50 protein-coding genes, 1 tRNA gene and 11 pseudogenes (2 of these 62 running past the window's edge) are annotated in these 55851 nt (G+C 63.1%); 35 read left to right on the top strand and 27 right to left on the bottom strand.

The window, feature by feature from the left end:
* From EKK97_RS11945 to EKK97_RS11915, 7 genes and pseudogenes are all read left to right on the top strand, one after another.
* Positions 1 to 47, top strand: partial view of an inactive transglutaminase family protein gene (locus tag EKK97_RS11945; RefSeq protein ID WP_159552120.1) — the end only. It extends 1459 nt beyond the left edge of the window; the window shows 47 of its 1506 coding nt (coding positions 1460–1506); its start codon lies off the left edge, out of view; the stop codon is at positions 45 to 47.
* 4 nt (positions 48 to 51) lie between these two features.
* Complete coding sequence (locus EKK97_RS11940) at positions 52 to 1047, top strand: alpha-L-glutamate ligase-like protein (RefSeq protein ID WP_159552118.1); 996 nt, start codon at positions 52 to 54, stop codon at positions 1045 to 1047.
* A gap of 33 nt (positions 1048 to 1080) precedes the next feature.
* Positions 1081 to 1532: pseudogene (locus EKK97_RS11935) on the top strand (transcriptional repressor).
* A 20-nt stretch (positions 1533 to 1552) separates the two neighbouring features.
* Complete coding sequence (gene hisI / locus EKK97_RS11930) at positions 1553 to 2005, top strand: phosphoribosyl-AMP cyclohydrolase (protein ID WP_159552116.1); 453 nt, start codon at positions 1553 to 1555, stop codon at positions 2003 to 2005.
* A gap of 3 nt (positions 2006 to 2008) precedes the next feature.
* The gene (yidD, locus tag EKK97_RS11925; protein ID WP_159552114.1) at positions 2009 to 2377 is read left to right on the top strand and encodes a membrane protein insertion efficiency factor YidD; all 369 of its coding nucleotides are present in this window, start codon (positions 2009 to 2011) and stop codon (positions 2375 to 2377) included.
* Positions 2378 to 2463: 86 nt separating this feature from the next.
* On the top strand, positions 2464 to 3045 hold the full coding sequence (locus EKK97_RS11920) for a DJ-1/PfpI family protein (RefSeq protein ID WP_159552112.1): 582 nt from the start codon (positions 2464 to 2466) through the stop codon (positions 3043 to 3045).
* 82 nt (positions 3046 to 3127) lie between these two features.
* Complete coding sequence (locus tag EKK97_RS11915; RefSeq protein ID WP_159552110.1) at positions 3128 to 3535, top strand: ribbon-helix-helix domain-containing protein; 408 nt, start codon at positions 3128 to 3130, stop codon at positions 3533 to 3535.
* Here the strand turns inward: EKK97_RS11915 and EKK97_RS11910 are convergent.
* Both EKK97_RS11910 and EKK97_RS11905 read right to left on the bottom strand, forming a co-directional pair.
* Complete coding sequence (locus EKK97_RS11910; protein WP_159552108.1) at positions 3499 to 3930, bottom strand: SufE family protein; 432 nt, start codon at positions 3928 to 3930, stop codon at positions 3499 to 3501. The two genes, EKK97_RS11915 and EKK97_RS11910, sit on opposite strands and share 37 nt — an antisense overlap.
* 28 nt (positions 3931 to 3958) lie before the next feature.
* Positions 3959 to 5061, bottom strand: a pseudogene (locus tag EKK97_RS11905) (tyrosine-type recombinase/integrase).
* 398 nt (positions 5062 to 5459) lie between these two features.
* Here EKK97_RS11905 and EKK97_RS11900 point away from each other — a divergent pair.
* Positions 5460 to 6503, top strand: a complete 1044-nt coding sequence (locus EKK97_RS11900; RefSeq protein WP_159552106.1) for a DNA-binding protein — start codon at positions 5460 to 5462, stop codon at positions 6501 to 6503.
* A 79-nt stretch (positions 6504 to 6582) separates the two neighbouring features.
* Here EKK97_RS11900 and nfuA read toward each other — a convergent pair whose 3' ends face one another.
* Complete coding sequence (gene nfuA / locus EKK97_RS11895; RefSeq protein ID WP_159552104.1) at positions 6583 to 7173, bottom strand: Fe-S biogenesis protein NfuA; 591 nt, start codon at positions 7171 to 7173, stop codon at positions 6583 to 6585.
* 242 nt (positions 7174 to 7415) lie between these two features.
* Here nfuA and metH point away from each other — a divergent pair.
* From metH to EKK97_RS11875, 4 genes and pseudogenes are all read left to right on the top strand, one after another.
* Positions 7416 to 11115 (top strand): annotated as a pseudogene (metH, locus tag EKK97_RS11890) (methionine synthase).
* An 81-nt stretch (positions 11116 to 11196) separates the two neighbouring features.
* Positions 11197 to 12525, top strand: a complete 1329-nt coding sequence (locus tag EKK97_RS11885; protein ID WP_159552102.1) for an MATE family efflux transporter — start codon at positions 11197 to 11199, stop codon at positions 12523 to 12525.
* Between the two features lie 137 nt (positions 12526 to 12662).
* Positions 12663 to 14313, top strand: a pseudogene (locus tag EKK97_RS11880) (nitrite/sulfite reductase).
* Positions 14306 to 14839, top strand: a complete 534-nt coding sequence (locus EKK97_RS11875; protein ID WP_159552100.1) for a DUF934 domain-containing protein — start codon at positions 14306 to 14308, stop codon at positions 14837 to 14839. Before EKK97_RS11880 ends, EKK97_RS11875 begins: the two are co-directional and overlap by 8 nt.
* 119 nt (positions 14840 to 14958) lie before the next feature.
* On the opposite strand, the gene smrA is transcribed toward EKK97_RS11875, so the two are convergent.
* On the bottom strand, positions 14959 to 15552 hold the full coding sequence (gene smrA, locus EKK97_RS11870) for a DNA endonuclease SmrA (protein ID WP_159552098.1): 594 nt from the start codon (positions 15550 to 15552) through the stop codon (positions 14959 to 14961).
* Positions 15553 to 15702: 150 nt separating this feature from the next.
* On the opposite strand from smrA, the gene EKK97_RS11865 reads away from it, so the two are divergent.
* The 5 genes from EKK97_RS11865 (at position 15703) to pdxH (ending at position 18409) form a co-directional block, all read left to right on the top strand.
* Positions 15703 to 16152 carry a gamma-glutamylcyclotransferase family protein gene (locus EKK97_RS11865; RefSeq protein WP_159552096.1) on the top strand — a complete coding sequence of 150 codons (450 nt, stop codon included), beginning with the start codon at positions 15703 to 15705 and terminating at the stop codon, positions 16150 to 16152.
* A gap of 93 nt (positions 16153 to 16245) precedes the next feature.
* The gene (gene arsC / locus EKK97_RS11860; RefSeq protein WP_159552094.1) at positions 16246 to 16602 is read left to right on the top strand and encodes an arsenate reductase (glutaredoxin); all 357 of its coding nucleotides are present in this window, start codon (positions 16246 to 16248) and stop codon (positions 16600 to 16602) included.
* A gap of 30 nt (positions 16603 to 16632) precedes the next feature.
* A complete protein-coding gene (gene wrbA / locus EKK97_RS11855) occupies positions 16633 to 17253 on the top strand; it encodes an NAD(P)H:quinone oxidoreductase (protein WP_159552092.1) in 621 nt (206 codons plus the stop codon).
* Positions 17250 to 17651: a DUF2069 domain-containing protein gene (locus tag EKK97_RS11850; RefSeq protein WP_159552090.1), complete on the top strand. Its 402-nt coding sequence runs from the start codon at positions 17250 to 17252 to the stop codon at positions 17649 to 17651. Before wrbA ends, EKK97_RS11850 begins: the two co-directional genes overlap by 4 nt.
* A gap of 116 nt (positions 17652 to 17767) precedes the next feature.
* Positions 17768 to 18409: a pyridoxamine 5'-phosphate oxidase gene (gene pdxH, locus EKK97_RS11845; RefSeq protein ID WP_159552087.1), complete on the top strand. Its 642-nt coding sequence runs from the start codon at positions 17768 to 17770 to the stop codon at positions 18407 to 18409.
* A 177-nt stretch (positions 18410 to 18586) separates the two neighbouring features.
* Here the strand turns inward: pdxH and EKK97_RS11840 are convergent.
* Positions 18587 to 21333 (bottom strand): annotated as a pseudogene (locus EKK97_RS11840) (bifunctional acetate--CoA ligase family protein/GNAT family N-acetyltransferase).
* Between the two features lie 110 nt (positions 21334 to 21443).
* Here EKK97_RS11840 and EKK97_RS11835 point away from each other — a divergent pair.
* The 5 genes from EKK97_RS11835 to EKK97_RS11815 all read left to right on the top strand — a co-directional run bounded on the left by EKK97_RS11835 (position 21444) and on the right by EKK97_RS11815 (position 25226).
* Complete coding sequence (locus EKK97_RS11835; protein ID WP_159552085.1) at positions 21444 to 22379, top strand: histone deacetylase family protein; 936 nt, start codon at positions 21444 to 21446, stop codon at positions 22377 to 22379.
* Between the two features lie 114 nt (positions 22380 to 22493).
* On the top strand, positions 22494 to 23126 hold the full coding sequence (locus tag EKK97_RS11830) for a helix-turn-helix domain-containing protein (RefSeq protein ID WP_159552083.1): 633 nt from the start codon (positions 22494 to 22496) through the stop codon (positions 23124 to 23126).
* A 60-nt stretch (positions 23127 to 23186) separates the two neighbouring features.
* Entirely contained in the window at positions 23187 to 23507 is a 321-nt protein-coding gene (locus EKK97_RS11825) for a DUF1244 domain-containing protein (RefSeq protein WP_159552081.1), read from the top strand.
* Positions 23504 to 24025, top strand: coding sequence for a molybdenum cofactor biosynthesis protein B (gene moaB / locus EKK97_RS11820; RefSeq protein WP_159552079.1), 522 nt, complete (start codon positions 23504 to 23506; stop codon positions 24023 to 24025). Before EKK97_RS11825 ends, moaB begins: the two co-directional genes overlap by 4 nt.
* Positions 24018 to 25226: a molybdopterin molybdotransferase MoeA gene (locus tag EKK97_RS11815; protein WP_159552077.1), complete on the top strand. Its 1209-nt coding sequence runs from the start codon at positions 24018 to 24020 to the stop codon at positions 25224 to 25226. The genes moaB and EKK97_RS11815 overlap by 8 nt, the downstream gene beginning before the upstream one ends.
* Positions 25227 to 25250: 24 nt before the next feature.
* Here EKK97_RS11815 and EKK97_RS11810 read toward each other — a convergent pair.
* The 7 genes and pseudogenes from EKK97_RS11810 to EKK97_RS11780 form a co-directional block, all read right to left on the bottom strand.
* A pseudogene (locus EKK97_RS11810) lies at positions 25251 to 25802 on the bottom strand (acyl carrier protein phosphodiesterase); the annotation flags it as partial.
* 11 nt (positions 25803 to 25813) lie between these two features.
* Entirely contained in the window at positions 25814 to 26167 is a 354-nt protein-coding gene (locus EKK97_RS11805) for a TusE/DsrC/DsvC family sulfur relay protein (protein WP_159552075.1), read from the bottom strand.
* Entirely contained in the window at positions 26167 to 26457 is a 291-nt protein-coding gene (gene tusB, locus EKK97_RS11800) for a sulfurtransferase complex subunit TusB (protein WP_159552073.1), read from the bottom strand. The genes EKK97_RS11805 and tusB overlap by 1 nt, the downstream gene beginning before the upstream one ends.
* 29 nt (positions 26458 to 26486) lie before the next feature.
* Positions 26487 to 26867: a sulfurtransferase complex subunit TusC gene (tusC, locus tag EKK97_RS11795; protein ID WP_422672515.1), complete on the bottom strand. Its 381-nt coding sequence runs from the start codon at positions 26865 to 26867 to the stop codon at positions 26487 to 26489.
* Positions 26868 to 26873: 6 nt separating this feature from the next.
* On the bottom strand, positions 26874 to 27266 hold the full coding sequence (tusD, locus tag EKK97_RS11790; protein WP_159552071.1) for a sulfurtransferase complex subunit TusD: 393 nt from the start codon (positions 27264 to 27266) through the stop codon (positions 26874 to 26876).
* 71 nt (positions 27267 to 27337) lie between these two features.
* Positions 27338 to 28006, bottom strand: a complete 669-nt coding sequence (locus EKK97_RS11785) for a Bax inhibitor-1/YccA family protein (RefSeq protein WP_159552069.1) — start codon at positions 28004 to 28006, stop codon at positions 27338 to 27340.
* Positions 28007 to 28115: 109 nt separating this feature from the next.
* Complete coding sequence (locus EKK97_RS11780; protein ID WP_159552067.1) at positions 28116 to 28559, bottom strand: NUDIX hydrolase; 444 nt, start codon at positions 28557 to 28559, stop codon at positions 28116 to 28118.
* Positions 28560 to 28635: 76 nt separating this feature from the next.
* On the opposite strand from EKK97_RS11780, the gene EKK97_RS11775 reads away from it, so the two are divergent.
* Positions 28636 to 28725, top strand: a tRNA-Ser gene (locus tag EKK97_RS11775).
* A gap of 150 nt (positions 28726 to 28875) precedes the next feature.
* On the top strand, positions 28876 to 30363 hold the full coding sequence (nhaD, locus tag EKK97_RS11770; protein ID WP_159552065.1) for a sodium:proton antiporter NhaD: 1488 nt from the start codon (positions 28876 to 28878) through the stop codon (positions 30361 to 30363).
* A gap of 118 nt (positions 30364 to 30481) precedes the next feature.
* Here the strand turns inward: nhaD and EKK97_RS11765 are convergent, their stop codons facing one another.
* The 4 genes and pseudogenes from EKK97_RS11765 to EKK97_RS11755 all read right to left on the bottom strand — a co-directional run bounded on the left by EKK97_RS11765 (position 30482) and on the right by EKK97_RS11755 (position 32965).
* Complete coding sequence (locus EKK97_RS11765) at positions 30482 to 30742, bottom strand: hypothetical protein (protein WP_159552063.1); 261 nt, start codon at positions 30740 to 30742, stop codon at positions 30482 to 30484.
* Positions 30743 to 30853: 111 nt separating this feature from the next.
* Entirely contained in the window at positions 30854 to 30940 is an 87-nt protein-coding gene (locus tag EKK97_RS26240; protein ID WP_472857682.1) for a small membrane protein YohP, read from the bottom strand.
* A gap of 29 nt (positions 30941 to 30969) precedes the next feature.
* Complete coding sequence (locus EKK97_RS11760; protein ID WP_159552061.1) at positions 30970 to 31176, bottom strand: DUF2795 domain-containing protein; 207 nt, start codon at positions 31174 to 31176, stop codon at positions 30970 to 30972.
* A gap of 83 nt (positions 31177 to 31259) precedes the next feature.
* A pseudogene (locus EKK97_RS11755) lies at positions 31260 to 32965 on the bottom strand (potassium/proton antiporter).
* Positions 32966 to 33108: 143 nt separating this feature from the next.
* Here EKK97_RS11755 and EKK97_RS11750 point away from each other — a divergent pair.
* Complete coding sequence (locus EKK97_RS11750) at positions 33109 to 34380, top strand: ABC transporter substrate-binding protein (protein ID WP_159552059.1); 1272 nt, start codon at positions 33109 to 33111, stop codon at positions 34378 to 34380.
* Between the two features lie 6 nt (positions 34381 to 34386).
* Here EKK97_RS11750 and EKK97_RS11745 read toward each other — a convergent pair.
* The 3 genes and pseudogenes from EKK97_RS11745 to EKK97_RS11735 form a co-directional block, all read right to left on the bottom strand.
* Positions 34387 to 35165 (bottom strand): annotated as a pseudogene (locus EKK97_RS11745) (alpha/beta fold hydrolase).
* A 24-nt stretch (positions 35166 to 35189) separates the two neighbouring features.
* Entirely contained in the window at positions 35190 to 35861 is a 672-nt protein-coding gene (locus EKK97_RS11740) for a 7-cyano-7-deazaguanine/7-aminomethyl-7-deazaguanine transporter (RefSeq protein ID WP_159552057.1), read from the bottom strand.
* A 251-nt stretch (positions 35862 to 36112) separates the two neighbouring features.
* Positions 36113 to 38022 (bottom strand): annotated as a pseudogene (locus EKK97_RS11735) (propionyl-CoA synthetase).
* A gap of 369 nt (positions 38023 to 38391) precedes the next feature.
* On the opposite strand from EKK97_RS11735, the gene EKK97_RS11730 reads away from it, so the two are divergent.
* Entirely contained in the window at positions 38392 to 38712 is a 321-nt protein-coding gene (locus EKK97_RS11730; RefSeq protein ID WP_159552055.1) for an ArsR/SmtB family transcription factor, read from the top strand.
* Between the two features lie 24 nt (positions 38713 to 38736).
* Here the strand turns inward: EKK97_RS11730 and sohB are convergent, their stop codons facing one another.
* The gene (sohB, locus tag EKK97_RS11725; protein ID WP_159552053.1) at positions 38737 to 39777 is read right to left on the bottom strand and encodes a protease SohB; all 1041 of its coding nucleotides are present in this window, start codon (positions 39775 to 39777) and stop codon (positions 38737 to 38739) included.
* Positions 39778 to 39918: 141 nt separating this feature from the next.
* Here sohB and EKK97_RS11720 point away from each other — a divergent pair, with 141 nt between their 5' ends.
* Entirely contained in the window at positions 39919 to 40230 is a 312-nt protein-coding gene (locus EKK97_RS11720) for an SCP2 sterol-binding domain-containing protein (RefSeq protein ID WP_159552051.1), read from the top strand.
* A 46-nt stretch (positions 40231 to 40276) separates the two neighbouring features.
* On the opposite strand, the gene nudC is transcribed toward EKK97_RS11720, so the two are convergent.
* The 4 genes and pseudogenes from nudC to EKK97_RS11700 form a co-directional block, all read right to left on the bottom strand.
* Complete coding sequence (nudC, locus tag EKK97_RS11715; RefSeq protein WP_159552049.1) at positions 40277 to 41071, bottom strand: NAD(+) diphosphatase; 795 nt, start codon at positions 41069 to 41071, stop codon at positions 40277 to 40279.
* On the bottom strand, positions 41058 to 41822 hold the full coding sequence (gene dnaQ, locus EKK97_RS11710; RefSeq protein ID WP_159552047.1) for a DNA polymerase III subunit epsilon: 765 nt from the start codon (positions 41820 to 41822) through the stop codon (positions 41058 to 41060). The genes nudC and dnaQ overlap by 14 nt, the downstream gene beginning before the upstream one ends.
* A gap of 5 nt (positions 41823 to 41827) precedes the next feature.
* Positions 41828 to 42324, bottom strand: a pseudogene (gene rnhA, locus EKK97_RS11705) (ribonuclease HI).
* Positions 42317 to 43102 carry a class I SAM-dependent methyltransferase gene (locus EKK97_RS11700; RefSeq protein ID WP_159552045.1) on the bottom strand — a complete coding sequence of 262 codons (786 nt, stop codon included), beginning with the start codon at positions 43100 to 43102 and terminating at the stop codon, positions 42317 to 42319. Before EKK97_RS11700 ends, rnhA begins: the two are co-directional and overlap by 8 nt.
* Before the next feature lie 213 nt (positions 43103 to 43315).
* Here EKK97_RS11700 and gloB point away from each other — a divergent pair, with 213 nt between their 5' ends.
* The 7 genes from gloB to EKK97_RS11665 all read left to right on the top strand — a co-directional run bounded on the left by gloB (position 43316) and on the right by EKK97_RS11665 (position 52939).
* Complete coding sequence (gloB, locus tag EKK97_RS11695) at positions 43316 to 44083, top strand: hydroxyacylglutathione hydrolase (protein WP_159555778.1); 768 nt, start codon at positions 43316 to 43318, stop codon at positions 44081 to 44083.
* Between the two features lie 54 nt (positions 44084 to 44137).
* Positions 44138 to 45298, top strand: a complete 1161-nt coding sequence (locus tag EKK97_RS11690) for a transglycosylase SLT domain-containing protein (protein WP_159552043.1) — start codon at positions 44138 to 44140, stop codon at positions 45296 to 45298.
* Between the two features lie 111 nt (positions 45299 to 45409).
* The gene (locus EKK97_RS11685; RefSeq protein WP_159552041.1) at positions 45410 to 47242 is read left to right on the top strand and encodes an extracellular solute-binding protein; all 1833 of its coding nucleotides are present in this window, start codon (positions 45410 to 45412) and stop codon (positions 47240 to 47242) included.
* A gap of 48 nt (positions 47243 to 47290) precedes the next feature.
* Positions 47291 to 48364, top strand: a complete 1074-nt coding sequence (locus tag EKK97_RS11680) for a microcin C ABC transporter permease YejB (protein WP_159552039.1) — start codon at positions 47291 to 47293, stop codon at positions 48362 to 48364.
* Positions 48365 to 48368: 4 nt separating this feature from the next.
* Complete coding sequence (locus EKK97_RS11675; protein ID WP_159552037.1) at positions 48369 to 49448, top strand: ABC transporter permease; 1080 nt, start codon at positions 48369 to 48371, stop codon at positions 49446 to 49448.
* Positions 49441 to 51042 (top strand): ABC transporter ATP-binding protein, encoded by a 1602-nt coding sequence (locus tag EKK97_RS11670; protein WP_159552035.1) that lies wholly within the window; start codon positions 49441 to 49443, stop codon positions 51040 to 51042. Before EKK97_RS11675 ends, EKK97_RS11670 begins: the two co-directional genes overlap by 8 nt.
* A gap of 139 nt (positions 51043 to 51181) precedes the next feature.
* A complete protein-coding gene (locus EKK97_RS11665; RefSeq protein ID WP_159552033.1) occupies positions 51182 to 52939 on the top strand; it encodes a GGDEF domain-containing protein in 1758 nt (585 codons plus the stop codon).
* Between the two features lies 1 nt (position 52940).
* On the opposite strand, the gene EKK97_RS11660 is transcribed toward EKK97_RS11665, so the two are convergent.
* Both EKK97_RS11660 and EKK97_RS11655 read right to left on the bottom strand, forming a co-directional pair.
* Positions 52941 to 53642: a pseudouridine synthase gene (locus EKK97_RS11660; RefSeq protein ID WP_159552031.1), complete on the bottom strand. Its 702-nt coding sequence runs from the start codon at positions 53640 to 53642 to the stop codon at positions 52941 to 52943.
* A complete protein-coding gene (locus tag EKK97_RS11655) occupies positions 53642 to 54457 on the bottom strand; it encodes an amidohydrolase (protein ID WP_159552029.1) in 816 nt (271 codons plus the stop codon). Before EKK97_RS11655 ends, EKK97_RS11660 begins: the two co-directional genes overlap by 1 nt.
* Positions 54458 to 54615: 158 nt before the next feature.
* On the opposite strand from EKK97_RS11655, the pseudogene rarD reads away from it, so the two are divergent.
* Positions 54616 to 55559, top strand: a pseudogene (gene rarD, locus EKK97_RS11650) (EamA family transporter RarD).
* A gap of 14 nt (positions 55560 to 55573) precedes the next feature.
* Here the strand turns inward: rarD and EKK97_RS11645 are convergent.
* On the bottom strand, positions 55574 to 55851 hold the 3' end of the coding sequence (locus EKK97_RS11645) for a methyl-accepting chemotaxis protein (protein WP_159552027.1). It continues 1174 nt past the right edge of the window; the window shows 278 of its 1452 coding nt (coding positions 1175–1452); the start codon falls outside the window, past its right edge; the stop codon is at positions 55574 to 55576.

Genomic DNA, 55851 nt, shown 5'->3' with positions numbered 1-55851 from the left:
ACCGCCTGCTCGAGCTGAGGCGCTTCAAACCGGTCACCGAGGATTGACATCATGTGGGCACGGCCGAGCCAGCTTCTGAGTCGCGGTATCATCGGCATGAACCGGCGCAACATTCGTTACATCGGGCGTTATAACAATCGACGCCTCTACCCGCTGGTGGACGACAAGCTCAAGACCAAGCTGCTGGCTGAGCAGTACGGTATCACCACCCCTGCCCTGATCGGCACCGTGACCACCCAATTCGAGGTCAAGCGGGTGGGCAACATGATCGCCGGGCACAACGGCTTTGCCATCAAGCCGGCCAAGGGCAGCGGTGGCAAAGGCATCCTGGTCATCGAGCGGGTCGACAATGACGGCTTCGTCAAACCCAGCGGTGCCAAGCTGAGCCTGGAGGATCTGCATCGCCATATCTCCAACATCCTGTCGGGGCTATACTCCCTGGGTGGCGCGCCCGACGTGGCGATGATCGAGGCGCTGATCAACTTCGACGAGAAGCTCTCCGAGTACACCTATGAAGGTGTACCCGACATTCGCGTGATCGTCTTCCGCGGTTACCCGGTCATGGCCATGATGCGTCTGTCGACGGCAGCCTCCGATGGCAAGGCCAACCTGCACCAGGGGGCGGTGGGCGTCGGGCTCGATATTGCCACGGGAACAGCGGTGCGTGGCGTTCAGTTCGATCGTTCCCGGCGCGACCATCCGGATACCGGCCACGAGCTCGCCAGCCTGCGCATTCCCGACTGGACGAATCTGCTCGAGCTGGCGGCGAGCTGTTACGAAATGACCGGGCTTGGCTACCTGGGCACCGACATGGTGATCGACCGTGACCGGGGCCCTATGCTGCTTGAACTCAACGCCCGTCCGGGGCTTGCCATTCAAATGGCTAACGGCGAGGGGCTGCGCTCGCGCCTCGATCTGGTGGAGAAACAGTCCGATCGCCTGAACGTCAAGGAGAGGGTCGCCTTTGCTCAGCGCCATTTCTCCCGTCGTGGTGAACTCAAGGACCTGCCTGAACCCGAGCTGGCCCCGGCCTGTGTCAGCACGTAGAATGGACTCTGTTCCCGAGATACCGGTTCTCCCATGACCGACGCCACTGCCCTGCTTGCGCAGGCCGAGAGACAATGTCAGCAGCGCGGGTTCGCTTCACCCCGATCCGACGCCGTGTGCTCGAGATGATTGCCGGGGCCAGCGGGGGCCTGAAAGCCTATGAACTGCTCGATCGGCTCGCCGTCGAGCATGCGGCAGCCCGCCCGCCGACGATTTATCGAGCGCTCGATTTCCTCATCGAGCAAGGGCTGGTGCATCGCATCGAGTCGCTCAATGCCTATGTCGCCTGTCCCTGCCCCGAGCATGCACATGGCTTCCAGCTCTTGATCTGCCGCCACTGCGGGCGTGTCGAGGAGCTGCATCTGGATGACGTCAACGCTCAACTCAGCGCCCAGGCACGCACCTTGGGCTTTCGCGTCGAGCGTCAGACCATCGAGCTGCTGGGCAGTTGTGACGCCTGCCTGAATGCGGCGGTGCGTGCCTGAAACTACGCGACGGATATGCCATGACCGATACCTTCAAGCAACTCGAGCGTGCCGAGCTCGACTCCCGTGTGCCGCTAGCCGAGGTGCTCGAGGCCGCGCGTTTCAACGGCGATGGCCTGATTCCCGCCATCGCCCAGCAGCATGACAGCGGCGAAGTGCTGATGATGGCCTGGATGAACCGTGAGGCGCTGGAAGAGACCCTCGCCACCGGGCGTGTCTGCTACTGGTCGCGCTCTCGCGGCAAGCTGTGGCGCAAGGGAGAATCCTCGGGCCAGCAGCAGCATCTGCGCGGAGCCAGCCTCGATTGTGACGGCGACACGCTGCTGTTGCAGGTCGAACAGACCGGCCCCGCATGCCATACCGGGCGGCGCAGCTGTTTCTACGTAGCCCTTGAAAACGGCGAGGCGCGCATCACCAGCGAGCCGTTGATCGACCCGGAAATCCTCTACCGCAATCCGGCGGAGGGGCGCTGAGCCATGCCCTGCCTGGCGGCCTGGCTCGCCCGCCTTGGCCGATTGCTACGCGGCGCGCTTGGGCTCGCGATGATCGGCCTGGTCAGGCTCTACCAACTGGTGATAAGCCCCCTGCTGGGCCCACGCTGCCGCTTCTGGCCCAGCTGCTCGCACTACACGGTGGAAGCCATTCAGGTCCATGGCCCGCTGCGCGGCGGCTGGCTCGCCGCCAAGCGCATCGCTCGCTGCCATCCGGGTAGTGGCGGGGGCATCGATCCCGTACCCGGCGGACCCAGCGAGCGGCTCTGCCGCGAAGATCCCGAACTCGACGAGCATTTCCGCTGTCGCCATCACCATGGCGCAGGCCAGGGCGCCGAGACCAGGCGCCTGTAGTAGCCCGCTACCACCCTCCTCCGACTCATCGGTGACAGACTGATCCGTGGCATACCCACCACAACGAGTCGATGAGGAGACACGCCATGCCTGCCAAGCGACTGCTCTTGCTGTGCGGCGACTTTGCCGAAGACTACGAGACCATGGTGCCGTTCCAGGCCCTCCAGGCCGTGGGGCATCGCGTCGACGCCGTGTGTCCCGACAAGCGGGCCGGTGACAGCATTGCCACCGCCATTCATGATTTCGAAGGGGACCAGACCTATAGCGAGAAGCCGGGTCATCGCTTCACCCTCAACGCGGAGTTTGCCGCAGTGGATCCGGCCGATTATGACGGTCTGGTCATCGCCGGCGGACGCGCACCGGAATACCTGCGCCTGAACGATAAGGTCATTGGCCTGGTGCGTCATTTCTTCGAGGCCGACAAGCCGGTGGCGGCGATCTGTCATGGTGCCCAGCTGCTGGCGGCTGCCCGGGTGCTGGAGGGGCGTACCTGCTCGGCCTACCCTGCCTGCCGTCCCGAGGTGGAGCTGGCCGGCGGACGCTATGCCGACATCGCGGTGGACGATGCGGTCACCGACGGCAAGCTGGTCACCGCCCCGGCCTGGCCCGCCCATCCTGCATGGCTGGCCCAGTTCCTGGCCGTGCTGGGTACCCGAATCGAACATTAGGCTCCCCGCGACACCGCCTTGCCCTGGCTCGTGCCTGACACCATGATGAAGAGGTCGACCGGGCCAGCAAGGGAGGAAAGGTATGTGCAGGCTTTTCATCGGTGCCGAACCGCAGCTCTGGGAGCCCCAGACGCGCTCCATGCGCCTCGACGGAGTCTCCACCAGCGTGCGCCTGGAGCGCTTCTTCTGGGCGATACTGGAAGAGATCGGCCGGCGCGACGGGCTTACCTTGAGCCAACTGGTGGCGAAGCTTTCGCGGGAGTGCGCGGAGGCTGGGCACGATCCTGCCAACTTCGCCTCTTTCCTGCGCGTTTGCTGCGGTCGCTACCAGGCGCTGCAGCTGTCGGGTGAAATCCCTGTGGCGCGGGATGTCTCGATTGCCAGCCTGGATAGCGAGCGTATTCTCGAGCGTGAGCGTCGACGCCATGTCGTCGCGCTCACACCGGGCCGGCGTCAGGCCGAGGCGACCTCTTTCTCGGCAACCTCGTAGATCTTGCCGAGCATGGCATGCAGCCCGTTGCTGCGCGTCGGCGAAAGGTGCTTGTCCAGCCCCAGGTCCTCAAGGAAATGCGGGCTGGTATCGCGAATCTCGGTGGCAGGCCGATCGTTGTAGATGCGCATCAGTACCGCGATCAGGCCGGAGACGATGGCTGCATCCGATATCGCATCGAAGTGCAGTACGTCACCTTCGCGACAGTGGTGTATCCAGACGTTCGACTGGCAGCCTTGGATCTTGCGCTCCGGGGTCTTCCACTCTTCCGGAAACGCCGGCAGCTGCTTGCCCATGTCGATGATGTACTGGTAGCGATCCATCCAGTTATCGAACATCTCGAACTCTTCCAGCAGCGCCTGCTGGGCCTGTTCGGCCGTGGCTTCGGTAGTCATGTCGTCTCCCGTATTGGCTTGTCCACCATTATACCGGTTCGGCCGCCCTGCCGGGCAATCCATGGGCCGACTGTTGGCGATGCCACTCCTCATCTTCGGTATGGAGGTATTGTGCGGTGGTGTCCAGTCGGCATGGCGGGCGGTGCTGGCCAGGTAGCGCAGCTCCACGCCGGCTTGGGCCTGATGCGTGAGCGCGGTATGGCGTAGCCAGTGAGGCGTGGCGCTGCGCAGCCGCGCCACCTGTGCCGTCGCCGTATCGCCGGCCTCGGTTTCCAGGACCGAGGCGGCCTGGCGAAAGGTGTCGCGTATCAGGCGGTAAAGCTGGTTGTCGCCCAGGCCACGCTGGCCGTCCAGGCCGCGCAGCACGGGGCCTACCTCCCCGGGCGCAGGCTCGGCGGATAAGTCGAGTTCACGCCGCCACTCGCGCAGCAGGACCAGCATGTCGTCGGGCACCGGTATCCGGGCAGCCTTGTCGCCCTTCCCCACTACGCGCCACCACCAGCGCCCTTCGCGCTGAAAGAAGTCGCCCATCTCGGCGCCGGCCATCTCGCCGATACGCGGTGCCAGCAGGTAAGCGAAGCCGAATATCACGCGCCGACGCTGCCATAGATAACGCTCGCGAGCGTTGGCGCCATCTTCCAGGGGGCGGGTGAGCCACTGCCACAGCCACTCCCACAGCGGGCGCTCCAGGTAGCGATCGACACCCGCGCGCCGATTGTCGAGGCGGCGGCGCTTGTCGCGCATCAAGCGGAACGGGTTGTGTGCAACCCACCCTGCCTCGACCAGCCAGGCAAACATGCCTTGCAGGATCACCAGGCTCTGCCTGCGGCTGGCCGGTGACAGCGGTCCGCGAAACGGCCGCCAATCCGGTGCGTGTCGAGGTCGTGGCGGCCCCACCCAGAGGTGGCGCGGCGCGGGCGAAGCCAGGAAGGCTTCAAAGGTATCCAGGTCCTGGCGGCGCAATTGCCCCAGGTCCCGGCCCTGATGCTCCAGCCACAGCAACAGTCGCTCGGCTTCCCGGCGATAGGCCCGCAGAGTTTGTGGGCTGGCACGGAACTCGGCAAGCCACAGGGCCACGGCCTCGGCATCGCTGCTGGCCGCGATACGAGCAGCGCTATTCGCGTTGGCCATCACCGCAGCCGACGGAATGGGATCGCCTCCTGCTACATGGCGAGCCGGGTTCCGTTCCTCGCTCTGGTGCATAGTGGCGTCGCTGCCGCCCTCTTCGTGCAGATCTTGCTCGTGTAACTCTCGTTCGTGCATCGCTCGTGTCGTCTGCCCTGCGCCGCGCTTGTCGTCTCTGTGTGGAAGTGTCCCGTGTAGTGGCTAAAAATTCAAGATAAGACAGGTAATCTTGAATTTCTATCGTTTTTCATTATGTAAATTACGTAATTACGTTTAATGTAATTATCTTTCCGCCTTGGACGAAAGTCGCTATGCTTAGGTATCCGAGCGGGCGCATGGAACGGTAACAACAAGCGACGCCTGCCGCGTGACGCAAGGATCAGCCACCACACAAGGAGACCGTCATGGCACGCAGCGGTGTGCAGTACGTGGACGTCCAGCAGGCCATCGAGACCCTGCTGGCCAAGGGGGAAGCGCCCAGCGTTCAGAAAATTCGCGACGTGCTGGGAACCGGCAGCTTCACCACCATCAGCGATCACCTGAGGGAGTGGCGGTTTCAGCGCGAAGCCAGCCGCGACCTGCCCGCTTCCCAGGCAATGCCGGAACCGGTACTGAGATTGGCGGAAAGCTTGTGGCACAAGGCTCAGGAGGCCGCTGGAGAGGCGCTGTCGGGCTACCGCGAAGAGGCCGATCGCCGTGTGGCGGATGTGCAGGCTGCCATGCAGGAGGCGCAGCGCCAGGTGGAAAATGCCGAGCAGCGCGAAGCCGCTCTGTCGGCGCACCTGGCGGGCACGGAGCAACGGCTCGAGCAGCGCAGTGCCGCGCTGGCGAAGGTCGAGAGCGAGCGCGACCAGTGGCAGGAGCGCTCACGCCAACTGGAACAGCGCCTGAGTCGAACCCTGCAGCAGCTCGACAAGTTGCAGCGAGAGAATGAGCAGCAGATGCAGGCGCACCAGCAGGCGTTGGCCGACCGTGACGCCCAGCAACTGGCGCGCCTGAACCAGGAAGAGCAGCGCCACGAGGCTGCCGAGGCGCGCCTGATGAGCCTGCTCGACGAGGCGCGTCAGGAGCGAATGTCGGCAGAGAAGCGACACGACGCCACGGTGGCGCAACTCGAGAAGCGCCAGGAGAACATGCAGCGGCAGCTGCACGAGACCCAGGCGGCGCTGGCCAAGGAGGAAAAGCAGCATCGCGAGACCCAGTGGGCCAGGAGCCGTGCCGAAGAGCGCATCGATACCCTGCGCCACGAGCAGTCGCTGCTGCAGGCCCGCATCGAGGACCAGAAACGCCACATCGACGAGCAGGCGGCACGCCTGCGCACACTGGAAGCGGAGCTGATGCGGCGTACCTGGCAGCCTGACGAGGAAGGAAAGCCCTCACGCCGTGCGGAACGGGGAGCCGAAACGCAGGAAGGCTCCAAAGTGGAGCCTTCCGAGAGCGTCCGCTGAATGCCCGGCGCCCTTGCGGGCGGGTGCACCCTGTACGAACCACGGCGATGCCGCGAAATGCGGCTCGCCGTTTCGAATGTCAGCGATAGTAGGCGTTGGTGGTATCCGTGTGGTCGGTCACGTCGCGGATGCCGGCCAGCTCAGGGATACGCTCCATCAGGGTCTTCTCCACACCCTCCTTGAGGGTCAGGTCGACCGCGGCGCAGCCCTGGCAGCCGCCGCCGAAGGCAAGCACCGCCACCTGATCCTCGGTCAGCTCGACCAGCTTGATCTCGCCGCCGTGGGCAGCCAGGCCGGGATTGATTTCGCTGTAGAGGATGTAGTTGACGCGATCCTCGAGCGGACTGTCGGCGTTGACCTTGGGCATCTTGGCATTGGGCGCCTTGATGGTGAGCTGGCCGCCCATGCGATCGGCATTGAAGTCGACTACCGCCTCCTCGAGGAAGGGAATGCTGTTCTTGTCGACCAGTACGACGATCTTCTCGAGCTCCAGTCGCTGGTCGGTGGGCTCCTCCTCGCCAGGCCGACAGTAGGCCAGGCAGGTCTCGGCATAGGGCGTACCCGGCTGAGTGATGAAGATGCGCACGGCGATCCCTTCGACGTTCTGCTTCTCGAGCAGCTCGGCGAGGTAGTCCTGGGCGCTGTCGGTAATCTGGATGATCTCGCTCATGGTGTTCTCGCTGGTCGGGCACGGTCGCGCGGACCGGCCATAGGTGACATGCCATTATGGTAAGCAAAAGCCTGCTTCGAGACAATCCCGACTGTTTTGCTCGGTTTTTGACCAGCCCTGCCCTCAAGGCGCTGGTTTTGCTACCATGTCGGGCCGACATGACCGCCTACGCCCGTAGCCCACAAGAATCCGCGGGCGGCCCCAAACCCTGGACGTGACTTCGCTGGAGATAGACCCGACCCATGGCCGCCGTACCCTCTGCACTGACCGCCACCCTCACCGAGCGTCTCGGCGAGCGCATCCTCATGCTGGATGGCGGCATGGGCACCATGTTGCAGAATGCCCGGCTCGACGAAGCCGACTTCCGCGGCGAGCGCTTCAGCGATTGGCCCTCCGACCTCAAGGGCAACAACGACCTGCTGGCGCTGACCTGCCCCGAACTGGTCACGCGGATTCATCGCCAGTATCTCGAGGCCGGCGCCGACATCATCGAGACCAACACGTTCAACAGCACCCGCCTTTCCCAGGCCGACTACGGCATGGAAGCGCTGGTGCCAGAACTCAACCGCGAGTCGGCGCGCCTGGCCCGCGAGGTGTGCGACGCCGTGGCAGCCGAAACCGGGGTGCCGCGCTACGTGGCCGGCGTGCTGGGACCGACTTCGCGCACCGCCTCGCTGTCACCGGACGTCAACGACCCGGCCAAGCGCAACGTCACTTTCGATGAGCTGCGCGACAACTACTACGAGGCGGCCGAAGCGCTGATCGAGGGCGGTGCCGACCTGATCCTGATCGAGACGATCTTCGACACCCTCAACGCCAAGGCGGCCATCTTCGCCCTGGAGACCCTGTTCGAAGCGCGTGGCGAACGCCTGCCGGTCATGATTTCGGGCACCATCACCGACGCCTCGGGGCGCACCCTCTCCGGCCAGACCACGGAAGCCTTCTGGAATTCGGTGCGCCACGCCCAGCCGCTCTCCATCGGCCTCAACTGTGCGCTGGGTGCCGAAGAGCTGCGCCCCTATCTCGAGGAACTCTCGAACAAGGCCGATACCTTCGTCTCGGCGCACCCCAACGCCGGTTTGCCCAACGAATTCGGCGAGTACGACCAGACGCCGGAGGAGATGGCGGCCATCGTCGCCGAGTTTGCCCAAAGCGGCCTGGTCAACATCATCGGCGGCTGCTGCGGTTCGACCCCGAGCACATCGCCGCGATTCATGCTGCCATCCAGGGTCTGACGCCGCGCCAGGTGCCCGAGCGCCCGCGCGCCTGTCGCCTCTCCGGCCTCGAGCCGTTCAACATCGAGAAGGATTCGCTGTTCGTCAACGTCGGCGAGCGCACCAACGTCACCGGCTCGGCGCGCTTCAAGCGGCTGATCGTAGAAGAGGACTACACCACGGCGCTGGAGGTGGCCCTCGAGCAGGTCGAAAACGGCGCGCAGGTCATCGACATCAACATGGACGAGGGCATGCTCGAGTCCCAGGAGGCGATGGTGCGCTTCCTCAACCTGATCGCCGGTGAGCCCGACATCGCCCGCGTGCCGATCATGATCGACTCCTCCAAATGGGAGATCATCGAGGCCGGGCTCAAGTGCGTGCAGGGCAAGGCGGTGGTCAACTCCATCTCGCTCAAGGAGGGCGAGGCATCCTTCCTCGAACAGGCCAGCCTGTGCCGCCGCTACGGCGCCGCCGTGGTGGTGATGGCCTTCGACGAGGCCGGCCAGGCCGATACCTTCGCGCGCAAGACCGAGATCTGCCAGCGTGCCTACGAGCTGCTGGTCGAACGAGTCGGCTTACCGCCGGAAGACATCATCTTCGACCCCAACATCTTCGCCATCGCCACCGGCATCGAGGAGCACGACAACTACGCCGTCGACTTCATCGAGGCCACTCGCTGGATTCGCGAGCACCTGCCCCACGCCATGGTCTCTGGCGGCGTCTCCAACGTGTCGTTCTCCTTCCGTGGCAACAACCCGGTACGTGAGGCGATCCACTCGGTCTTCCTCTACCATGCGATCCGTGCCGGGCTGACCATGGGTATCGTCAACGCCGGCCAGTTGGCGGTCTACGACGACCTGCCGGAGGAGCTGCGCGAGGCGGTCGAGGACGTGGTGCTCAATCGCCGCAGCGACTCCACCGAGCGGCTGGTCGATCTGGCCGAGAAGTACAAGGGCGACGGCAGTGGCGCGGCCAGGAAGGAGGACCTTGAGTGGCGCTCCTGGCCGGTCAACAAGCGCATCGAGCATGCCCTGGTGAAGGGGGTGACGGCCTACATCGAGGACGACACCGAGGAAGCCCGCCAGCAGGCCAACCGCCCCATCGAGGTGATCGAAGGACCGCTGATGGACGGCATGAACGTGGTCGGCGATCTGTTCGGCGCCGGCAAGATGTTCCTGCCCCAGGTGGTCAAGTCGGCGCGGGTCATGAAGCAGGCGGTGGCCTACCTCATTCCCTTCATCGAGGCGGAAAAGAGTGCTGACACCCAGGCCAAGGGCAAGATCGTGATGGCCACGGTCAAGGGCGACGTGCACGACATCGGCAAGAACATCGTCGGCGTGGTCCTGCAGTGCAACAACTACGAAGTGGTCGACCTCGGCGTGATGGTGCCGGCGGAAAAGATCCTGCAGACGGCCCGCGAGGTAAACGCCGACATCATCGGCCTCTCGGGGCTCATCACTCCATCGCTGGACGAGATGGTCCACGTGGCCAAGGAGATGCAGCGCCAGGGCTTCAAGCTGCCGCTGCTGATCGGCGGCGCCACCACTTCCAAGGCGCACACCGCGGTAAAGGTCGAACCGCAGTACGACGAGCCAGTGATTTACGTGGCCGACGCCTCGCGTGCAGTCGGCGTGGCCGGCAAGCTGCTCTCGCCCACGCTCAAGCCCACCTACGTGGCCGAGATCAAGGCTGAATACGAGCAGGTGCGCGACCGCAATGCGAAGCGTCGACCCAAGGCGGCCGACCTGAGCTACGCCGAGGCACGTCAGCGCAAGCTGCCCATCGACTGGGACGGCTATACCCCGCCCAAGCCCGCCGTCACCGGCCTGCGTGTGTTCGATTGCTACGACATCGAAGAGCTGCTTGAGCGTATCGACTGGACGCCCTTCTTCATGAGCTGGGAGCTGGCGGGCAAATATCCGAAGATTCTCGACGACGCGGTGGTCGGCGAGGCAGCACGCAACCTGTTTGCCGATGCCCAGCAGATGCTGCGCAAGCTGATCGACGAGAAGCGCGTCGAGGCGCGCGGCGTGATCGGCCTGTGGCCGGCCAACAGCGTCGATGACGACGTCATCGAAGTGTATGCCGACGAGTCGCGCACCCAAGTCATCGAGCGGCTGCATCACATTCGCCAGCAGACCACGAAAAATCGCGATGGCGTCTGCTACAGCCTGGCGGATTTCGTCGCGCCCAAGGAGAGCGGCAAGCCTGACTGGATCGGCGGCTTTGCCGTGACCACCGGCCATGGCGTCGAAGCCTTGGCCGAGCGCTACAAGGCCGCCGGCGACGACTACAACGCGATCATGGTCCAGGCCCTCACCGACCGCCTGGCCGAGGCCTTCGCCGAGCGCATGCACGAGCGGGTGCGCAAGGAGTTCTGGGGCTACGTGCCCGACGAGACGCTGGACAACGATTCGCTGATCGCCGAGAAGTACCAGGGTATCCGGCCGGCGCCGGGCTACCCCGCCTGCCCCGACCACACGAGAAGCGCACCTTGTTCCGTCTGCTCGATGCCACGGCGAACGCCGGCATCGAGCTGACCGAGAACTTCGCCATGTGGCCGGCCGCGGCAGTCTCGGGGTGGTATTTCTCTCATCCGCAGTCGAAGTACTTCTCGACCGGCAAGATCACCCGCGACCAGGTCGAGGCGCTGGCCGAGCGCAAGGGCATGACGCTTGCGGAGATGGAGCGCTGGCTGTCGCCGGTGCTCTCCTACGATCCGGCTTGATATGTCGCCATTCGACGCCGCCCGTGCCACCGGCACGGGCGTTTTTCAGACGAACCGATAGTACGCGAACCGATAGTACGGATGTTACCCGACTCCATTCGCCGCCGGAGAATCCTGCGCCTCGCTCTGCCGATCATCGCCGCCATGGTCACCCAGAGCCTGATCAATCTGATCGATGCGGCCCTGGTCGGCTCGCTCGGCGAAGTGCCGCTGGCCGGCGTGGGTATCGGTGGCTACGCCATGTTCCTGATCACCGCGCTGGTGTTCGGGCTTTCGTCGGGGGTGCAGGCACAGACCGCCTGGCGGCACGGCGAACAGGCCTGGCACCAGCGTGCCCTGCCGCTCAATGCCGGGCTTGCGATTGCCCTGCTCGTGTCGCTGCCCGTTACCCTGCTCTGCCTGTGGCAGGCGCCATGGCTGCTGGGATGGCTCAACCCCAGCGCCGAGGTCACCGACGTCGCGGTGGAGTACTTCCGCTGGCGAGTGCTGTCGCTCGCCGCCGTGGCGATGATCTTCTGCTTTCGCGGCTATTGGAACGGTATCCAGCAGAGCGGCTTCTACCTGCGCATCATGCTGGTGATGCACGTCGTCAACGTGCTCGCCAGCATCTGTCTGATCTTCGGCTACCTCGGGCTGCCCGCCATGGGGGCGGCAGGCGCTGGCGCGGGAACCTCCCTTTCGCTGCTCGCCGGGCTCGGTCTGTGGGCCTGGATCAGCACCCGTCATGCCGTCGCCTGCGGTTTCATGACGCGTCTGCCGGAACGTCCCACGCTGCTGACGACCCTGCGCCTGGCCACGCCGCACTCCTTTCAGCAGCTATGGTTCGCTGCCGGTTACGCCGTACTGTTCTGGATCCTGGGCCAGATCGATACCGCCAGCGTGGCGGTGGGCCACGTGCTGGTGAACCTGTCGCTGCTGCTGATCCTGCCCGGTGTGGGGCTGGGCATGGCCGCGATGAGCCTGGTGGGCCAGTCGCTCGGTGAACAAGCCCATGGTGAGGCGCATCGCTGGGGCTGGGACGTTGTGCGTCTGGCCTGGCTGTGCCTGGCGTCACTGGCGCTGCCCATGATGCTATGGCCCGAGCATGTCCTGGGGTTGTTCCTGCATGACCCCGAGCTGATCGCCCTGGCCCGGCTGCCGCTGCAGTTGACTGCCGTGATGATCGTGCTGGATGCTGCTGCCCTGGTATTGGGACAGGCACTGCTGGGCGCCGGGGCCAACCGTACCGTGATGACGACCACCCTCAGCCTGCAGTGGCTGGTCTTCCTGCCTCTGGCCTGGTGGGTCGGCGTGGCCATGGAGCAAGGGCTGCTGGGTATCTGGTGGGTGCAGCTTGGCTACCGTTGCTTGAACTCGCTGTGGTTTGCCGCGATTTGGCAGCGCCGCCAGTGGCTCAGGGTGCAGTTCTGATCAGGTGGGAGACCCTCTTGACGCTTTATATGTCTTTACGTATAAAAAATATGAATATTTATTCTTTCATAGAATATCGCGGGGCGTTATGGTGCCCCCTGACGCTTCGCCAATCCCCTAGCAGCAGGACCGGCTGAATGTACCGCTACGACACCCATGATCAGACACTGGTCAATGAACGCGTCGCCCAGTTTCGCGAGCAGATGAACCGTTATCTGGCCGGCCGCATCAGCGACGAGGAATTTCTGCCGCTGCGCGTGCAGAACGGCCTCTACGTCCAGCGATACGCACCCATGCTGCGTATTGCCATCCCCTACGGCATGCTGGCCTCCTATCAGCTGCGCAAGCTGGGCGATCTGGCTCGCGACTACGATCGCGGCTACGGACACTTCACCACCCGCACCAACCTGCAGCTGAACTGGCCGAAGCTGGAGACGGTGCCGGACATGCTGGCCGAGCTGGCCAGCGTGCAGATGCATGCCATCCAGACCAGCGGCAACGACATTCGCAATACCTCCACCGATCAGTTCGCCGGCATTGCGAGGACGAAGAGGTCGATCCGCGTCCATGGTGCGAGCTGATTCGCCAGTGGTCGACCTTCCATCCCGAGTTCACCTACCTGCCGCGTAAATTCAAGATCGCGGTGACGGGTGCCGCCGAGGATCGTGCCGCCATCCAGGTCCATGACGTGGGCCTGCGCCTGTGGCGTGACGAACACGGCGAAGTGCGCGTCAAGGTGCTGGCCGGCGGTGGCCTCGGCCGCACGCCGATGATCGGCGAGGTGGTGCGCGACGACCTGCCTTGGCAGCATCTGCTGACCTATCTCGAGGCCCTGGTGCGCGTGTACAACCAGTTCGGCCGCCGCGACAACAAGTTCAAGGCGCGCATCAAGATCCTGGTCAAGGCGCTGGGCGTCGAGGAATTCCGCCGCCGGGTCGACGCCGAATGGGCGCATCTGAAGGATGGACCGCAGACCTTGACCCGTGAAGCCGTCGACGCGATGCAGTCGCACTTCGTCGATCCGGAGCGCCGCGCCGTCAGCGACGAGGCGATTGCCGAGTTCGAGCGCCTGCGCGGCGAGAACCGGGCCTTCGCCCGCTTCGTGACCAATAACGTGCATGGACACAAGGTACCGGGCTACAAGGCGGTGACGCTGTCGCTCAAGCGCAGCGGCCATTCGCCCGGTGACCTGACCTGGGAGCAGATGCATCAGGTGGCAGACCTGGCCGACGAGTTCAGCTACGGCGAGATTCGCGTCACCCACGAGCAGAACCTGGTGCTGGCCGACGTGGCGGTGGATCGCCTGGAAGAGCTCTGGCACCGGTTGGATGAGCTCGGGTTGGCCAACCCCACCGTGGGTACCCTCGCCGACCTGATCTGCTGCCCCGGCGGTGACTACTGCGCCCTGGCCAATGCCAAGTCCATTCCGGTGGCCCAGGCGATTCAGGAGCGCTTCGAGGATATCGATTACCTCTACGACCTCGGCCCCTGGACCTCAATATCTCAGGCTGCATGAATGCCTGCGGGCATCACCACGTCGGCCATATCGGCATCCTCGGCGTCGACAAGAAGGGTGAGGAGTGGTATCAGATCTCGCTCGGTGGCGCTCAGGGCAACGAAGCTTCGCTGGGCAAGATCCTCGGCCCTTCGTTCGACCGCGAAAGCGTGCCCGAGGTGATCGACAAAGTGCTGCAAGTCTATGTCGGTGAGCGTGTCGAGGGCGAAACCTTCATCGAAACCTATCGCCGTATCGGCCTCAAGCCTTTCAAGGAGCGGGTATATGCCTGATCAGAACGTCTCCGTGCGCCCCTTCATTCGTGGCGGCAAGCCGGCCGAAGACCGCTGGGTGCTGATTCGCGAAGAGGATGCGGCACTGCCCGCCTCCCCCGCCATCGTGCCGTTGGCACGCTGGCAGGTGCTGGAGGGAAGCCAGGAGCTGGCCCCGTGGCTGGCCAGCGATACCGAGCTGACACCGGAACTGGCCGAAGAGCTGGCTGCAGCACCGCTGATCGCCATCGACTTCCCCAAGTTCACCGACGGTCGCGGCTACAGCCTGGCGCGTCTGCTGCGTGAGCGTTACGGCTACGCGGGGGAGATCCGCGCTATCGGCGACGTGCTGGTCGATCAGGCCTTCTTCCTCACCCGCTGTGGCTTCGACGCCCTGTCACTGCGCGAGGACCAGTGGCTGGAGGACGCTCTGCAGGCACTGAACGCCTTCAGCCGTGCCTACCAGCCGGCCGTCGACGTCGACGAGCCGCTGTTCCGTCGGCGCATGCGCGAAGCGGTGAAGCGCGCCGAGCCGGCATTGGCATAAAGACCCTTTGGCGTAACCATGAAGCCGGCCGAGTGCCGGCTTCATGGTTTTTATGACTTCTGGTTTTTGGGACCCTGGTTTTTGAGACGCCTAGCTTCTGGCTTCGTGGATTCCAGGGCTCAGCCGCGCCGCTTCTGCTGACGCTCGCGGTTTGCCGCCCTCGCCCGCTCGCTCTTGCGCAGCATTACCCAAGTGGCGCCCAGTCCGCCATCGGCTTGCTGCGCAGAGACGAACGCCTGTACCTCCTCGAACTGTGCCAGCCACTTGGCCAGGTAGGAGCGCAGCACGTTGGCCGGACTGTCGACCTCCTGCCCCCGGCCGTGCACGATCAGCAGCGAGCGCAGGTCATGGGCATAGGCTTCGTGAATGAAGGGCGGTAGCGCTCGCCGGCAATCGGCCAGCGGGCGACGCAACAGATGCAAGCGTGACTGGGCGGGATAGCCGCCATGTCGCAGGCGGTCGACGACGCCTTGTTGGATGCCATCGCGGCGAAACTCGATGGGATCGAACGGTGGCAGCAGTTCGACGAAATCGTCCGACAGAAAGCTGTCCCGAGCGAGTTCCGCCTGAGCGCTCTCGCGCCGTGCCAGTTGGGCCTCCGTGGGCCGGCGTCGGCGCTGGCCCGGGTCGGCTCGATTGGCGTGTCTGCGTAGCGGCTTCACATCTCCCATCAACGCCCTGAAGTCCTGATCCTCGTGTGTCGACTGGGCCATGGGCATCCTCCGCTGTGGTCGAGCCATACTTCGCATCCTAACAGAGCCTTGTGCTGGGGTAGAACCGGACAGTCGCTGTCCGGCCGTGGCAGGATAGAGCCCATCTCGATCACTCTTCTCGAACACCCTTCTCGAAGACAAGGAGCGTGTATGCGCCTGTCTCATGTCGTTCTCGCTGCGTCTGCTGCCCTGCTGGCCATAGTGGGCTGGCTATGGCTGACCATGCTCAGCCCCCTGACCTATGACCGCCCCGATCATCTTCCCGAGATCGACGAAGGCGAGCATGCGGTCTTCGTCTACGGCACGCTGCGTTTTGCCCCGGTACGCTGGGTGGTGATGGGTCGTGCGGGAGAGACCGAGGCGGCCGTGCTCGAGGGTTTTCGCCGCGAAGGGCTCGACCTGGCCGAGGCGCCGGATGAGCGTGTGCAGGGTGAAATCGTGGTGGTCGATGCCGATGAACTGGAGCGCCTGGATCGCTACGAGCGCCTGGGAATTCGCTATCAGCGCGTGCCCATGCGCCTGGCGGATGGCCGCGTGGCATGGGTCTATCGCCGCCTGAACGAAATCACACAAGCCAGTGAAAGTCCTGCCACCGACTGAGCGAGGCGGACGAACCTTCCTGGCTTCGGTTGTGGCCGACATGGCCGCCCTTCTACAATACTGGCCAGCCTTTCAAGGATCGAGGAGTCACGCATGGCCATTACGCTCTACCACAATCCCCGTTGTTCCAAGTCGCGCCAGGCGCTGGCTCTGTTGGAGGAGCATGGCGCCGAGGTGAACATCCGACGCTATCTCGACGAGCCGCTCGACGAAGAGGAGCTGCGCGATCTCATGTCGCGTCTGGATGCCGACGGCGAGCGCCTGGTACGTACCCAGGAGCCGGAGTGGCAGGAGGTCGACGAGACCGACCTGCAGGACCAGGAGCAGGTCATCCGCGCCATCCTCAGCCATCCCAAGCTGATGGAGCGCCCCATTGCAGACGATGGCAAGCGTGCCGTGATCGGTCGCCCGCCGGAGGATGTGCTCGCCCTGATCCATGCCAACGACTGATCGCCTGCCCACTGTCGAATCGGAGCCACGATGCGCGACTCCCTGCCCTATGTATTGATCCTCTACTACTCCCGACATGGCGCCACGCGCAGCATGGCCGAGCAACTGGCCGCCGGTGTCGAATCCTGCCCCGGTATCGAGGCGCGGCTGCGCACCGTACCGCCGGTCTCGCCCACCTGCGAGGCCGTCGACCCCGAGATCCCCGCCGAGGGTGCCGTCTATGTCGAACTGGACGATCTGCGCCACTGTGCCGGCCTGGCGCTGGGCAGCCCGACCCGCTTCGGTAACATGGCCGCACCGCTGAAATATTTCATCGACTCCACCAGTGCCCTGTGGCTCAATGGCGTGCTGGTGGACAAGCCGGCGACGGCGTTCACCTCTACCTCCAGCCTGCATGGCGGGCAGGAAACCACATTGGTTTCCATGCTGTTGCCGCTGCTGCACCACGGCATGATCTATGCCGGCCTGCCTTATAGCGAGACCGATTTGATGACCACGACCGCCGGCGGTACCCCCTACGGGGCCAGCCATGTGGCGGGGCAGCGCAGCGATCAGCCCCTGGCCGATGTCGAACGTCGGCTGCTGCGTGCCCAAGGCAAGCGCCTGGCGCGCCTGGCCTTGGCACTGGCGAACCAGAGGGAAGCCTCATGAGGCGCTGGGTCGAAGGGCTCGAGGAGCGGCACGGGCTGGGTTTCCTCACCGAACGCAGTCGCCAGCTGGTGCTTACCAGCTACGTCGTGTTGCTGCTTTTGCTGGTATGGAGCGGCCTGGCGATGCAGGCCGGGACCAATCCGCTGACGCCGATTCTGATCCGCGCGCTGCCATTGATCCTGTTTCTGCCTTCGATCATGGCCAAGCGGCCCCGGGGGCATGCCTGGCTGGCTTTCGTCAGCCTGCTCTATTTCATCCAGGGCGTCATGGTGGCCACGCTGCCCGGCCAGGGGATTCTCGGTGTCGTCGAGGCCTTGGCCGCGCTGGCGCTGTTTACCGGCTGCATGTTCTATGCCCGCTTTCGGAGCCGCCAGCTCAAGGCGGAGCGCGGTGAGTGACATCAGGCTTTGCTGGCCCGGTGCAAATAACGGAATACGTGATAACGGTCAAGCCGTAGGTGTTGTGCCGTTGCCCCTCAGCGGCCACCATTGAAAAAAATGACGAGGAGTACGCCATGACACGCAACATCGCCGATATCCGGCGCGACTACGAGGGTGGCAGGCTCGATGAGGCCATGGTGCCTGAGCAGCCCATGGTGCTGTTCGACGAGTGGCTGACGCTGGCGCTGGATGCCGAGGGCGAGGATGGCAACGTGATGACCCTGGCCACCGTCGATAGCCAGGGTCTGCCCCACGCGCGCGTCGTGCTGCTGAAAGGCTGCGACGAGCGCGGCCTGGTGTTCTACACCAATTACCATAGTCACAAGGGCAGCGAGCTGACCAACGTGCCCCATGCCGCACTGGTGTTCTGGTGGCCATCCCTTGGCCGCCAGGTGCGTATCGAGGGGCGCGTGGAGCTGGTTTCCGACGAGGAGTCGGATGCCTATTTCAACAGCCGCCCCCGGGCCAGCCAGCTTGGCGCCTGGGTGGCGACCCAGAGCGTGGTGATTCCCGACCGCCACTGGATCGAGGAGCGGCAGCATCGCTTCGAGCAGGCCTACGAAGGGCAGGAAATCCCGCGTCCCGTACACTGGGGCGGCTATCGGGTGGTGCCGGACATGATCGAATTCTGGCAGGGTCAGCCGAGCCGGCTTCACGACCGTATTCGCTACGAATATCGGGACGAGAGCTGGCACTCCTTCCGTCTCGCCCCCTGAACGGCTGAACTCGATCGATAGGAAGCCCTGATTCATGTAACGAGCGAAGATAGGCTGACCGCCGCCGGAGCGCAGGGCCCGGAGTTGACTTGCTGCTCAATGAGGAGCGCGACGGTCCGACGCTTCGGCACCGCCGGCGGCCAGGATATCAAGCGCAGTAAGGAATCAGGATTTCCGTTAGTCTGGCAGGCTCTCCAGTCGGTGTTTCTGCCACTCGCTCTGCGGTTCGTTGAGCCGCATCACCGCGTCGATCACCTGCTCTTCCATGTTGTAGCGGCAACGAAAGCCGAGATGCTTCATCAGCGCTCGCATGGGATGGTTGTCGACCATCACCTTGCCGACCATCTCCAGCGTGCCCACGCTCTTGCAATAGGCGATCATCTTTTTCATCAGCAGGCTGCCGAGCCCCTGCCCGGCCATGTCGTCGCGTACGATGATGGAGAACTCGGTGCGGATGTTGTCGGATCGTTCCATACGCGGACTACGCCGAGCATCTCCTTGCCGCCGTTCTCCTTCTGGTGCTCGGCAATGAAGGCCATTTGCCTGTCGTAATTGATGTGAGACAGCATCGACAGGTCGCGCTGGCTGAGATCGGACTTGTTGTGGAAGTAGCGAAAGCGAATGCTCTCCTCCGACAGCTGGCTGTGAAAGCTGGTGATCAGCGGGGCGTCCTCGGCCCGGATCGGACGCACCTCGACGTTCATGCCATTGCTCAGGGTGACCCACTCTCGCAGCTCCTCCGGGTACGGCATGATGGCGAAGCGTGCCGGTGGCCCAAGGTCGAGAGCGAAATCCACCGCCAACATGCCGTCGCGATTGAGCAGCAAGGGATTGAGCTCCAGGCCGCGAAGCTCGAGCAGATCCGATGCCATCTGCGATAGCTTGACCAGCAGCTGACACAGCCTTTGCAGGTCGCGCTCGGGTTCGCTCGAGTGCTCGCGAATGAGCCTTGCGGCATGGGTGCGCCCGACCACGTCCGCCGCCAGGGTCATGTTGAGCGGTGGCAGCGCAACCTGCCGGTCGGCCAGGATGTTGACCTTGTATCCACCGATGCCGAACACGATGAGCGGGCCGAACACCGGGTCTCGGGTGATTCCGGCGCAGATCTGCATCGACTGCTTGCCCCGTTGCATGGGCTGCAGGCAGTACTCGCGGATTTTTACCGGTGGGAATTTCTCATGCACCTTGTTGCCGAGCCGGGTGAGCCCATCGGCGACCTGGCTCGGCTCGTGGAGGTCCTGTAGCAGCCCCGCCGAGATGCGGTGGGGGTGCTTGCGGTAGCGGAATGGGCGACAGTTGCCGTCATGTACCACTTTCAGTGCCCACGGCCCCTCGAATTCATGGGCCGCCGCCTCGGCCTCTGCCGGCGTGTGGACATAGCGGCTGGGGGCCACGGGGATGCCATAGGCCTCGAGCACCTGGGCGGTCTCGGAATGCGACAGGGTTTCGCGCCCCTCGGCCTTGGCCTGTTCGATCAGGGTATGGCACTGGGCGCGAATGTCCGCCGTGGTGCTGAATGGCAGGCTGGGTGGGGTTTCCTGCAGCAGCGCCTGCACGCGCTGATAGTCGACCATGTGCATGAACGCCTTGACCGCTTTCTCCGGCGAGACGTAGGTGGGAATGCCCGCCATGCTGCACTCGTGGCGGGCATACAGAGCGCCCTCCAGCCCCATCCAACTGGTCAACAGGTTGCGTCTGAAACGCTTGCGGTTGGCGATGAGCGCCTGGGCGGTGGTCTTGGACGGGGCCAGCCGCGTAGGAGCATGAACCACCAGCACGGCGTCGACGCCGGGATCGGCCGCGACTATCTCCAGCGCGTCGACGAAGCGCTCCGGCGTGGCGTCTCCGCCCAGGTCCACCGGGTTCTCGCCGGGCTTGCTCATGTCGAACTCGCCGTGGCGTAGCGCCTGGCGCGTTTCCGCAGTGAAGCTGGCCAATGCTCCCCCCGCGCTGATCAGCTTGTCGATGGCCAGCATTGCGGGACCCAGCCCATTGGAGACGATGGCCAGGCGGTCGCCCTTGAGCGGGCGCATCTGCGACAGGGTCATCAAGGCATCGAACAGTTCGTCGGAGTCGTTGACTCGCACCACGCCGGCACGCGAGAAGGCCGCGTCGAAGACCACATCGCGGTTGGCGATGCCTGGTGTCGGCGGCATGCCGGAGAGATCGGACTGTGGCGTTCGGCCGCTCTTGATCGCCAGCACCAGGCGATGGCGCGAGGCATCGCGCAGCGCGGTCATGAAATGCAGGGAGTCCTGGATGCGTTCCAAGTGGAGCAGGATGGCCTGGGTCGGAGCGTATTGGTTGATGTAGTCGATCAGATCGGGAAGCATCACGTCGACGCTGTCACCTACCGTGATCAGATGCGAGAAACCGATGCCGCGGCCTGCCGCCCAGTCGATCATGGCATTGCCGAGCATGCCCGATTGCCCGAGATAGGCCACCTTTCCTGCTTTCACCGGCTGGCTGGAGTACGAGGCATTGATGCGCCGCCCTGGAACGATCAGCCCCATGCACTCGGGGCCCAGCACCCGAATGCCCGACTCTCGCGCCGCCGTCAGCATGCGCTCGCGGATCGAACCCTTGTCGCCTTCGGCGTCGTCGAGATGCGCTCCACCCGACAGCACCAGTGCCGCCTTGACGCCAATGCGGCCCAGCCGGGAGATCACCTTGGGCAGGGTCGCCGCGGGTGTGCAGACGACGGCGAGATCCGGTGTCTCGGGCAGCTCGCTGATCCGAGAGACGCAAGGTTGCTCGAAGACGGAGTCGTAACCCTTACGGTTGACCGCCCACACGGCTCCGGTAAAGCCCGCCTCCTGCAGGTTGCGGATCACGATGCCGCCGATGGAATGGTTTTTTTCCGAGGCGCCTATCACCGCGATGTTACGAGGTTCGAAGAAGTGGCGCAGGAATCGGGTGCTCAAGACGTCACCTCCTCCAGAACGGAAATATGCTTCCTTGTGTACGACTTATTGACACTGTTGTGCAAGGGCTTGCGCGCATTAAGGTGACTTGAGTCACTCTGGAGTTCCATATGATCACGGCGTTCATCTCGCATCCCGATTGCGATCTTCACCATATGGGTCCGGAGCATCCCGAAAGCCCTCTGCGTCTGGAGGCCATTCGCGCCCGCCTGGCTCTCAGCGGCCTGCTGCAGCAGACCATGCAATCGGAAGCCCGTCCCGCCAGCGAAGAGGAACTCGCCCGGGTGCATCCGCTGCGCCATCTGCGTGCACTCGACAAGTGCGTTCCCGAGTCGGGCATCGTCAGCCTGGATGGCGACACCCTGATGAATCCGGATAGCCTGGATGCCGCCCGCGTGGCGGCAGGTGCGGTGATACGTGGTGTCGACCAGGTCTATCGCAGCCAGGCCGACAATGTGTTCTGTGCCGTGCGTCCGCCCGGTCACCATGCCGAGGCCACCGATGCCATGGGATTCTGCTTCTACAACAACGTTGCCGTCGGTGCTGCCCATGCCCGGGCTCGCTACGGGGCGCGGCGCATTGCGATCCTCGACTTCGACGTGCACCAGTGCAACGGCACCATCGATATCTTCAAGGACGATCCGGACATCCTGATCTGTACCAGCTTCCAGTTTCCCTTCTACCCCTGGCGCTACCTGCGCAGCGAATGGCAGAACGTGGTGAACACGCCGCTGGAAGCCGGTACCGACAGTGCCGCCTTCCGTCGGGCAATCGAGGACGACTGGCTGCCGGCGCTGCACGCCTTCAAGCCTGAGCTGGTACTCGTCTCTGCCGGCTTCGATGCTCATCGCGAAGACCCCCTGGCCGAGCTGTGCCTGGAAGACGAGGACTATTACTGGATCACCCGGCTGGCCCTGGATATCGCAGCGCTGTATGCCGACAATCGCCTGGTTTCGGTGCTGGAAGGCGGCTACGACCTGGATTCGTTGGGGCGCAGCGCCGAAGCGCACGTCAAGGCGCTGCTCGGCCTGCCCTTCGAGGCTTGAAACAGGGACGGTAGGTGTCGGTTACGCGCATTCTGAAGGCGCCTCCCGGCCGTGCTTTTGCGGGCTTCTGTGGTACGCTTTGCGGAAACTCTGTTTCCAATAGTGAACACGCCAATGCCCACCAATACCGATCAGCAGGCCGCTCTGCGCATCGCCTCGGGGCGCAAGCCGTTCGTCGAGCCGCTGCGCCTGGGCGAGCGGCTCAAGGAAATCCGCCTGGCCAACCAGTGGACGCTGGAAGACGTCAGTCAACGCACCGGCCTGGCCCGTTCCACTCTGTCCAAGATCGAGAACGACCAGATCTCGCCCACGTTTACCGCCGTGCAGAAACTGATCAACGGCCTGGGCATCGACCTGCCGCAGCTGCTCACGCCGCCGAAGGTTCAGCCGCGGACCATGGGGCGTCGCGACCTGACCCGCCAGGGCGATGGGCAGCGCCACCCGACACCAACCTACGAGCACGAGCTGCTCAGCTGCGAGCTGGCCCAGAAGCGTATGATTCCGTTCAAGACCATCGTGCGGGCGCGCAGCTTCGATGAGTTCAGTGAATGGGTGCGCCACGATGGAGAAGAATTCCTGATGGTGCTGGAGGGCGAGATCCAGCTCTACACCGAATTCTACGAGCCGCTGCAGCTGTCACGCGGCGACAGCATCTACTTCGACAGCGACATGGGCCACGCGCTGGTCTCGGTCAGCGACGACGACGCCGTGGTGCTTTCGGTCTGCACCCGCGGTGACAACGCATGAGTCGATGCAGGAGAACGCCATTTTGTTATCCTGAGGCAACCTGAACCAGGAGCCAACGTCATGCAGCATCTCGACGACGCCACACGCACCCAGCTCGAGGCGGCCGCCTTCCGTCGCCTGCTCCAGCATCTGGATGCCAACAAGGACGTGCAGAATATCGACCTGATGATCCTCGCCGATTTCTGCCGCAACTGTCTTTCCAAGTGGCTGGTGGCCGCCGCCACCGAGCACGGCGCTGAACTCGACTACGAAACGGCGCGTGAATACGTCTACGGTATGCCTTACGCCGAGTGGAAGGAGAAATACCAGCAGGAGGCCACACCGGAGCAACAGGCTGCCTTCGAGGCCAGGCAGGCGCGCAGGCGGGAAGCGCAATCATGAGCGAGGCGATGATACCGCTGCGGATCGCGGTGTTGACCGTTTCCGATACGCGCGATTTCAATAGTGATCGCAGCGGCGCCCTGCTGGCCGAGCGCCTCGCCGAAGCCGGACATCAGCTGGCCGAACGTCGCATCGTCATCGACGATGTCTACCGCATTCGTGCGGTGGTATCCGAGTGGATCGCCGACCCCGAAGTCCAGGTGATCCTGACCACCGGCGGGACCGGTTTCACCGGCCGGGACTCCACGCCAGAAGCGGTGTCGGTATTGCTCGACAAGCGCATCGAGGGGTTCGGCGAGCAGTTCCGCCAGCTCTCCTGGCAGGAGATCGGCAGCTCGACCATCCAGAGTCGCTGTCTCGGCGGCCTGGCCAACGCCACCGCGATCTTCTGCCTGCCGGGCTCGAGCGGCGCCTGCCGCACGGCCTGGGATGGGCTGCTTCTCGAACAGCTAGACAGCCGCCACAAGCCGTGCAACTTCGCCAACCTGGTCATCCCCGAACGAGGCCAGCATGTCTGAGCTGCAATCCGTCGAGGCGGCGCTTGCCGCCCTGTTGAAGGATGTCTCCCCCGTCGAGACGGAAACCGTGCCCTGCGAACAGGCCGGGCGGCGTGTGCTGGCCGATGAAGTCATCGCGCGTCTCGACGTGCCTCCGTTCGACAACAGCGCCATGGACGGTTATGCCCTGCACCATGAGGATGCCGGCAAGCGACTGCCCATTGCCCAGCGCATTGCCGCAGGGTACGAGCCGCGGCTACTGGTGCGGGGCACCTGCGCACGCATCTTTACCGGTGCGCCGCTGCCTCCCGGTGCCGACTGCGTGGTGATGCAGGAGAAAGTCGAAGTAATTGGCGACGCGGCGCTGATACCACCCCAGGTTCCAGCGGACGACAATGTGCGCCACCGCGGCAACGACGTGGCGGCCGGAAGCGTGTTGCTCGAACGCGGGCAGCGACTGCACGGCGCGGCCCTGGGCTACCTGGCGAGCCAAGGCATCGTCGAAGTGGCGGTACGTCGACGGCCTCGCGTTGCCCTGCTCACCAGCGGTGACGAGATCGTCGAACCGGGCCAGCCGCTGGCGGCCGGGCAGATCTACAACACCAATCGGCCCATGTTGAAGGAGCTGCTGGAGCGCTTCGGCGCCGATGTGACGTTCGTCGCCTCCATGGCCGACGAGGCCGAGGGCACGCGAGCCATGCTGGCGTTGGCTGCCGAGCAGGCCGATGTGGTAGTGGCCACCGGCGGGGTCAGCGTTGGCGAGGAGGACCATGTCAGAGCCGCCATCGAGGCGATCGGTCGGCTGGACCTGTGGCGTCTGGCACTCAAGCCCGGCAAGCCGCTGGCGCTGGGCCGGCTCGATGCCAGCGACGGGCGCGAGGTGCGCTTCGTCGGTCTGCCCGGCAATCCGGTCTCCAGCTTCGTTGCCGCCTGGCTTTTCCTGCGGCCGCTGATGGGCGCCCTGCTCGACTGCCCAGACCTTGCCAGCCTGCCCAGGCTCAGCGCACGCGCCGACTTTGCCACTCGCACCGGGCCACGACGGCATTACATGCGGGTCAGCCTGGACATGGGTGCGCAGGGCATCACGGCACATGCCTTCGCGGATCAGGGCTCGGGAGTGCTCACCACCTGCGTGAGAGCCGATGCGTTGGCCGTGATTCCGGCCGACGCCCAGATCAATCCGGGCGACAGCATCGACTGCCTGTGGCTCAGAGGCGATTGATTCCTTCGCCGTCGGGGGCACTTCGAGCGCTAAGACCACCGCCGCCCACAGCCGGCGGAAGTCGTGCTCCAGGGCCAGGTAATCCTCTTCCAGCCAGGGAACCAGCGCGGCCAGGCGATTTGGGCCGGACAGGCGCTGGCCGATCCCACGCACCGCATCGCAGGTGAAGCCGAAATCGGCGTAGCGGTGCAGCCAGTCCTGGGCGACCAGGGCCGGAATCATCCGCTCCAGGCGCGCTGGCGCAGGTCGGTGGCTCAGCACCCGGTAGCTGCGCTGGACCAGGCGAGACGGCTGTTGATCCAGCGCGAGTCCCCGCGCCACGAAATGATCCCACACCAGATCGAGGGCGATCCCTGCGTAGCGCCGATACTCTTGGGGCGCACGTCTGCGTGCCGCGAGCACCACCGGGTGCGTATCGACGAAAGCGTCGACCCGGCGATGATGGCGAATGCCGCTGGCCACTTCGGTAGGCCAGGCGGTGAGGTCGTGCCCCTTCACGCCGTCGGCGATCAGGTTGCCGTAGAGGAAGTCATCGCTTCCGCCGCGGGCAAGCCAGGCATGGGCCAGAAAGTTCATCGCCCGGGTCGTCAGAGACAGTTGGCAGGTTTCGGCAGCCCGGCGAGGCGTGCCGCTACCTTGGCGGGGCTATCGGGAAAGAGTTTCATCAGATGCAGTGAACGACCCTTTTCCGGCCCCAGTGCCTGGCCCACGGCCTTGACCAGCGGACGCATGGCCGGAGACGCTTCATAGCGCTCATAGAAGCGGCGTATCACCTCGAGCACCTCCCAGTGTTCCGCCGTCAGCTCGCGCCCCTCCTCGGCGGCTAGCGCTTCGGCCACGGCCGGGGTCCATTCCGACAGCTCGACGAGATAGCCTTCGGGGTCGAGGGCGACGCGGCCGTTGCCGGTATCCAGGTAGCGTGCAATCTCGGAGGAAGCCATCAGAACCAGCTCACTGTCTTGTCGGCTTCTTCCGTCAGCGTAACGAAGCCATCCACGTCGACGACCTGCACGCTGGCGTCGCACTGTCCCTCGAGACCGCGTGCGCTCAGATCCTCGCGCAGCGCGAATAGGCGACCTTCTATCGCCTGGAAGTGACGAATCTGGGCCGTCAGTGCCCCCAGAACGCCATCCTCGATCAGCAGCAGTCGATCCGTGGCGTCCATGGCAGCGAGTGCGTCACGATACACCAGGCTCGAACTGGGCGGTCGATTGAGAATATGCAGGATCATTTGCACCCTCTTGGCAGCGTGACGGCCAGTCAGAATGTCAGGACCAGCCGATGCCCGGCAATGAGTCGTGGGAGCGAAGCGGCATCGAGTGTGGCGGCGGGCAGCAGCAGGTCCTGCTCGCCGAGTCCGAAGTGCTCGAGCGCCTCCGGGTCCAGATAGAGCGACTCGATATCGTACATGGCCAGCATGTCCAGCGTGGCCGCCGTACCCTTCTGGGCCAGTGGGCCGGCCCCCTGCCCTTTGGTCAGCGCCAGTACGCCATCGCTTTGGAACAGCAGGCTTACCGATTGACCGAAAGCGGCTGCCACCAGTGCGGTATCGAGGCCTTCGCGCAGCCAACTGCTGCCATGTGGAGCATGGCGCAGGATGACCAGCAGGTCACCGCTGAAATTGACGGTTGACGACATCATGGATCCTCAAGGAGCGAAGGTCACCAGGCGATCGACCTCCCGCCCCAGGTCGATCAACTGGCCGAGTCCCGTCAGCTCGAAGGGCGGCTCGACGCTGTGCCCCGACTTTCCGTGGCGCTCGGCCTCACGCGAATCGAGCAGACCGCGGCGCAGTGCGGCGGCGATACAGACCTGCAGCTGCGTACCGTGCTCGTCGTGCAGGGAGCGCCAAGCGTCGTACAGGTGTGGCTCATCCTGCGGCGGCGCGGCGAGGCGTGCCGCGTTGTAGACACCATCATGATAGAAGAAGACGCACTCCAGGCGATGCCCCCTGGCGATCAGCGCGGCTGCGAATCGCAGTGCGGAGTGAGATGCCTGGCTGCTGTAGGGTGCGCCCTCGACGAGTAGACCGTAGCGCATGGAACTGCTTGCTCCTCAAACGCGCAGGCCCCGCATCGGCGGGGCCTGGAGATTTGCTGACCGGTCCGCTGTCAGTCGTTGCTCATGATGCCAAGCAGCGACAGCAGGCTGACGAAGAGATTGTAGATCGAAACGTACAGCGTGATGGTGGCCAGGATGTAGTTGGTCTCGCCGGCGCGATGCACGATCTCGCTGGTCTGATAGAGAATGGCGGCCGAGGCGAACAGCACGAAGCCGGCCGATACCATCAGCATCAGAGTGGGAATCTGGAAGATCAGTCCTGCCACCATGGCCAGGATCAGCACGATGGCGCCTGCCAGCAGGAAGTTGCTCAGGAAGCTGAAGTCCTTCTTGGTGACCAGTGCCACGGCGGAAAGACCGATGAAGGTCAGCCCGGTCATGGCCAGGGCATTCATGATCAGTGCGGCGCCGTTGGGCAGGGCCAGGTAGGCGCTGAGGATCGGGCCGAGGGTGAAGCCCATGAAGCCGGTGAAGGCGAAGGTGGCCAGCAGGCCGGCGGCCGAGTTGGCGGTCTTGTGCACCAGGAACATCAAGCCGTATGCGCCGATGAAGAACACGAAGATGTTCATTCGCTCGACGCCCATGGCCATGGCGGCACCCGCTGTGATGGCGGAGAACAGCAATGTCATCGCCAGTAGCGCGTAGGTGTTGCGCAGCACCTTGTTGGCACTGACGGCCTGGGACGAGTGCTGGGCCACATGTGTGTCGTGATAGGCCATTGATCCAGAGCTCCCTGTGGTTGATCTTGATTGATCTCAGCAGTGGACCAAGGATGCCGTCGGTTGGTTCCCGACGCAAGTCCTTAGTTCTACAAGCATCAACGCATCTTCATCGTATTGCCTGGGGCTCGAGCAGGAGAAGGGCGACGCGTCGTGCGCTAGCGCACAGGTCCGGCTCCTCCCTCACCTGCCGCTCATCCAACCAAAGCATCTCGCTGGCATCGTCTCCTGCCATGGCGTTGCCACCTGTCCAGCGACAGCTTACTACGACAATGACATAGTGGCTCAGCAGGCGGCCTTTCTCGTCATGCTGGAGCTGATCGATGGCGGTCAATACCCGCTCTGGCCCGGCCGTGAGTCCTGTCTCTTCGTATAGCTCGCGTCTGGCCGCCTCGAATAGGGTTTCGCCCGGCTCGAGACGGCCACCCGGCAGTGCCAGCATGCCGGCATTGGGTGGATTCCGACGCCGTATCGTCAACACCCTGTCCTGATGGACCAGTGCTGCAGCCACGGCTGGAATCGGCTTCACTTCCTCTTCCTCATGAATCGACATGTCGTCTCCTTGGCGGCGGTTGGCGAAACCCCCTTGACCTTATGAGCGTAACTGGTAATATTCGCCCCCGTGAGCCGGAGGGATGGCAGAGCGGTTGAATGCACCGGTCTTGAAAACCGGCAAGGGTTAACGCCCTTCCAGGGTTCGAATCCCTGTCCCTCCGCCATTGCTTTTCTCAAGCCCCTGATAACTCAGGGGCTTTTTTCTTTTTGGGACTAATAATTAGTCTTATTCTCTATATTGCAAAGCAATATCGAGTGATAAAATGGTGCGGTCTTCCTAACCCTTCCTTTAGACCTGCAAGTAGGAACCCACCATGCCCATTGGCTTTTGTCATTGCCCTAGGCTCCGGAGCCCCTTCCGGCGGCCAGGTCTTCTGCTGCTCGCTGTTCTTGCCCTACTCTTCTTCAGCCCGGCCGCGCTTGCCGTGACGGGTAGTCTGGAGATGACCAACTCGACCGTCGGCTTCATTGCCGTGGGTATCTTCGTTTTCGCCTATGCGCTGGTCATGGGCGAAGAGAAGCTGCACATGCGCAAGTCCAAGCCGGTGCTGGTCGCGGCTGGTCTGATCTGGTTCATGATCGGCTGGGTCTATGTGCAGGCCGGCATGCCCGACGAGGCCGAGCATGCCTTCCGCGAGACCCTGCTCGAGTTCACCGAGCTGATGCTGTTCCTGCTGGTGGCGATGACCTACATCAACGCCATGGACGAGCGGCGCGTGTTCGATACCCTGCGCTCCTGGATGATCCGCAAGGGATTCAGCTACAAACAGCTGTTCTGGCTGACCGGGATATTGGCGTTCGTGATCTCGCCCATCGCCGACAACCTGACCACCGCCATGCTGATGTGTGCCGTGGTAACCAAGGTGGCCGAGGGCGACAAGCGCTTCATCAACCTGTGCTGTATCAACATCGTAGTTGCCGCGAATGCCGGTGGCGCCTTCAGCCCCTTCGGCGACATCACCACCCTGATGGTATGGCAGGCCGGCATCGTGCAATTCTACGAGTTCTTCTCGTTGTTGGTCCCCTCGGTAGTCAACTTCATCATTCCCGCTGTCCTGATGAGCCTGTTCATCAACAATCGCAAGCCGGAGGGCGTCTATGAGGATGTCTGGCTGAAGCGTGGTGCGCGCCGGATCGTCGCTCTGTTCCTGCTCACCGTGGCAACAGCGGTGGCCGCTCATACGTTGCTCCATCTGCCGCCGGTGCTGGGCATGATGACGGGTCTTGGCTATCTGCAGTTCTTTGGCTACTACCTGCGCCGCAGCCTGCCCCGTTCGCTGGAGCGCAAGCGCATTCGCTATACGGCGCGCGGCGATGAACGCAAGCTGCGTCAGTTGGGTAGCGTGGTGCCGTTCGATGTATTCAACCGCGTGGCGCGTGCCGAGTGGGATACCTTGCTGTTCTTCTACGGCGTCGTGATGGCGGTCGGCGGCCTGGGTTTCCTGGGCTACCTCGGCTTGCTCTCCGAAGCGTTGTATACCGGCTGGGATGCCACCTGGGCCAACATCACCCTGGGCCTGGTTTCGGCAGTGGTCGACAACATCCCCGTGATGTTTGCCGTGCTGACCATGCAGCCCGAGATGTCCCACGGCCATTGGCTGCTGATCACGCTGACCGCCGGTGTGGGCGGCAGCGTGCTGTCGATCGGCTCGGCGGCGGGCGTGGCGCTGATGGGCCAGGCACGCGGCAACTACACCTTCATGGGCCATCTGCGCTGGGCGCCGGTGATCGTGCTGGGCTACGCTGCCAGCGTCGCAACCCACATGTGGCTCAATGCCGGCAGCTTCAGCATCATGGGTTGATTCGGCAACACTGCTTCAAACCTCCATGGCGCCCGGCTTCGGCCGGGCGCAGCTTTTTTTATGCTCTGCTTCTGCGTTCGGTTCTGCGTCAAGGCAACAGCCTCTCGCCGTGCCTTGGCTAGTTACCTAGCATGATGACGCTGGCCGGTGCGAAGAAGGCGACGTAGCCCAGAACCAAGCCAATGGTTGCGCCCTGCCGGCTATGAATGCGCCCCAGCAATGCGCCGATGAAGGCCAAAGCCGTGGGCACGAGCATGCCTCCGAAAGCCAGGAACAGGTCATGGTTGGCGTCGGGAGGCCAGCGCAGGATCATGAACAGGAACGTACCGACCACCTGCCCTGCCAGCAGTACGAGCCACTGTTGACGCGAGAACAACATCACAAACTCCCGTTGGAAGGGTATTACCAATACTAGCCAAGTGAAACGGGGGTGTGCGATGTGGAAGGAGGCTGGAGAGCCGGGACGGCGCTTGCCGCCCGGCGAACGGTGTCAAAAGATCAGCATCAGCAGACCGATGACCACGATCAAGCCAATGAGAAAGATAATTCCGACGGTACTTGCCAGGAACTTGAGCATGGATATTTCCTCATTCGTTAACGGGAAATTCACTCGACTTCGCCAATGCCCTTGGTGACATCGGCCATGCTCTCGTACTCCTGATCGGGCAGGTTGCGAACGATTTCCATGACCTCTGCTTCGGCATCATTGGCTTGAGCCTGTGCAACGAGGTCATCGCGGCGCGCGGGAAAATCCACTCCCTGAAGATGGTATGTGATGTTGGCCGGTGAACGGCCACCTAGTCCACGTGTCATGGCGAACCTCCGTCAAATCCTGTTGAGCGTGATGGTTTCAAGAGGAAGGTAGTTGGAGCGCGATCGGGCTGCAAGCGAGCCGGTCAATACAGGCGCAAGCCGACCCGGGTGACGCGATTGCCGTCCATTTCGCTGACTACCCAATGGATGCCATGCCAGTCGACATCGTCGCCAACCACGGGATGGCCACCGACGCGCAGCGAGACGAACTCGGCCAGTGTCATCTCGCTCTCGCCCGGGCTGAGCGTCAAGCCATAGACGCTGGCGATATCCTTCATCAAGGCGTCGCCGTCGAAGGTGAAGGTGCCGAAGAAAGCACGCTCGCGCTTGAGCTTGGCATCCCCGCTGAACAGCCGATTGAGTGCCGGCAGGTCGCCGCTGCGACCGATGACGCATATGACGTCACCCAACTTCAGGCGCGTACTGCCCTTGGGGTGCAGCATGGCATGCTGGCGGAAGAGCGCCGAGATCACCGCGCCGGAAGGAAAGCGCAGCAGACGAATGGGAACGTCCTCGAGGTCCTGGTTATCCACCTTGTAGACGAACATCTCGTAATCGTTTTCGGGCAGGATGCCGAGTGGACCACGATGGTCGGGGGTGACACCGACGGGAACCTCTACCCTTGTCCAGCGTGCCATCAAGGGCAATGTGCCGCCCTGGATCAGCAGCGACAGCAGCACCACGGCAAAGGCGACATTGAAATAGAGAGCGGCGTTCTCGACGCCACCGATGACCGGGAAGATCGCGAGCACGATGGGTACCGCGCCGCGTAATCCCACCCAGGAGATGAAGCCGATCTCGCGCCAGCGAAAGCGGAAGAAAGGTTTCACCGTGATCAGCACGGCCAGTGGACGCGCGACGAAGATCAGAGCCAGCGCCACAAGCGAGGCCGGCAACGCATATTCGAGCAGACCCGATGGATTGACCAGCAGGCCCAGGATCAGGAACAGGCCGATCTGGCTCAGCCAGGCCAACCCATCATGGACCGGAAGAATGAAGTTCAGGTGGCGGCCCGGCTGGTTACCGATCATGAGCCCTGCCAGGTAGATCGCCAGGAAGCCGCTTCCACCGAGGAAGCTGGTGGCACCGAAGACGCAGAAACCCAGTCCCAGGGCCAGCAGGGAGTAGAGCCCGGGGCGAGGTCGAGCCAGCGCAGCAGCTTGGCGCTCAACCAGCCGCCGCCGAGGCCGATCAGCATGGCGAGCCCGAACTGCAGAACCATGAACAGTGCAGTCGAACTCGGCCCGCGAATGTCCCCGACCAAGAGTTCTACCAGCAAGAGGGTCAGGAAGATGGCCATGGGGTCGTTGGTGCCCGATTCGATCTCGAGCGTGGCGCTGACACGCTCGTTGAGATGCACGCCTCGGCCACTCAGCATCGAGAACACCGCGGCAGCATCGGTAGAGCCAACGATGGCGCCGACCAGTAACCCTTGGATCAGGGTGAGATCGAACACCCACATGGCGAACAGTCCCACCAGGCCGCTAGTAACGAACACTCCCAGTGTGGCCAGCGACAAGGCGGGCTTGAAGCCGACACGAAAGGTTTTCAGCCGGGTTCGCAAGCCGCCGTCGAGCAGGATCATGGCCAATGCCAGATGCCCAATGAGGAATGCTAATGAGTAGTCATCGAACTGGATGCCCAGCACCCCCTCTTCGCCTGCCAGCATTCCAAGACCCAGGAAGACCAGCAGCAGCGGCAGTCCCACCATTGACGATATGCGGCTGGCTACGACGCTGAGGGCGATCAGAAAGCCGGAAAGCAGGAAAAGGGTATTGATGGTGTCCATGCATGACCTCGAGCGGGAATGACTCCATTATGCCACGTGAGGCCATGGTCTAGCAGGAGAATGCCTGCGCTAGCCACGCTTGGCAGGACAACGATAAACTTCGGTTCACCGAAACTTACATCCTCCGCTGGAGATTGCCATCCATGGCCAAGCCTTATCGGAGTTTCTCGGCCCGCGCCTTGGCTGGCAGGATCATGACGTTGGTTCTGTTACTGCCAACGCCGCTTCTGGCCGAACCCCATGCGGATCTGGAGCCGCTTCCCGCTCCCCCGTTACAGCTCGATACGGTCGTCAAGGTGCCGCCGCCGCTGCACGACGCCGAGACCTCGGCACCTGGTGAGGATTCGCCGGTGCTCGAAATACCGCCACTCGCGGAAACGCCGGGTATTCTGGAGCGCCTGCTTCCGAGCGAGCCGTTTCCCGCCAGCCTCGATGACGAGGATCAAGGTGAGCTGCCGGGAGTGCCGTCGGTGGTCAGCGAGCCTGCCGAGCCTATCGTGCCGCCCCCTACGACCCGGCTGACCGTAACCCTTGACTGGTATCTCAACCCCCAGCATGCCGCCCTGCTGGTGGCTCGCGAGAAAGGCATGTTTGCGCGCCGGGGTCTTGAGGTGTCGCTGGTCGTGCCGGCAGATCCGAGCGTGACGACCAAGCTGTTGACTGCCGGGCGAACCGATTTGGCGGTGGGGCGACAGCCTCAACTGCACTTGCTGGCTGACAAGGGAGCGCCACTGATACGTGTGGCGACCTTGGTCGCGACTCCCGTTTCCGCCCTGGTGCTGCGCGATGAATTCGTGAATGAGAAGCGCGAGCTCTCGCTCGAGGGGCTGCGTATCGGTGTGACCGACATCGATGGGCGCGATGCCCTGCTGGCCAGCATGCTCGCGGAGTTGCTGGGCTTGGCCAATGGCCAGGAACTGGTAGAGCTGCACGACATCAGCTATTCAGCACTCGATGCCATGCGTGAGCAGCGTGTCGACGGGGTGCTGGCCCATCATCGCTATCTCCTGCCTCGCCAGTTGGCCGACGAGGGTGTGATGACACGCATGCTGCCTGTCGAGGAGCATGGACTGCCATCTCACGACGGCCTCATCCTGATGGCCAATCGTGACCAGCTCAACGGCAAGCGCGACGCCGTACGCCGGCTGGTACTGGCGTTGGAAGAGGCTGCGCTATGGATCGTCAACCAACCCCACGAAGCCTGGGCACTGCTGCAGGCGGCGGAGCCCGCGCTTGCCGATCAGACTAGCGAGGAAGCCTGGGGCGATGTCTTTCCCCGCCTGTCGCTTCAGCCCGCCGCCGTGGACCACGGGCGCTATCTGCGTTTCGAGCAGTTTCTCTTCGAGGCAGGCGTCACCGAAGCCGTTACGCCACTGGAGCGGCTCGCCATCGATCTCGGCACGGCCGCTCCCTGATGTCCTTCAGGCTTGCGCAGCGAGAAAGTCGTTGACCGCGGATTGGAATGCCTCGGGCTGTTCGGCGTGCAGCCAGTGGCCGGCCTCTTCCAGGGTCACCACACGTGCTTGAGGGAGGACTTCGCGCAGGCCCGGCAAGGCCGAGTCAGGAACATAGTGCGAGCGGCCGCCACGCAGTACCAGGGTCGGGCCCTCGAAAGCCCCTCTCCCGCTGGTGCCTGCATGATGTCGGTATAGCCGGCCTCGATCTGATCGAGGCCAAGACGCAATGTCAGTCCGCCGTTTTCACCCCGCTCCAGGTTAGTGGCCAGGAACAAGCGGGTGGCGCGCTCCTCGACATGCTCGGCAAGTAGCTCATCGGCTTCCCGGCGATTCTCGGGCCTGCCGCGCTCCAGATTCCTGAGTCCTGCGAAGACGGCATCGTGGCCATGTCCGTAGGCTTGGGGGGCGATATCCGCCACGATCAGCGAAGCGACACGCTCCGGCGCCAGGCGCGCCAGGCTGATGACGACCTTGCCTCCCATGGAGTGTCCGAGCAGGTGTGCCCGGTCGATGTGCAGGCGATCCAGAAGCGCCAGGAGATCCTCGGCCATCTCGCGATAGCTCATGCCGTCGGCATGCGGCGAGCGTCCGTGGTTGCGCAGGTCGACCGCGACCACACGACGCAGCGCCTGCCACTGCTTGACATGCGAGCGCCAGTTGTCGGCACTGCCCAGCAGACCATGCACCACCACCAGGGGAGTGCCTTCCCCACCGGTATCCTGATAATTGAGTTCGACGGTCATCCTTCCTCCGTTGCTTAGTGGTGGTCAGAGGCGCTGGGGTGCGAGATCCTGCTGCCCGGTGAGTTCTACCAGCCTGCGGCTCAGCCAGGCCAGCAACAGGCCGTAGAGCGGCAGGAAAAACAGCAGGCTGATGGCGAGCTTGATCGCATAGTCCACGGCGGCGATCTCGACCCAGTGTGCCGCCATGAAGGGATCGGGGCTGCGATAGAACGCCATGGCGAAGAATGCTGCGGTATCGGCAAGGTTGCCCAGCACGGTGGAGATCGCCGGCGCAATCCACCAGGCCCGCAGGCTGCGCAGGCGGTCGAAGACCTGAACGTCGAGCAGTTGGCCCAGCACATAGGCCATGAAGCTCGCCAGAGCGATGCGGGCCACGAACAGGTTCCATTCGCCCAGCGCCTCGAAACCGGCAAAGCTCCCGCGGGGGAAAATCACCGAGACGACATACGAGATGAGCAACGCAGGGAGCATTACCCGCATGATGATGGCGCGTGCCGGTTCCTTGCCAAACAGCCGCACCGTCAGGTCGGTGGCAAGAAAGATGAAGGGAAAACTGAACGCTCCCCAGGTGGTATGGAACCCGAACAGGGTGAAAGGCAACTGGACGAGGTAGTTGCTGGCCGCAATCACGAGGATGTGGAACGACACCAGCAGCAACAGGCAGCGACGCTGCTGCGCTTCCGACAGGACGAACATGTGCGAATCCTTTTTGACGGCCCCGACGTGGCCACGATGGTTGACGAGGGGTGAGGGAACCCTCGCCGGCAGCCGATGCGATCGGTTGCCGGAATGAGGCGGGGATTATACGTGGGGCCAACGGCTTGGGCCAACCTTACATGGCACTCGGCAAGCACACATCGCGATGAAGCGAAGAAAGCCCGGAGCGGCCAGCGTGCCTTGCGCCGCCCCAGCAGACGGCGCAGGCATGCTTGCGGAAGCCGTTCACGTCAGACTTGGCGGGCCTCGTGGGCGGAGCCGATGTCGCGCTCCTTCATGGCTTCATGTACGTCTTGCAGGCTGGCTGGATCGTCGATGGTAGACGGCACGCCATACTCCTTGCCGTCGGCGATGTTGCGCAGCAGCTTGCGCAGGATCTTGCCGGAGCGTGTCTTGGGCAGTCGGTTGACCACCAGCACCTGCTTGAAACAGGCGACGGGGCCGATCTTCTCTCGCACCAGAGCGATCAGTTCGTTCTCGAGAGTGAGCTCGTCGCCCTCGAAACCATCCTTGGGGATGACCAGACCAACCGGCACCTGCCCCTTGAGCGCATCGTGAATGCCGATCACGGCGCATTCGGCAACGGCCTTGTGGGCTCCGACCACCTCTTCCATCTCACCCGTAGAAAGGCGGTGGCCTGCCACGTTGATGACGTCATCGGTGCGGCCCATGATGAAGAGGTAGCCCTCCTCATCGAAGTAACCGCCATCACCGGTCAGGTAGTAGCCGGGGAAGGCCGCCATGTAGGCGCTCCTGAAGCGCTGCGGATCGCCCCATATCCCCATCAGGCAACCTGGGGGCATGGGCTGCTTGATTACCACGCTGCCCTGCTCCATCGGCCTCGCGCGTTCGCCTTCGCGGTCGAGGATCTGGACGTTGAAGCCCGGCACGGGCACGGTGGCGCTGCCGGCCTTGGTCGGCATTGGTTCGAGCCCCTGCAGGTTGGCGGCGATCGGCCAGCCGGTCTCGGTCTGCCACCAGTGGTCGATCACCGGCACCTCGAGCAGATCGTCGAGCCAATGGAAGGTCGGCGGATCGAGTCGCTCACCGGCCAGATAGAGTGCCTTCAGGCAGGATATGTCGTACTGCTGCAACAGCTTGCCGTCGGGATCCTCCTTCTTGATTGCGCGAAAGGCCGTCGGCGCGGTGAAGAAGCTCTTGACCCGATACTGGCTGATCAGCCGCCAGAAGGCACCCGCGTCCGGCGTCTTCACCGGCTTGCCCTCATATACCACGCTGGTGCAGCCTCGCAGCAAGGGGCATAGACGATATAGGAATGCCCCACCACCCAGCCAACGTCCGAGGCGGAGAAGAACACGTCGCCAGGCGCAACGTCGTAGATGGCTTCCATGGAATAGTGCAAGGCCACCGCATAGCCCGCGGTGTCACGAACCACTCCCTTGGGTTTGCCGGTGGTACCCGAGGTATACAGCACGTAAAGGGGATCGCTGCCCTTGACTGGTACACAATCGGCCGGTGCGGCGTCCTTCATCAGCTCCGACCAGTCGTGGTCGCGCGCGCCCAGTTCCGCAGGCTGCTGGTTGCGCTGCAGGAAGATGCAGGCGTCGGGCTTGTGCTCGCTCTGCTCGATCGCCGCGTCGATGTTCGGCTTGTAGGGAATCACCCGGTCGACTTCGATACCGCAGGAGGCGGCTACCACCACCTTGGGCCGGGCATCGTCGATTCGCACGGCCAGCTCATGTGGGGCGAAGCCGCCGAACACCACGGAGTGAACCGCCCCCAGTCGCGCACAGGCATACATGGCCACCAGCGCCTCAGGCACCATGGGCATGTAGATGACGACTCGATCGCCCTTCCCCACGCCAAGCCCCTGCAGCGCCCCGGCGAACAACGCCACTTCATCGCGCATCTGGCGATAGGTCAGGGTGCGCTTGCCGCCGGTGACCGGTGAGTCCCAGTAGATGGCCGGCTGGTCCCCCCGCCCCTGCTCCACATGGTGGTCGAGGGCCGCGTGGCAGATGTTCGTTTCGCCATCGGTGTACCAACGTGCGTGTCCGTGCTCATCGTATTCGAGAATGCGCTTGGGCGGTGTGAACCACGGGATTCGGCGTGCCTGATCGGCCCAGAAAGCTTCCGGCTGATCGATGGAGCGTTGGAATTCGGCTTTATAGGTTGTCATGAGGTGCAGTCCGCAGCGAACAAACTTGATTGTTGACACTTTAGAGTCTTTTTCTGAAATTTCCTTCATACCATCGGCTAATTTGGCGATTCTTGAAGGAAAAATGCGTTGGATCAAGTTCTCATTGTCGACAACCAGGCGGGCAATGACAGCGAAAAAACCCGTTTAGTTGATTCTTCGTTTGACAGTCGTGCTCTTACTATCAATGATGACTAAATCAGCAATGCCATGACTCAATTTGACACTGCCGAACTCCATCGTCTGCGACAGGTGGGTTCACGTTTTCCTGTCGCAGGCCGAGGTAGCCGCCTGACGCCGCCAGCCCAGAGCCTGGACATTTTGCTCGGGCAGCAACACGGGGAGATCATCATGAGCACCTCGCATAACGCTGCATCCCGCCTGCTTCAAGCCGGCCACCCGGCCATTGATCAAGCCACTGCCTTGCTGAAGGCGCTGGCGAACGACAATCGACTGCGTATTCTCTGCTTGCTCGATGGCTCCGAACTGTCGGTGACCGAACTCAACCAGCGGCTGGCCCTGAGCCAGTCGGCGTTGTCGCAACACTTGGCGATTCTGAGACGGGAGGGCCTGGTCTCGACACGCCGCGCTTCGCAAACCATTTACTATTCCCTCCAAGGGGAGCAGGCGCGTCAGATGATCGACACGCTGGTGCGGTTGCAGGATGCGTGACAGGCCCCAGTGGGGCGTGGGGGCTCAGCGTTTTTCCCAGCGGCTCGCATCGAGTCGTTCCAGCAATCGCTCGGCACCACCCTCGACGGCTTCTCTAACTGCCACGCCTAGCCGTTTCCCGATCGGCTGGCGCGCCTCGAGACGCACGCTCACGACTCGCGCCTCGTTCATGCGTGCCACCAGATAGGCTTCGCTGGTACCAAGGGCATCCACCAGCCCTCTGTCGAGCGCATCGTGTCCATACCACACTTCCCCTGTCGCGACCGCTTCGATATCGAGTCCTGGGCGGCGCTGGGCGACATGGCGTTTGAATAGTTCGTGAATGTGCTCGAGATCCGACTGGAATTTTTCACGTCCCTCCTCGGTGTTTTCGCCGAATACGGTCAGAGTCCGCTTGTACTCCCCCGCCGTGAGCAGTTCGACATCGATATCGTGGCGCTTGAGCAGGCGATGCACGTTGGGCAGTTGGGCGACGACACCGATGGAGCCGAGAACGGCGAACGGTGCGGCTCGCAGATGGTCAGCGGCGCACGCCATCAGGTAGCCACCGCTGGCAGCGACCTTGTCCACGCATACCGTAGTGGTGAGACCCGCCTCGCGCAGTCGATCGACCTGCGCCGCACCGAGGCCGTAAGCGTGTACCAGACCGCCGGCCGACTCCAGGCGAATCACGACTTCGTCGCCCTCTGCCGCTGCTGCCGTCACGGCTGAGATCTCTTCGGCGAGCCGCCCCACCCCCGCGGCCTTGAGATCGCCATGGAAGTCCAGCACCCATACCGTGCCACGAGGTTCGTTTTCCTGCTTGCGGCCGGCACGGGAGCGGCTCTTGTCGTCACGCCGAAAGGCCTTGGCAAGGCGCTTGCGGGCACTCGGCTCGCTGGCCGCCAGGGCCAGGCGCCGGCGGCGGTACTCGAGGCGGCCGTTCAATTCCTCCACCCTGAGCCGAACCCGCTCCCCCGCCTCGTTCCTGACCTTGGCGATCACCAACACCACCACCATGACCAGTAGCGTCAGGATCGACATCTGTACGACGAAACGCCCCATATCCATCAGCCATTCATTCACGTCGCCACTCCTTCTGTCGTCGGTTGCCTCATCCTGCCCCCGGGCGGTGTCGCTGACAACGGGGTTGATTGAAACAACCGTTTGAAATATTCTGATGAACAGCTCCCAAGCTCTCCGAACATCAACGAAGGAAAGGCCCCCATGTCCACCTCGACCTTAGACAAACTGCAAGAGCGCTTCGACCCCCAGGCTGCCCAGGGCATGGACGACATCTTCCAGTTCCACTTCAGCGATAACGGCAGTCACTACCTGGTGGTGAAGGATGGCACCCTGTCGATCGAGGAAGGCGAGCATGACGATCCATCCGTATCGCTCTCGATGAGCACCGATACGCTGAAGGGCATCATGACTGGCGAGGTCAATGGTATGACGGCCTTCATGACCGGCAAGCTGAAGGCCACTGGCAACGTGATGCTGGCCACCAAGCTGACGAGCCTGTTCCCGAACCGCTGAGCGACAGCCTCTCCTATTGAGACGGGCCGCCCTTGGGCGGCCCGTCTCATTTCAGCCTGCCGGTTTGGCCGGCACCGTTTGCCACTTCGGCAAGATGGGTCTCGATCAGTGCCCGCGAGATGGAGTACGGGGGTGGTAATTGCGGCAGCCGGCTCGGCAGGAACCAAGCGGCATCAGCGATCTCGATACCGTCGATGCGTATGCGGCGGCTTGCAGCTTCGGCAAAGAAGCCTAGCATCAGCGCGTGGGGAAAGGGCCAGGCCTGGCTACGGTAATAGCGAATCCGCCCCACGCTGACTCCCACTTCCTCGTATACCTCGCGGTGCACGGCCTCCTCGGCGGACTCGCCAGGCTCGATGAAGCCCGCCAGGGTGGAGTAGCGCCCAGGAGGAAAGCGTGGGCTGCGGGCCAGCAGCATGGCATCGCCATGGGTGACCAAGGTGATGATGCAGGGCGATATGCGGGGATAGTTACGATGTCCGCACTGCTCGCAGTGCATGGCGAACTCGGCGTCGAGTCGCGATGCGGGCGCCCCGCAGCGGCCGCAGTAGCGGTGGTCGCGCAGCCAAGCCGCTACCTGCAAGGCAGTGGAGATCAGCGGGAACCAGGACTCGGGAAGGCGGGAAAGCCATTGGCGGCCGTCAGGCCAGTCTTCCCCTGCCTGCTCTTCCACCGATAGCGCGATCGGTTCGTCATGCCAGTAGGCCAGCGGCTGGACACTCTCCGGCCAAGGTTGCTCTGGCTGTAGCGGACTGTCGTCGAGCCCAGGCGCGATTCGTCCGGCCGCGACCCGAATCAGTCGCCCATGGCTGGCTTCGAGCGGCAGCTCACGGCGCAGCATCCTGGCTCCCCGCAGGCTGATCCACCAGCGTATCCCAGTGGCAGCTTCCTGCCGCCTGGCGAATCTGGTCGAGTTTGGCCCGATGCGCCGCAAGCTCGGCGTCGTCGGGCCGCAATACGCGAAGGCTGCCGGCAGGAAGCGACATGCGCCGTATCGAGAGACCGCTGGCCATGGCCTGGCTGTCGCTGCGCTCCTCGGCATCCAGTGACAATGCCGTCTGTCCACCTGTCATTGCCAGGTAGACGTCGGCCAGAATCTCGGCGTCCAGCAAGGCGCCATGCAGGACACGGCGGCCGTTGTCTATTTCATAGCGCTTGCACAGCGCATCGAGATTGTTGCGCTGGCCCGGATGACGTTCGCGGGCCATTTGCAAGGTATCGAGGATACGACAGTGCTCGGCCACTGGCCCCAGGCGCGGCTCGCCGCGAGCCGCCAGCAGCAGATTGAACTCGTGGTCGATGAAGCCGACGTCGAAGGCTGCGTTGTGAATGACCAGCTCCGCACCGCGCACGAACTCCCAGAAGGCGTCGGCCACTTCGGCGAAAACCGGCTTGTCGACGAGGAACTCGTTGGTGATGCCATGCACCTCGATGGCCTCGGCCTCGACCTCGCGCTGGGGATTGATGTACTGGTGGTAGGTGTTGCCCGTGAGGCGCCGATTGACGAGTTCGACGGCGCCGATTTCGATCAGGCGGTGCCCCTCACGGGGATCGATGCCGGTGGTTTCGGTATCCAGAACGATCTGACGCATGGTCTCTAGGGCTCAGGTTGGGTGGCTTGCGATTTGTTGCGTGTCCAGTGGGCATCGATGGCAGCGTTGGCCAGTGCATCGGCCCGCTCATTGCCAGGATGTCCGCTGTGTCCTTTGACCCAGTGCCAATGGATGCGATGGCGATGGGTCTCCTCGAGTAGCTCCCGCCATAGCTCGGCGTTCTTGACCGGCTGCCTGCTCGCTGTCTTCCAGTTGCGCTTCATCCAGCCGTGTATCCATTCGGTGATGCCCAGGCGCAGGTATTCGGAGTCGGTCCAAAGTTCCACCTCGCACGGCCGTTTCAGCGTGCGCAATGCCATGATCGCAGCCATCAGCTCCATGCGGTTGTTGGTGGTACTGGCCTCGAAGCCATTGAGGGTCTTTTCATGCCGGCCACTGACCATGACAGCGCCCCACCCCCCGGCCCCGGATTGCCGCGGCAGGCACCGTCGGTATAAATGGTCACGCTGGGGAGCGGCTTGCCATTGTCGCTGTCACTCAACTTCGGTGGTCCTTCTGCTCGGTTCCGGGGTGGGGCTGCCGACACGAGTGGCGTGACCCAGTGCACCGCCGCCCAGGGTGCCCTGAAGCCTCAGCCTGGGACGCTGGCTCTGGGCAAGCCGGCTGCGGCGACGGGCGCGAATGATGTAGCTGTCGCCCAGCGGCACATTATGCCGTCGCCCCAGCGTCTCCAGGGCGGCATTGTTCGGCAGGCTGCCGGGCAGGTGAAAGCCGCAGTAGTCTACCCGCTCGACACGGAAGTCGACAAACGCAAGCCAATCGCCGAGCTTGCCGGGCGTGCGCCAGTGTCCCCGCCACGGCAGACGGTTACGGCGCCCCGGCGAGAGGCGCGAAAGGCCCGTTATGCCGAGCGGCATCCAACCGAGCACGATCAGGCAGCCATCATCGGCCGTGACCCGAGCCGCTTCCTGCAGCAGCCGGTGAGGTTCGGCGACGACCTCCAGCAGGTGATGCACGATGACCAGATGCAGGCACTCATCGGGGAGGGCAAGCGCATCCAGGGGGCACACCAGGGAGGAGGCATGCTCGGACAGCTCGGCCGTAGGAGCCCAGCGTATGTTGTGCCGGATGGGTGACATGTCGGTAAGCGAAGGCCCCATGCCAAGCTCCAGGCTATGCCCTCCATGTAGGCTCTCGCAGATCGGCCCCAGACAGGCCCGCTCGGCCCGCCAGTGGGCCTGGCCATCGTCAGTGGACCAGTAGCGGCGCCCCTCACGATACAGTCTTGCCAGGGCGAGCGCTTCATGCGGGTTTGACATTGCTGACCATTACCTCCATGATCACCGGTTTTGCGGGCCATTTTCGGCATTTTAGCCGTGCTCGGCTCTGCGGCCCTGGGCAACCCACTTTGGTCTGGCACCTCCGTGGTGCTCCCCGGCATACCGCTGGGTGCGTGAAACGGGCCGGCGAACGCAATCCACCCTGTCGGTTTACGACGCGTAGTCTACGACGCGACGAAGGACATGACGCCTATGCTGAGCGTGACACCGATTCCCGCTTTTAGCGACAACTATATCTGGCTCATGCGCCAGGATACGAGCCCCGAAGCCTGTGTCGTGGATCCTGGCGACGCCGAGCCGGTGATTCGTGTCCTCGAGCAAGAGGGTCTCACACTCGGCAGCATTCTCGTCACTCACCATCACCATGATCATACCGGTGGCCTGCCCGAACTCATCGATCGCTACTCACCGAAAGTGATCGGCCCCGACAACCCGAGCATTGCCGGCTTGACGGAGCGGGTTGGTGATGGCGACACCTGCCGTGTCATGGGGCGGCGCTTCGACGTCTATGAAGTTCCCGGCCACACCCTCGATCACATTGCCTTCTTCACCGCCGGCATACCGCCGCTGCTGTTTTGCGGCGACAGCCTGTTCTCGGCAGGCTGCGGCCGCCTGTTCGAAGGCAGTCCCGAGCAGATGTACCGTTCACTGCAGACCCTGGCTGGGTTGCCGGACGACACCCTGGTCTTCGCCGCTCATGAGTACACCCTGGCCAACCTCAGGTTTGCCCAGGCGGCCGACCCGCACAACCAGGACGTTGCCAATGTTCTGGCTGAGGCCCAGCGCGCGCGTGATCTCGACCGCCCGACGCTGCCGAGCCATCTGGCCCGGGAGAAGCGCATCAATCCGTTCCTGCGCTGCGGCGATCCCGATGTGCGTGCCACGGCATCGCAGCATGGCAACACCGATACCGAGCAGGCCACTTTCGCCACTTTGCGTGCCTGGAAAGACAGTTTCTGAGAATCGACGCATCCCATGGGCAGCGTGAACGACACCTGCTCTGAAGGAGAACGTATGACTTATCGAACGACGCGGCAATGGACCATGGTCCTTGCTGGAGGCATCGCTTTGATCGGTGCACTGACGGCAGCCAGTCCGGCTTTGCTGGCAAGCCCGCACCCCGGCGCCGCGCCGCCAATGCCGACCCACCATTTCTGGGATGATCTGAATCTCGATTTCCTGCCCGGCGATGCCTGGGAGAGGCTGCGCGATAACCTGGCATGGCATGACCGGCGTCACGATCCCCGCGTTCAGCAATGGATAGAACACTACCGCGCCAATCCCGATAACGTGGCGGAAATCATTGAGCGTGCCCGGCCGTGGATGGCTTGGATCACCGAGCAGGTAGAGTTGCGCGGGCTGCCCGGCGAAATCGGTTTGATCCCCTTCATCGAGAGTTCCTACGACCCGCAGGCCCGCAGCCATCGTGGTGCGGCCGGTCTGTGGCAGTTCATGCCTGGTACTGCGGATGCCCTGGGGCTGCGCCGCCTCAACGGTTACGACGCTCGCCTCGACGTCGTCGCGTCGACCCGCGCCGCGCTGGACTACATCGAATTGCAGGCCGAGCAGTGGTACGACGGCGATATCGAACTCTCCCTGGCGGCCTACAACGCCGGTGCGGGTACCGTGAACCGGGCACGCCACACGGCGGCATCTCAGGGCGCCCCCGATAGCTACTGGCACCTGCAGTTGCCCAACGAAACGATGAACTACCTGCCCAAGCTCAATGCCATTGCCGCCATTATCGATGACCCCGAGACCTACGGCGTGGCACTCCCCGAGATCGACGATACCCCCGCCTTCGCCAAGGTGCCGGTCAATGCACCCATCAACCTGTCGCAGCTGGCCAGTGTGGCCGGTGTGGATCGGGAGGAACTCGTCGCCCTCAATCCCGGGCTGACCAATGGCAGCGCGAGCCCCGCCACGGTCGACGTGGTACTGGTGCCGATCGAGCAGGAGGAGGCTATTCTTGCCGAGCTGAGCGCACCGGCCTCCCGTTCGGCACCCGCCGCCGGCGAACGTTATCTGGTCCAGCGCGGCGACAGCCTTTCCGCAATTGCCAGCCGCCACGGCATCAGCGTGGCCGAACTCCGTCAACACAACGGCTTGAGCGGCGACATCATTCAGGTCGGCCAGGCACTCGACATCCCGCGGCGCAGCCTGGCAGCGCGTTGACAGCCTGATCGGCCACCTTCCAAGACCGAGGTTTACAAGCGGCGGGCGGCCTGACACCTTATGTCGATAACGCTCGGGCTCCCGGGCCAGTTTCGATCAAGGATGTCATTGATGCGGTTCGTCTTGCGTACCACTCTCGTCTGCTGCCTGTCGTTTACCGGGTGGGCTCCCCTGTTCGCTGCCGAAGCGGATGAAGTGCCCACCGTTCATGGTCTGGCGCTCTACGATGCCCCGGCCCTGCCCGAGGATTTCAGCCACTTCCCCTATGTCAATCCAGAGGCGCCCAAGGGCGGCAGCATGACCCAGTCCGCTGTGGGAAGCAGCTTCGATTCGACCAACCCCTTCATCATCCGCGGAACGCCGGCCATTGGCATCGGGCAGATCTATGACACTCTGCTGACCGAGAATGTCGACGAACCATTCAGCGTCTATGGTCTGCTGGCGGAAGGCATACGGCTGGATCCGGATCGTCTGTGGATCGAGTTCGATCTGCGTCCCGAGGCGCGTTTCCACGATGGCGAACCGCTGACGGCCGACGACGTGGTGTTCAGCTTCAACCTGCTGATGGAGGAAGGCAATCCCTTCTATCGCGGCTATTATGCCGATGTGGAAGACGTGGTAGCGCTCGACCGTCATACCGTACGCTTCGAGTTCGCCTCCAACCATTCGCGTGAGTTGCCGTTGATCGTCGGTCAACTGCCGATCCTGCCCAAGCACTACTGGGAGACGCGTGAGTTCGGCACGCCGACCCTGGCGCGTCACCCCGGCTCCGGCCCGTATCGCATCGCCAGTGTCGAACCGGGTCGTCGCATCGTCTATCAGCGCGACGAGGAGTATTGGGGCCGCGACCTGCCGGTCAATGTCGGCCGACACAACATCGACCGCCTGATCTACGACTACTACCGCGATCGCGACATTGCCTGGGAAGCCTTCAAGGCGGGCGTGCTGGACTATCGCATCGACGCCCGCGCGGCTACCTGGGCCATCGGTTACGACTTCCCCGCTTATCGTGACGGGCTGGTCAAGCGAATTACCGTTCCGGACGGCCAGCCTTCCCGCATGCAGGCCTTCGTGTTCAACCTGCGGCGTGAGAAGTTTCAGGATATACGGGTGCGCGAGGCACTCAACCTGACGTTCGATTTCCCTTGGCTCAATGCCAATCTCTTCTACGATACCTACCACCCCACCAAGAGCTATTTCCAGAACTCCGAGATGGCGGCAGAGGGCCTGCCGAGCGAGGCGGAACTCGAGCTGCTCGAGCCGCATCGTGACGAACTGCCCGAGCGCGTGTTCGACAGCGCCGTGCCCATCGACCATCCCGACGATCTGCGGGAGCGTCTGCGCCTGGCCTATGAGCTGCTGCTCGAGGCCGGCTATGAAGTGCGCGACGGTAGACTGGTCGATGAGCGCGGGCGTCCGCTCACCATCGAAGTTATGCTCTTCGATAGCGGCATGGAACGCGTCGTACAGCCGATGCTGCGCAACATGTCGCGGCTCGGCATTCAGGGGCGGTTGCGTATCGTCGATATCAACCAGTTCCTCAATCGCCTGCGTAGTTTCGACTTCGATATCGTCGTCGGGCAGTTCCCTCAGTCCAACAATCCGGGCAACGAGCAGCGCGAGTTCTGGACCAGCGAGTTTGCCCACACGCCACAGAGCCGCAACCTGATGGGGCTCGAGAGTCCCGCCGTGGACGATCTGGTGGAGCGCCTGATCCGGGCTGACAGTCGTGAGGAACTCAACACCGCGACGCGTGCGCTCGATCGAGTGCTGCTATGGAGCTTCATCACCATTCCCCAGTACCATTCCGGCGAGACACGGATCGCGGTATGGGACAAGTTCGACTACCCGGAACCTTTCCCCAAGTACGGCTTCGACCTCGAGGCCTGGTGGGTAGATACCGCGCGCGAAGCCGAGATCAACCGGCGCCTGCGGCGCCGCTAGGCAAACAATGAATGCATGCAGACAACGAATGTACAAGGATGACCTGACGTGAGCCGCTACATCCTGCGCCGCCTGCTGCTGATGATTCCGACGTTGATCGGCATCATGTTGCTCAATTTCATTATCGTCCAGGCCGCCCCGGGCGGGCCGATCGACCAGATGCTGGCACGCTTCGAAGGCATGGATGCCATGGCCAGCACGCGTCTCGATGCCGGCGGTGGCGACGTGGTGGTGCAGGACGAATCGCGTGGCGCCAGGGGCATCGACCCCCGCTTCATCGAGCAGTTGGAACAGCAATTCGGTTTCGACAAGCCGGCCCATGTGCGCTTTCTGACCATGATGCGCGATTACGCGACCTTCGACTTCGGTAACAGCTTCTTCCGTGATCGGCCGGTGGTCGAATTGATGATCGAACGGCTGCCGGTCTCGATATCGCTGGGGTTGTGGACCACCCTGCTGGTCTACCTGATCTCGATTCCCCTGGGCATCCGCAAGGCGTTGCACCACGGCTCGCGTTTCGATGTCTGGACCTCGGGGCTGGTCATCGTCGGCTACGCAATCCCCGGCTTCCTGTTCGCCATTCTGCTGATCGTGCTGTTCGCCGGCGGCAGCTACTGGGACCTGTTCCCCTTGCGTGGGCTGACCTCGCCCGACTTCGACGAGCTGAGTGCCTGGGGCAAGGTCAAGGATTACTTCTGGCACATCACCCTGCCGGTCACGGCCATGACCATCGGTAGCTTCGCCACCTTGACCATGCTGACCAAGAACAGTTTCCTCGACGAGATCCACAAACAGTACGTGCTCACCGCCCGTGCCAAGGGCGCGAGCGACAGCCGCACGCTTTACGGCCATGTATTTCGCAACGCCATGCTGATCATCATCGCCGGCCTTCCCGGCGCTCTGGTCACGATCTTCTTCACCGGCTCGCTGCTGATCGAGGTGATCTTCTCGCTCGAAGGGCTCGGGCTGCTCGGTTTTGAAGCGGTGATGCAACGCGACTACCCGGTGATTTTCGGCACGCTGTTTCTGTATACCTTGATCGGGCTGATTCTCAAGCTGGTTTCCGATCTCACCTACGTGTGGGTGGATCCACGTATCGATTTCGAGACACGGGAGTCCTGAGCCGATGACATTCGCATCCAAGCTCTCCCCCATTGCGCGACGCCGTATCAGCGTCTTCCGCAGCAACCGGCGCGCCCGGGTCTCACTGTGGATCTTCCTCGCCCTGTTCGTGGTGAGCCTCGGCGCCGAGTTGATCGCCAACGACAAGCCCGTGGTCATGCGCTACGACGGTCAGTGGTACGTGCCGCTGCTGGTCGACTACCCCGAGACGGAATTCGGCGGCTTCCTGCCGACCCGCACCGATTATCACGACCCCTTCATTCGTGAGCAGATCGAGGCGCACGGTTGGGCCATCTGGCCGCTGATCCCCTTTTCCTATCAGACCCTGGACATGCAAATGATGCGGCCCTCTCCCTCGCCGCCCGATTCACGTCACTGGCTGGGCACGGACGACCAAGGGCGCGACGTGCTGGCCCGGGTGATATACGGCTTCCGTCTCTCGGTAGCCTTTGCCCTGGTGCTGACTGTCGGTTCGCTGGTAATGGGGGTGATCATCGGCGGCATACAGGGCTATTTCGGCGGCAAGACGGACCTCATCGGGCAACGTCTCACCGAGATCTGGTCCGGGCTGCCCGTGCTGTTCCTGCTGATCATCCTGGCCAGCTTCGTGCAACCGGGCTTCTGGTGGCTACTCGGGATCATGCTGCTGTTCTCCTGGCTTGGGCTGGTCGACGTCGTACGAGCCGAATTCCTGCGTGCCCGCAACCTGGAGTACGTGCGTGCAGCCAAGGCCATGGGTTTGCCCTCGCGGCTGATCATGTGGCGTCACGTACTGCCCAATGCCATGGTCGCCACGCTGACCTTTATCCCCTTTCTGTTCACCGGCGCCATCACCACCCTGACGGCGCTCGACTTCCTCGGCTTCGGGTTGCCACCGGGTTCTCCCTCGCTGGGTGAACTGGTGGCCCAGGGCAAGAACAATCTGCATGCACCATGGCTCGGCATCACTGCTTTCGTCAGTCTCTCGCTGATGCTCTCGCTGCTGGTCTTCATTGGCGAGGGCCTGCGCGACGCCTTCGACCCGCGCCACATCCAGCACGCCCCCAGCGCCACACCGTTGACCAGGACCCAGCCCAATGCCTGAGATCCGTACTGAAACCCTGCTGCGTCTCGACAAGCTGTCGATCGCCTTCGACGGCAAACCGGTTCTCAAGGAGCTGACCCTCGAGGTGTGCCGTGGCGAAACGCTGGCTTTGGTCGGTGAGTCTGGCTCCGGCAAGTCGGTTTCGGCACTGGGCGCCATGAACCTGCTGCCGAGCAATGCCCTGGTCCAGGGTGGACGCTGGCTTGGCGATACGGACCTGACCAAGCTTCGGCCGCGGGATTGGCAAGCGCTACGCGGTGGCCGTGTCGGCTTCGTGTTTCAGGAGCCGATGACGTCGCTCAACCCGCTACACACCGTGGCCAAGCAGATCGGCGAGACGCTTCGCTTGCACCAGGGAATTTCCGGACGCGAAGCGCGGGAGCGAACCCGCAAGTTGCTCGAGCAAGTGAAGCTGCCGCGCGCCGAGGAACTACTCGATGCCTGGCCGCACCAGCTGTCCGGCGGCCAGCGTCAGCGAGTCATGATCGCCATGGCCATCGCCAACGATCCCGAGCTGCTGATCGCCGATGAGCCCACCACTGCGCTGGACGTCACCGTGCAGCAGGAAATCCTCGCCCTGCTCGCCGAACTACGCGATCGCCATGGCATGGGGATGCTCTTCATTACCCACGATCTCAATCTGGTTCGACGGCATGCGGACCGGGTCTGTGTTCTATATGACGGCCACGAACAAGAGACCGGCCCGGTGGACGAGGTGTTTGTTTCGCCGCGCAGCGCCTATACCCGTACACTGCTCGATGCCGAGCCGCGCGGTCGGCCAGTGGCCGTGACGTCATCGAAGCGCCTGCTCGAGGCACGAGGCATTACGGTGAGTTTTCAACGCCCCAGGCGCCTCTTCGCCAAGCGCCCTCCCGCCTTCGAAGCCGTGAAGCCGATCGACCTGCACCTGGCGCCTGGCGAGACGCTCGGCATCGTTGGCGAATCCGGCTCCGGCAAGACCACCTTGGCCATGGCCCTGTTGCGCCTGGTGGAGAGTCGCGGCGAAATCGAACTCGACGGCGAGCGGCTCGACCAGCTCACCGGAAATGCTCTGCGTAAGCGTCGCCGGCGCATTCAGGTGGTCTTTCAGGATCCCTATGGATCGTTGTCGCCACGCATGCCGGTCTCCGACATCATCAGCGAGGGGCTCAGGTTCCACTACCCTGCCCTCACCGAAGAGCAGGTGGCGGAGCGCGTGCGCGCGGCTATTCAGGAAGTCGGGTTGCCCGCTGACTGCGCTTCGCGCTATCCGCATGAGTTTTCCGGTGGACAGCGCCAACGTATCGCCGTGGCACGTGCCTTGATACTCGAGCCTGCCCTTGTCGTGCTCGACGAACCCACTTCAGCGCTGGATCGTACCGTGCAGAAACAACTCGTCGAACTGCTGCGCGCTCTCCAGGCCCGGAGAGGGTTGAGCTTCCTTTTCATCAGCCATGACCTTGCGGTGGTGCGGGCCATGGCACACCGGGTTCTGGTGCTAAAGGACGGCGCCCTGGTGGAACAGGGAGAATGCCAGGCCCTGCTGGCGAAGCCTGCCAATGTATATACACGTGCTTTGGTGAAGGCAGCAGGACTGAATCCAGAGTTCTTGTGAGCAATGGGCGCGAAGCTTGCATGGATAGTGGGTTGTTTTAAAAGATAACGGTATAAAACCCTAAGAATCCCGAACGCGAACTGTCATAGCTTCTGGCTTATACTAGGTCCCGTTGCCTGCGACACTGGAAAGGTGATTGATGCGCTGCCTCGTCCATCCATCGTGGCTTTTCGCACTATTGACGCTAGTGTCGTTGCTATTTCCAGCCAGCTTGCAGGCGTCCTCTTCTCCGCTGGATCTCACCGAGGGTTGGGAATACCGCTGGGGCGATTCGCCGCGACTTGCCGACGATACTCCGGCATGGCTCGTCGAGGAGGCACCCCATGGGGCCTGGCAGGCCATCGGTTTCCCCTCCAACCCTCCTGCACGCAATGGAAACCGTCACGCCTGGTTCCGAATCACCCTACCCGCAGGCGAATGGCGCGATCCGGTGCTTTACATCTACAGTATCGACCTGCTGGCCCAAGTGTTTCTGGATACTGAGTTGATCTACCAGCACGGCAGTTTCGATGCAGATGGCGAAGGCCGTTTCATTGGCTGGCCGTGGCACATGATCAGCCTGCCCGAAGATTACGCCGGCCGTCAGCTCGCTTTTCGGGTCTACTCCAATTACACCGATATCGGCTTGTGGGGCGAAGTCCGGCTAATGGATCGCCCCGATGTCCTCGGCATGATCCTGAATCGATCGGCAGCCGATCTGGTAATTGCAGCCTTCTGCCTACTACTCGCCTTACTGGCGGGTATCTTTGCGCTGATCCAACAGCATCGGCAGAGTTTCGCCGGCATCGGCCTCTTCTCGCTCGCCTCCGGCATCATGGTGCTTGCCGAAACTCAGGCCAGCCAACTGCTGCTGGCCAAGCCGCTGCTATGGAACTACTTGGCCGCAGCCGGCTACTATGCCCTTCCCGTCGGCATCGGACTGCTGCTCGAGCCTTGGTTCAAGGCACGGCATTCGCTGTGGATCCGTCGCCTCTGGCAGCTGCATCTGGGCTACCTGATACTTGCTTTGGGGCTAGCCCTCGCTGGGGTTATCAACCTTTCGACCACTTTTCCGGTCTTCGACGCCCTGTTGGTCGTCAGCCTGCCCACGCTGTTCCTCCTCGTCTCGCTGCAACTGAGGCAACTCAGCGGTGAGCAGCAGTTGGTGATCGCCGCTTATGGCGTGTTTGCTCTGTTGCTGCTGTTCGACATGGCGGTGGCCCACGGTTTTCTCCCGTGGCGACTCATTCCGGTCAGTCTCGGTGCCCTGATCTTCAGCCTCGTCATCGTGGCGATATCGCTGCGTCACTATGCCCGCACCCAGCGCGAACTGGTCAAGCTCAACCAACACCTGGAGATACAGGTCGCAGAACGGACCCATGCGTTGCAGGATATGGTCGAGAAGCTCAGGGCTTTCTCCTATCAAGATCCGTTGACGGGACTTAAGAACCGGCGCCATTTCGATGAGATCTTCGCTCACGAAGCGGCCCTTGCCCGGCGCGGTGCAGCGCTGACCCTGGTCATGCTCGATATCGATCACTTCAAGCATTTCAACGACCTGCACGGCCACGAGGCAGGCGATGCGGTACTGGTGGCAACAGGTCAACTGATCGGTGAGCACTTCCGCGGTGCCGATGTCGTCTGTCGCCTGGGCGGGGAGGAGTTCGTCGTGGTCATGCCAGGTGCAAACGCGGAGCAGGCTTGCGAAGCGGTGGAAAGGCTATTGCGCACGATGCGCCAGCGACGCTTTCAGCATGGCGAAGCATTTCTCGGCCGGGTGAGTTTGTCTTGCGGTGTCGCCAGCTATCCTGAGCATGCCGACGACCCCCTCGACCTGATTCGCCTGGCCGACCTGGCTCTCTACCGTGCCAAACGCTGTGGTCGCGATCGCAGCGAAACCTACGAATCCTCAGCCTGAGTCAGACGAAGGCAGCCACTTCGGCCTCGCTCAGTTCACGCCATTCTCCTGGGCGAAGCGAACCCAGCGTCAACGGGCCGATCGAAATCCGTTCCAGGGCGGTGACCCGATTGCCTAGCGCGGCGAACATGCGCTTGACCTGGTGGTAGCGTCCTTCGTAGAGGGTCAGTTCAGCCTCGCAAGGGCCAAGCATGGCGAGCTGGGCCGGCAGTGTGGGCTTCTCCTCACCCTCGAGCAGGATGCCTTCCTCGAAGCGCCTGGCGGCCTCATCCAGCGCGGCACCCACTAACGGTTCGGCCAGTACGGCGCGGTAGACCTTGGCGCAACGCCTGCGCGGTGAAGTGACCCGATGCGACCATTGGCCATCGTCGGTCAACAGCACCAATCCGGTGGTATCGACATCGAGACGGCCTACCGTCTGCAGGCGTTCGGTCTTGGGCAGATCGATTAGGTCAACGGCACGTGGATAGAGACCGCGTCGCGCGCTGCACTCGACGTCACTCGGCTTGTTGAGCATCACGTAGCGCAATCCAATCAATTCCAGCGTTTGGCCGGCCCACTCGATCCGATCCTCATCACTCACCTGAGTGGCTGGCTGCTTCACCACGATACCGTTGATGCTGACTTCGCCGCGGTGCAAGGCCTTCTTGGCCAAGCTGCGGGTCAGATCCGTAGTCTCCGCCAGGAAGCGGTCCAGACGCATCAGAACCCCACTCCGTCGGCCAGTGTGAAGTGATCGGCATCGCGCCAGGCGGGAAACTTCTCGCGGAACGCGTCGAGTTCGGCGCGGGAAAGCGTGGCGGTCTCGATGAAGGCGGTATCGCGCGGCTCGTCGATGAGCGCCTCGCCCTTGAAGTCGACCAGCATGGAATCGCCGGAATAACGCATGCCGTTGGCGTCCTCGCCGACCCGATTGACGCCGATGACCGGACACAGGTTCTCGATCGCCCGCGCCTGCAGCAGGATGCGCCAAGGGTGGCGCCGTGGCGCCGGCCAATTGGCCACGCACAGCAGGGCGTCGTACTCGAAATGTTCACCGGGACCAGGGCTCTGGCGCAGCCACACCGGGAAACGCAAGTCATAGCAGACGCTAAGCAGGATGCGGAACCCCTTGAGCGTCACGATCACCCTGTCGTGGCCCATGGAATAGCGCTCGTGCTCGCCGGCCATGCGGAACAGGTGGCGCTTGTCGTAGCAGACACGGCTGCCGTCTGGACGAGCCCAGACCAGGCGGTTGTAGTAATGCCCATCCTCGACGATCGCCACACTGCCTGTTACCACGCAATTGCGTTTGATCGCTTGTTCGCTCAGCCATGCAACGGCGCGGCTCTGCTCCATGGGCTCGGCCATCTCACGGGAATTCATGGTAAAGCCCGTGGCGAACATTTCGGGCAGCACGATGAGATCGGTCTCGTTGCCACCAAGCTCCCCAAGCTGCTCTTCCAGCATACGGCAATTGGCCTCGGGATCTTCCCAGCGCAGATCGCACTGAACCAGGGTCGTACGCAAATCGCTCATGGTGGTTCCCTTGCGGTGTCATCTATCGCTTCAGCCTAACTCAGGCCGGCTACGACGTCAGCCCGGGCCGGGCTTTATCACGAGCGATGCTTATAGAGCGTAGAGATGATTCCAATAGGCTGCTAAGTTATAGCTTTCCTCATGTAAGAGAAACCAGCATGCCCCTGCTGCCCTCGAATGATCGCGAAGCCACCCGCGGTGTCGGCTTCGGTCTTGCCGCCTACATCATGTGGGGCTGCTTCCCGCTGTTCTTTGCCCTGTTCGAGGGCGTTCCTGCCTTCGAGGTGCTGATTCACCGCATCATCTGGTCGTGCCTGTTCCTGGTGGGGCTGGTCACGCTGCTCAAGCGCTGGGGCCCATCCGCAAGGCACTCGGCGAACCTCGTCGCCTGGGACGGGTACTCGGCTGTGCCCTGCTGATCGCCACCAACTGGGGACTCTATATCTATGCAGTGGAGAGTCGGCAGGTCTTCCAGGCCAGCCTGGGCTACTTTCTCACCCCGTTGGTCAACGTCGCGCTGGGCATGCTGGTGCTGCGCGAGGCAATGGCTGGATTGCAGCGCGTCGCTGTCGTCCTGGCAGGCATTGCCATCGTCATTCAGTTGGTGCTGCTTGGTGAACTGCCGTGGATCAGCCTGACGCTGGCGTTGACCTTCGGCACCTATGGCCTGCTGCGCAAGCAGGTGCCTCTCGACGGCCTTTCAGGGCTGTTCGTGGAAACCCTGCTCCTGCTGCCGCTGGGGCTGATGGCACTCGCCTGGCTTAGCGCCAGCGAGCTCTCCCATTTTCTGACCGGGCCTCGCATCACGCTGCTGCTGATAGCGAGCGGCGTCATTACCGCCCTGCCCTTACTGGCTTTCGCCGGTGCCGCCCGGCGCCTGCGACTCGCCACGCTGGGCTTCCTGATGTATCTCAACCCCACCATCCAGTTCTTCATCGCCTTGCTGGTGTTCCGCGAGTCGCTGTCGCTGGTGCAGCTCGCCACTTTCCTGCTGATCTGGGCCAGCCTGGCGCTCTACTCCTGGTCGGCCTGGAATAGCCGCCCGCGCTCCCCCTGGCACCGGCCGGTACGCTGCAGGAGGGAGAGCGGATCTGACTTCTAAGGGTGGGGCTCCGTTCAGGCGGTTTCTGGCTTGTAGCCGACCCGGAAGCCGCCCCAGTGCTTGCCGCCCACGTAGATCGGCACGGAGAGATCGTGCATGACCTCGCCGGTATCGCGCTTGTAGGTCTGTAGCAGTAGCGTTTGTTCGTGGCTCCCGCAGCGTTGACCGGTGGGGTCCTCATAGATGCGCCGGTTTCGACAGAACTTCAGGTCGTGGTCGTAATCGCCCGTCGGCGGGCGGCTGGATGCGACGTTGTGGGTGGGAATGTAACCGCGGCGATCGATACCGATGG

The organism is Billgrantia tianxiuensis (assembly GCF_009834345.1).
Classification (GTDB): Bacteria; Pseudomonadota; Gammaproteobacteria; order Pseudomonadales; family Halomonadaceae; genus Halomonas; species Halomonas tianxiuensis.
Note: the sequence above shows the minus strand (reverse complement) of the source record. Positions and strands in the feature narration are given on the sequence as shown.

Coding starts and splice junctions, on each gene's coding strand:
- EKK97_RS11655 (WP_159552029.1), bottom strand. CDS start 54,457: ATGAGCGATTTGCGTACGACCCTGGTTCAGTGCGATCTGCGCTGGGAA.
- nfuA (WP_159552104.1), bottom strand. CDS start 7,173: ATGAGCGAGATCATCCAGATTACCGACAGCGCCCAGGACTACCTCGCC.
- gloB (WP_159555778.1), top strand. CDS start 43,316: ATGCTGAGCGTGACACCGATTCCCGCTTTTAGCGACAACTATATCTGG.
- EKK97_RS11940 (WP_159552118.1), top strand. CDS start 52: ATGTGGGCACGGCCGAGCCAGCTTCTGAGTCGCGGTATCATCGGCATG.
- EKK97_RS11720 (WP_159552051.1), top strand. CDS start 39,919: ATGTCCACCTCGACCTTAGACAAACTGCAAGAGCGCTTCGACCCCCAG.
- EKK97_RS26240 (WP_472857682.1), bottom strand. CDS start 30,940: ATGCTCAAGTTCCTGGCAAGTACCGTCGGAATTATCTTTCTCATTGGC.
- hisI (WP_159552116.1), top strand. CDS start 1,553: ATGACCGATACCTTCAAGCAACTCGAGCGTGCCGAGCTCGACTCCCGT.
- EKK97_RS11660 (WP_159552031.1), bottom strand. CDS start 53,642: ATGCGTCTGGACCGCTTCCTGGCGGAGACTACGGATCTGACCCGCAGC.
- EKK97_RS11835 (WP_159552085.1), top strand. CDS start 21,444: ATGATCACGGCGTTCATCTCGCATCCCGATTGCGATCTTCACCATATG.
- EKK97_RS11875 (WP_159552100.1), top strand. CDS start 14,306: ATGCCTGATCAGAACGTCTCCGTGCGCCCCTTCATTCGTGGCGGCAAG.
- EKK97_RS11760 (WP_159552061.1), bottom strand. CDS start 31,176: ATGACACGTGGACTAGGTGGCCGTTCACCGGCCAACATCACATACCAT.
- tusC (WP_422672515.1), bottom strand. CDS start 26,867: ATGATGTCGTCAACCGTCAATTTCAGCGGTGACCTGCTGGTCATCCTG.
- EKK97_RS11815 (WP_159552077.1), top strand. CDS start 24,018: ATGTCTGAGCTGCAATCCGTCGAGGCGGCGCTTGCCGCCCTGTTGAAG.
- EKK97_RS11900 (WP_159552106.1), top strand. CDS start 5,460: ATGGCACGCAGCGGTGTGCAGTACGTGGACGTCCAGCAGGCCATCGAG.
- EKK97_RS11865 (WP_159552096.1), top strand. CDS start 15,703: ATGCGCCTGTCTCATGTCGTTCTCGCTGCGTCTGCTGCCCTGCTGGCC.
- EKK97_RS11920 (WP_159552112.1), top strand. CDS start 2,464: ATGCCTGCCAAGCGACTGCTCTTGCTGTGCGGCGACTTTGCCGAAGAC.
- EKK97_RS11910 (WP_159552108.1), bottom strand. CDS start 3,930: ATGACTACCGAAGCCACGGCCGAACAGGCCCAGCAGGCGCTGCTGGAA.
- moaB (WP_159552079.1), top strand. CDS start 23,504: ATGAGCGAGGCGATGATACCGCTGCGGATCGCGGTGTTGACCGTTTCC.
- EKK97_RS11785 (WP_159552069.1), bottom strand. CDS start 28,006: ATGGCCTATCACGACACACATGTGGCCCAGCACTCGTCCCAGGCCGTC.
- EKK97_RS11830 (WP_159552083.1), top strand. CDS start 22,494: ATGCCCACCAATACCGATCAGCAGGCCGCTCTGCGCATCGCCTCGGGG.
- EKK97_RS11765 (WP_159552063.1), bottom strand. CDS start 30,742: ATGTTGTTCTCGCGTCAACAGTGGCTCGTACTGCTGGCAGGGCAGGTG.
- nudC (WP_159552049.1), bottom strand. CDS start 41,071: ATGCTGCGCCGTGAGCTGCCGCTCGAAGCCAGCCATGGGCGACTGATT.
- smrA (WP_159552098.1), bottom strand. CDS start 15,552: ATGGCCCAGTCGACACACGAGGATCAGGACTTCAGGGCGTTGATGGGA.
- EKK97_RS11685 (WP_159552041.1), top strand. CDS start 45,410: ATGCGGTTCGTCTTGCGTACCACTCTCGTCTGCTGCCTGTCGTTTACC.
- EKK97_RS11780 (WP_159552067.1), bottom strand. CDS start 28,559: ATGTCGATTCATGAGGAAGAGGAAGTGAAGCCGATTCCAGCCGTGGCT.
- dnaQ (WP_159552047.1), bottom strand. CDS start 41,822: ATGCGTCAGATCGTTCTGGATACCGAAACCACCGGCATCGATCCCCGT.
- arsC (WP_159552094.1), top strand. CDS start 16,246: ATGGCCATTACGCTCTACCACAATCCCCGTTGTTCCAAGTCGCGCCAG.
- tusB (WP_159552073.1), bottom strand. CDS start 26,457: ATGATCCTGCATATTCTCAATCGACCGCCCAGTTCGAGCCTGGTGTAT.
- EKK97_RS11675 (WP_159552037.1), top strand. CDS start 48,369: ATGACATTCGCATCCAAGCTCTCCCCCATTGCGCGACGCCGTATCAGC.
- EKK97_RS11665 (WP_159552033.1), top strand. CDS start 51,182: ATGCGCTGCCTCGTCCATCCATCGTGGCTTTTCGCACTATTGACGCTA.
- EKK97_RS11670 (WP_159552035.1), top strand. CDS start 49,441: ATGCCTGAGATCCGTACTGAAACCCTGCTGCGTCTCGACAAGCTGTCG.
- pdxH (WP_159552087.1), top strand. CDS start 17,768: ATGACACGCAACATCGCCGATATCCGGCGCGACTACGAGGGTGGCAGG.
- EKK97_RS11850 (WP_159552090.1), top strand. CDS start 17,250: ATGAGGCGCTGGGTCGAAGGGCTCGAGGAGCGGCACGGGCTGGGTTTC.
- EKK97_RS11915 (WP_159552110.1), top strand. CDS start 3,128: ATGTGCAGGCTTTTCATCGGTGCCGAACCGCAGCTCTGGGAGCCCCAG.
- tusD (WP_159552071.1), bottom strand. CDS start 27,266: ATGCGCTACGGTCTACTCGTCGAGGGCGCACCCTACAGCAGCCAGGCA.
- nhaD (WP_159552065.1), top strand. CDS start 28,876: ATGCCCATTGGCTTTTGTCATTGCCCTAGGCTCCGGAGCCCCTTCCGG.
- yidD (WP_159552114.1), top strand. CDS start 2,009: ATGCCCTGCCTGGCGGCCTGGCTCGCCCGCCTTGGCCGATTGCTACGC.
- EKK97_RS11700 (WP_159552045.1), bottom strand. CDS start 43,102: ATGTCAAACCCGCATGAAGCGCTCGCCCTGGCAAGACTGTATCGTGAG.
- EKK97_RS11750 (WP_159552059.1), top strand. CDS start 33,109: ATGGCCAAGCCTTATCGGAGTTTCTCGGCCCGCGCCTTGGCTGGCAGG.
- EKK97_RS11690 (WP_159552043.1), top strand. CDS start 44,138: ATGACTTATCGAACGACGCGGCAATGGACCATGGTCCTTGCTGGAGGC.
- EKK97_RS11885 (WP_159552102.1), top strand. CDS start 11,197: ATGTTACCCGACTCCATTCGCCGCCGGAGAATCCTGCGCCTCGCTCTG.
- EKK97_RS11740 (WP_159552057.1), bottom strand. CDS start 35,861: ATGTTCGTCCTGTCGGAAGCGCAGCAGCGTCGCTGCCTGTTGCTGCTG.
- wrbA (WP_159552092.1), top strand. CDS start 16,633: ATGCGCGACTCCCTGCCCTATGTATTGATCCTCTACTACTCCCGACAT.
- EKK97_RS11825 (WP_159552081.1), top strand. CDS start 23,187: ATGCAGCATCTCGACGACGCCACACGCACCCAGCTCGAGGCGGCCGCC.
- EKK97_RS11805 (WP_159552075.1), bottom strand. CDS start 26,167: ATGGCTTCCTCCGAGATTGCACGCTACCTGGATACCGGCAACGGCCGC.
- EKK97_RS11730 (WP_159552055.1), top strand. CDS start 38,392: ATGAGCACCTCGCATAACGCTGCATCCCGCCTGCTTCAAGCCGGCCAC.